General features: G+C 73.2%; 47 protein-coding genes (1 of these 47 cut by a window edge). 30 read left to right on the forward strand and 17 right to left on the reverse strand.

The window, feature by feature from the left end; genetic code table 11:
• Window positions 1–858, reverse strand: partial view of an HlyC/CorC family transporter gene (locus tag BLW78_RS18755; RefSeq protein WP_091681339.1) — the 5' portion only. 465 nt of this gene lie to the left of the window's left edge; 858 of the gene's 1,323 nt are visible here — the first part of the coding sequence; the start codon lies at window positions 856–858; the stop codon falls past the left edge of the window.
• Between the two features lie 60 nt (window positions 859–918).
• Entirely contained in the window at window positions 919–2,508 is a 1,590-nt protein-coding gene (locus BLW78_RS18760) for a hypothetical protein (protein ID WP_091681341.1), read from the reverse strand.
• Window positions 2,509–2,700: 192 nt separating this feature from the next.
• Between BLW78_RS18760 and BLW78_RS18765 the strand changes: the two genes are divergently transcribed.
• The 7 genes from BLW78_RS18765 to BLW78_RS18795 all read left to right on the forward strand — a co-directional run bounded on the left by BLW78_RS18765 (window position 2,701) and on the right by BLW78_RS18795 (window position 10,068).
• Complete coding sequence (locus tag BLW78_RS18765) at window positions 2,701–3,099, forward strand: DUF3775 domain-containing protein (protein WP_056525497.1); 399 nt, start codon at window positions 2,701–2,703, stop codon at window positions 3,097–3,099.
• Between the two features lie 24 nt (window positions 3,100–3,123).
• A complete protein-coding gene (locus BLW78_RS18770) occupies window positions 3,124–4,413 on the forward strand; it encodes an App1 family protein (protein ID WP_091681342.1) in 1,290 nt (429 codons plus the stop codon).
• Window positions 4,414–4,537: 124 nt separating this feature from the next.
• Window positions 4,538–5,650, forward strand: a complete 1,113-nt coding sequence (locus tag BLW78_RS18775; RefSeq protein ID WP_091681344.1) for an alpha/beta hydrolase — start codon at window positions 4,538–4,540, stop codon at window positions 5,648–5,650.
• 149 nt (window positions 5,651–5,799) lie between these two features.
• Window positions 5,800–6,057 (forward strand): hypothetical protein, encoded by a 258-nt coding sequence (locus BLW78_RS18780; protein WP_020093648.1) that lies wholly within the window; start codon window positions 5,800–5,802, stop codon window positions 6,055–6,057.
• 55 nt (window positions 6,058–6,112) lie between these two features.
• Entirely contained in the window at window positions 6,113–7,273 is a 1,161-nt protein-coding gene (locus BLW78_RS18785; protein ID WP_091681345.1) for an MFS transporter, read from the forward strand.
• 65 nt (window positions 7,274–7,338) lie between these two features.
• Window positions 7,339–9,528 carry a primosomal protein N' gene (locus BLW78_RS18790; RefSeq protein WP_042671779.1) on the forward strand — a complete coding sequence of 730 codons (2,190 nt, stop codon included), beginning with the start codon at window positions 7,339–7,341 and terminating at the stop codon, window positions 9,526–9,528.
• Window positions 9,529–9,705: 177 nt separating this feature from the next.
• Complete coding sequence (locus tag BLW78_RS18795; protein WP_020093645.1) at window positions 9,706–10,068, forward strand: SpoIIAA family protein; 363 nt, start codon at window positions 9,706–9,708, stop codon at window positions 10,066–10,068.
• Between the two features lie 6 nt (window positions 10,069–10,074).
• On the opposite strand, the gene BLW78_RS18800 is transcribed toward BLW78_RS18795, so the two are convergent.
• The 6 genes from BLW78_RS18800 to BLW78_RS18825 all read right to left on the reverse strand — a co-directional run bounded on the left by BLW78_RS18800 (window position 10,075) and on the right by BLW78_RS18825 (window position 14,505).
• Window positions 10,075–10,464, reverse strand: coding sequence for a hypothetical protein (locus tag BLW78_RS18800; protein WP_020093644.1), 390 nt, complete (start codon window positions 10,462–10,464; stop codon window positions 10,075–10,077).
• A 500-nt stretch (window positions 10,465–10,964) separates the two neighbouring features.
• Window positions 10,965–11,171, reverse strand: coding sequence for a Trm112 family protein (locus tag BLW78_RS18805; protein WP_020093643.1), 207 nt, complete (start codon window positions 11,169–11,171; stop codon window positions 10,965–10,967).
• A 12-nt stretch (window positions 11,172–11,183) separates the two neighbouring features.
• Entirely contained in the window at window positions 11,184–11,849 is a 666-nt protein-coding gene (locus BLW78_RS18810) for an LON peptidase substrate-binding domain-containing protein (protein ID WP_091681347.1), read from the reverse strand.
• 49 nt (window positions 11,850–11,898) lie between these two features.
• Window positions 11,899–12,813: a thioredoxin gene (gene trxA / locus BLW78_RS18815; RefSeq protein WP_020093641.1), complete on the reverse strand. Its 915-nt coding sequence runs from the start codon at window positions 12,811–12,813 to the stop codon at window positions 11,899–11,901.
• Window positions 12,814–12,895: 82 nt separating this feature from the next.
• On the reverse strand, window positions 12,896–13,363 hold the full coding sequence (locus BLW78_RS18820) for a hypothetical protein (RefSeq protein WP_020093640.1): 468 nt from the start codon (window positions 13,361–13,363) through the stop codon (window positions 12,896–12,898).
• Window positions 13,364–13,527: 164 nt separating this feature from the next.
• A complete protein-coding gene (locus BLW78_RS18825; RefSeq protein ID WP_091681349.1) occupies window positions 13,528–14,505 on the reverse strand; it encodes a glutathione S-transferase family protein in 978 nt (325 codons plus the stop codon).
• A gap of 213 nt (window positions 14,506–14,718) precedes the next feature.
• On the opposite strand from BLW78_RS18825, the gene BLW78_RS18830 reads away from it, so the two are divergent.
• Window positions 14,719–14,943, forward strand: coding sequence for a hypothetical protein (locus tag BLW78_RS18830; protein ID WP_042671783.1), 225 nt, complete (start codon window positions 14,719–14,721; stop codon window positions 14,941–14,943).
• On the opposite strand, the gene BLW78_RS18835 is transcribed toward BLW78_RS18830, so the two are convergent.
• Window positions 14,937–15,905, reverse strand: coding sequence for an alginate O-acetyltransferase AlgX-related protein (locus tag BLW78_RS18835; RefSeq protein WP_091681351.1), 969 nt, complete (start codon window positions 15,903–15,905; stop codon window positions 14,937–14,939). The two genes, BLW78_RS18830 and BLW78_RS18835, sit on opposite strands and share 7 nt — an antisense overlap.
• A gap of 72 nt (window positions 15,906–15,977) precedes the next feature.
• On the opposite strand from BLW78_RS18835, the gene BLW78_RS18840 reads away from it, so the two are divergent.
• The 5 genes from BLW78_RS18840 (at window position 15,978) to BLW78_RS18860 (ending at window position 20,312) form a co-directional block, all read left to right on the forward strand.
• On the forward strand, window positions 15,978–17,111 hold the full coding sequence (locus BLW78_RS18840) for an SPL family radical SAM protein (protein WP_348272456.1): 1,134 nt from the start codon (window positions 15,978–15,980) through the stop codon (window positions 17,109–17,111).
• A gap of 26 nt (window positions 17,112–17,137) precedes the next feature.
• Window positions 17,138–17,656 carry a 2'-5' RNA ligase family protein gene (locus BLW78_RS18845; RefSeq protein WP_091681352.1) on the forward strand — a complete coding sequence of 173 codons (519 nt, stop codon included), beginning with the start codon at window positions 17,138–17,140 and terminating at the stop codon, window positions 17,654–17,656.
• A gap of 31 nt (window positions 17,657–17,687) precedes the next feature.
• A complete protein-coding gene (locus BLW78_RS18850; protein ID WP_091681354.1) occupies window positions 17,688–18,446 on the forward strand; it encodes a phosphatase PAP2 family protein in 759 nt (252 codons plus the stop codon).
• A 102-nt stretch (window positions 18,447–18,548) separates the two neighbouring features.
• A complete protein-coding gene (locus BLW78_RS18855; RefSeq protein ID WP_091681355.1) occupies window positions 18,549–18,917 on the forward strand; it encodes a PilZ domain-containing protein in 369 nt (122 codons plus the stop codon).
• Window positions 18,918–19,001: 84 nt separating this feature from the next.
• Complete coding sequence (locus BLW78_RS18860; RefSeq protein WP_091681366.1) at window positions 19,002–20,312, forward strand: Gfo/Idh/MocA family protein; 1,311 nt, start codon at window positions 19,002–19,004, stop codon at window positions 20,310–20,312.
• A gap of 6 nt (window positions 20,313–20,318) precedes the next feature.
• Here BLW78_RS18860 and flgH read toward each other — a convergent pair whose 3' ends face one another.
• The 4 genes from flgH to flgF are packed head-to-tail and all read right to left on the reverse strand — an operon-like array spanning window position 20,319 to window position 23,828.
• Window positions 20,319–21,068 (reverse strand): flagellar basal body L-ring protein FlgH, encoded by a 750-nt coding sequence (gene flgH / locus BLW78_RS18865; RefSeq protein WP_020093631.1) that lies wholly within the window; start codon window positions 21,066–21,068, stop codon window positions 20,319–20,321.
• A gap of 36 nt (window positions 21,069–21,104) precedes the next feature.
• Window positions 21,105–22,247, reverse strand: coding sequence for a flagellar basal body P-ring formation chaperone FlgA (flgA, locus tag BLW78_RS18870; protein ID WP_170855185.1), 1,143 nt, complete (start codon window positions 22,245–22,247; stop codon window positions 21,105–21,107).
• Window positions 22,248–22,282: 35 nt separating this feature from the next.
• Complete coding sequence (gene flgG / locus BLW78_RS18875) at window positions 22,283–23,074, reverse strand: flagellar basal-body rod protein FlgG (RefSeq protein WP_020093629.1); 792 nt, start codon at window positions 23,072–23,074, stop codon at window positions 22,283–22,285.
• Window positions 23,075–23,087: 13 nt separating this feature from the next.
• Entirely contained in the window at window positions 23,088–23,828 is a 741-nt protein-coding gene (flgF, locus tag BLW78_RS18880; RefSeq protein ID WP_042671790.1) for a flagellar basal-body rod protein FlgF, read from the reverse strand.
• A gap of 255 nt (window positions 23,829–24,083) precedes the next feature.
• Between flgF and fliL the strand changes: the two genes are divergently transcribed.
• The 8 genes from fliL to BLW78_RS18920 all read left to right on the forward strand — a co-directional run bounded on the left by fliL (window position 24,084) and on the right by BLW78_RS18920 (window position 31,833).
• Window positions 24,084–24,638: a flagellar basal body-associated protein FliL gene (gene fliL, locus BLW78_RS18885; protein WP_020093627.1), complete on the forward strand. Its 555-nt coding sequence runs from the start codon at window positions 24,084–24,086 to the stop codon at window positions 24,636–24,638.
• A 64-nt stretch (window positions 24,639–24,702) separates the two neighbouring features.
• Complete coding sequence (gene fliM, locus BLW78_RS18890) at window positions 24,703–25,920, forward strand: flagellar motor switch protein FliM (protein WP_091681367.1); 1,218 nt, start codon at window positions 24,703–24,705, stop codon at window positions 25,918–25,920.
• Between the two features lie 19 nt (window positions 25,921–25,939).
• On the forward strand, window positions 25,940–26,470 hold the full coding sequence (locus tag BLW78_RS18895) for a DUF6468 domain-containing protein (RefSeq protein WP_091681369.1): 531 nt from the start codon (window positions 25,940–25,942) through the stop codon (window positions 26,468–26,470).
• Window positions 26,467–27,333 (forward strand): MotE family protein, encoded by an 867-nt coding sequence (locus BLW78_RS18900; RefSeq protein WP_244526980.1) that lies wholly within the window; start codon window positions 26,467–26,469, stop codon window positions 27,331–27,333. Before BLW78_RS18895 ends, BLW78_RS18900 begins: the two co-directional genes overlap by 4 nt.
• 133 nt (window positions 27,334–27,466) lie before the next feature.
• Window positions 27,467–29,104, forward strand: coding sequence for an ABC transporter ATP-binding protein (locus tag BLW78_RS18905; protein WP_091681371.1), 1,638 nt, complete (start codon window positions 27,467–27,469; stop codon window positions 29,102–29,104).
• A 2-nt stretch (window positions 29,105–29,106) separates the two neighbouring features.
• Window positions 29,107–30,327 carry a phosphopentomutase gene (locus BLW78_RS18910; RefSeq protein WP_091681373.1) on the forward strand — a complete coding sequence of 407 codons (1,221 nt, stop codon included), beginning with the start codon at window positions 29,107–29,109 and terminating at the stop codon, window positions 30,325–30,327.
• A gap of 12 nt (window positions 30,328–30,339) precedes the next feature.
• Window positions 30,340–30,531: a DUF1192 domain-containing protein gene (locus BLW78_RS18915; protein ID WP_091681374.1), complete on the forward strand. Its 192-nt coding sequence runs from the start codon at window positions 30,340–30,342 to the stop codon at window positions 30,529–30,531.
• A gap of 3 nt (window positions 30,532–30,534) precedes the next feature.
• On the forward strand, window positions 30,535–31,833 hold the full coding sequence (locus BLW78_RS18920; RefSeq protein WP_091681376.1) for a leucine-rich repeat-containing protein kinase family protein: 1,299 nt from the start codon (window positions 30,535–30,537) through the stop codon (window positions 31,831–31,833).
• 39 nt (window positions 31,834–31,872) lie between these two features.
• On the opposite strand, the gene BLW78_RS18925 is transcribed toward BLW78_RS18920, so the two are convergent.
• Window positions 31,873–32,472, reverse strand: coding sequence for a cysteine hydrolase family protein (locus tag BLW78_RS18925; protein WP_091681377.1), 600 nt, complete (start codon window positions 32,470–32,472; stop codon window positions 31,873–31,875).
• 171 nt (window positions 32,473–32,643) lie between these two features.
• Here BLW78_RS18925 and BLW78_RS18930 point away from each other — a divergent pair, with 171 nt between their 5' ends.
• From BLW78_RS18930 to BLW78_RS18940, 3 genes are all read left to right on the forward strand, one after another.
• On the forward strand, window positions 32,644–33,645 hold the full coding sequence (locus BLW78_RS18930; protein ID WP_091681379.1) for a lytic transglycosylase domain-containing protein: 1,002 nt from the start codon (window positions 32,644–32,646) through the stop codon (window positions 33,643–33,645).
• 83 nt (window positions 33,646–33,728) lie between these two features.
• Window positions 33,729–34,631: an alpha/beta hydrolase gene (locus BLW78_RS18935; protein ID WP_042674716.1), complete on the forward strand. Its 903-nt coding sequence runs from the start codon at window positions 33,729–33,731 to the stop codon at window positions 34,629–34,631.
• Window positions 34,632–34,757: 126 nt separating this feature from the next.
• Window positions 34,758–36,083 carry an O-antigen ligase family protein gene (locus BLW78_RS18940; RefSeq protein ID WP_091681381.1) on the forward strand — a complete coding sequence of 442 codons (1,326 nt, stop codon included), beginning with the start codon at window positions 34,758–34,760 and terminating at the stop codon, window positions 36,081–36,083.
• Window positions 36,084–36,445: 362 nt separating this feature from the next.
• On the opposite strand, the gene BLW78_RS18945 is transcribed toward BLW78_RS18940, so the two are convergent.
• Window positions 36,446–38,179: a pyrroloquinoline quinone-dependent dehydrogenase gene (locus BLW78_RS18945; RefSeq protein WP_244526983.1), complete on the reverse strand. Its 1,734-nt coding sequence runs from the start codon at window positions 38,177–38,179 to the stop codon at window positions 36,446–36,448.
• 83 nt (window positions 38,180–38,262) lie between these two features.
• Window positions 38,263–38,796 carry an ankyrin repeat domain-containing protein gene (locus tag BLW78_RS18950; RefSeq protein ID WP_091681385.1) on the reverse strand — a complete coding sequence of 178 codons (534 nt, stop codon included), beginning with the start codon at window positions 38,794–38,796 and terminating at the stop codon, window positions 38,263–38,265.
• Between the two features lie 134 nt (window positions 38,797–38,930).
• Here BLW78_RS18950 and BLW78_RS18955 point away from each other — a divergent pair, with 134 nt between their 5' ends.
• Window positions 38,931–39,149: a hypothetical protein gene (locus tag BLW78_RS18955; protein ID WP_042674712.1), complete on the forward strand. Its 219-nt coding sequence runs from the start codon at window positions 38,931–38,933 to the stop codon at window positions 39,147–39,149.
• Window positions 39,150–39,165: 16 nt separating this feature from the next.
• On the opposite strand, the gene uvrB is transcribed toward BLW78_RS18955, so the two are convergent.
• On the reverse strand, window positions 39,166–41,925 hold the full coding sequence (gene uvrB / locus BLW78_RS18960; RefSeq protein WP_091681387.1) for an excinuclease ABC subunit UvrB: 2,760 nt from the start codon (window positions 41,923–41,925) through the stop codon (window positions 39,166–39,168).
• Between the two features lie 301 nt (window positions 41,926–42,226).
• Between uvrB and BLW78_RS18965 the strand changes: the two genes are divergently transcribed.
• The 5 genes from BLW78_RS18965 to BLW78_RS18985 all read left to right on the forward strand — a co-directional run.
• Entirely contained in the window at window positions 42,227–42,844 is a 618-nt protein-coding gene (locus tag BLW78_RS18965) for a hypothetical protein (protein WP_020093612.1), read from the forward strand.
• Window positions 42,831–43,220, forward strand: coding sequence for a transcriptional regulator (locus BLW78_RS18970; protein WP_091681389.1), 390 nt, complete (start codon window positions 42,831–42,833; stop codon window positions 43,218–43,220). The genes BLW78_RS18965 and BLW78_RS18970 overlap by 14 nt, the downstream gene beginning before the upstream one ends.
• Before the next feature lie 76 nt (window positions 43,221–43,296).
• Complete coding sequence (locus BLW78_RS18975; protein WP_091681391.1) at window positions 43,297–44,019, forward strand: di-trans,poly-cis-decaprenylcistransferase; 723 nt, start codon at window positions 43,297–43,299, stop codon at window positions 44,017–44,019.
• Window positions 44,020–44,062: 43 nt separating this feature from the next.
• The gene (gene coaBC, locus BLW78_RS18980) at window positions 44,063–45,286 is read left to right on the forward strand and encodes a bifunctional phosphopantothenoylcysteine decarboxylase/phosphopantothenate--cysteine ligase CoaBC (RefSeq protein WP_091681392.1); all 1,224 of its coding nucleotides are present in this window, start codon (window positions 44,063–44,065) and stop codon (window positions 45,284–45,286) included.
• A gap of 304 nt (window positions 45,287–45,590) precedes the next feature.
• A partial coding sequence (locus BLW78_RS18985) for a HAMP domain-containing protein (protein ID WP_091681402.1) occupies window positions 45,591–47,111 on the forward strand: 1,521 nt, incomplete at its 3' end.

The raw sequence follows: 47,111 nt of genomic DNA on the forward strand, positions 1-47,111 counted from the left end.
CACGAACCACGTCTCCAGGGCCAGCGCCTCGACCTTGAGGCCGGAGGCGTCGCCGCCCGCGGCGTCGAGCGCCCGCAGCAGGTCCTTGGCGTGGAGGACGCCGACGATGTTCTCGGGCGTGCCGCGCCACAGCGGCATGCGGGTGTAGGGCGAGGCCAGCACCGCCCGGACGATGTCCTCGGAGGGCTGGTCGGCGTCGATCGCCCGCATCTTCGTGCGGTGGACCATCACGTCGGAGACCGACAGGTCCGACAGGTCGAGGAGGCCGCCCAGCATGTCGCGCTCGGCCTTGGCGACGCCGCCCTCCCGGTGCATCAGCGCCACCTGCCCGCGCAGCTCCTCGGCGGCGGTGAGGATCGACTGGTGCTCGCCGATGGTGACGCCGAACGGTTTCAGCATCACCCGCACGACGTGCTCGATGGCGATGGCCAGCGGGCCCATCAGCGCCACCGCGAAGGCCACCGGGCGGGCGGTGAGCAGGGCGGCCTTGTCGGGTTTGGAGATCGCCAGCGTCTTCGGCAGCACCTCGGCGAAGACGATGACCAGCACCGACATGCCGACCGTCGCGTAGATGACGCCGCTCTTGCCGAACAGCGCCGTGAGCACGCTGGTGGTGAAGGCCGAGGCGCCGATCGCCACGATGTTGTAGCCGATCAGCATCGCGCCGATGAAGCGCTCGCGGATCGCCAGGATGCGGTTGACGATCGCGGCGCGCGGGTCGCCCGCCTGCTCCAGGGCGTGCATCCGGGCTCGCGAGGCGGCCGTGAAGGCCGTCTCCGCGCCCGCGAAGAAGGCCGAGAGCAGCAGCGAGATCGCCACGATGCTCGCGGCGAACCACAGGTCGATATGGGTTTCCATCGGGTCCGTCAGGCACGCCTCGCGCGGCTTGTCGGCCGCCCATATAGCGCCTCCTGCGACTTATTGCGCGCCGATCGGGCGCACCGTCCACGTCCCCCAGTAGACGGGCCGCCCGTAGAGGCTCGACGCGTCGCGCCCGGAGGCGGTCGGGGCGAGCCGGTCGAGCCAGGTCAGGAAGCCCGCCTTGTTCGGGTAGATCGCCGGCGTGTCGAGGTTGCCCTCCGCGTCGGTCATCCAGAAATGCGCGCTCCGGTCGTACCGGCCGCTGCCGTCGCCCCCCGAGCGCAGCCCGAGATAGGCGGCGGAGCGGCCCGCCTCCACCGGATCGGCGTAGAGCTTGAGGGCGCCGATCCCGTCGAGGTTCAGGTCGGCCGTGTATTGCAGGCAGATATCCGCCACCGGACCGCCCGGGGCGTTGGCGGGCCGCTGGCACGTGTAGGAGACCGCCCAGCGCGGCATGCCCTTGGCGCGGGCCACCCGCACGAGGGTCCCGGGCGGCAGCGGCCCGGCGAGCTTGCGCGCCGTCGACCAGACCTTCGGCCCCGACAGGTCCTGCGCGGTGCGCAGGAACAGCCCGGTGCGGCGCTTCTCGGGGGCGAGGCCGCAATCCTCGGGCAGCACGTCGGTGTAGACGTAGTGATAGGTGCGGTCGACGACGCTGATCGAGCCGGCGAGCCCGTGGGTCTCGAAGGCCGGCGCCGTGCAGGCCGACGTGACCGGCTTGCCCGCCTCGTCGACCACCGCGGCGGGGACGGGCGGGTCGGCGCGCCGGCCGCGGCCGGCGCCCGCCTCGAACGGCGCCCATGCCAGCCCGTAGCCGTCGGCGGTGCGGGTCCGGATCTCGAAGGTCTGGAAGTCGAGGGTGCGCGCCTCGATCTGGACGCGGCGCCGGACGTCGGCCGGGCCCGTCGCCGGCGCGTCCGGTTCCGCCCGCCGGCGCCGACGCCGGCCGCGGCGCTCGGGCTCGGCCGCGTCGCCGCCGGTGACGCCCACGCGCTCCTGCCCGAGCAGGAAGACGTAGCTGTAGGCCTCGCCGGCCCAGGTCCGGCCCGTCACGGCGATGGGGTCGCGCGGGCCGATGCCCTCCGCGGACGGCGTCGGCTCGGACCAGCCGCGCGTCCGCGCGCGCTCCTCCGGCAGGTCGACCCAGAACCGGTCGGCCGAGGGCGGCAGCGTCGTGACCAGGGCCTCGAAGGTGCGGCCGGTGCGAAGGGCGCCGCCGTCGCGGCTGTCGGTGGCGCGCCGCTCCGGGCACGGCTCGTCCCGGCGGGACGCCACCGGTGTCTGGCCCTGGAACACGGCCTGGAGCGGGCCGGGCGCCTCGGAGCGGGCGAGCCGCAGGATCTGCACGCCGCGCACGAAGGCGCAGGGCGCCGGCGCGATGAGGACGCCCTCGGCCTCCGAGCCCTCGCGGCAGATCTCCAGCGCGCCGCCCCCGGTCAGGAAGCAGCTCGGGGCGCTGCCCTCGTAGCCCGCGGGCCGGGCCTCGGCGGGGCGCGTCCCGATCAGCGCGGATCCGGCCAGGGCCGACAGGCCCGCCAGGGCGACGAGGCGCCAGCGGCGCCCGCCCGGGCCGCGGGAGGCGCCGTCGCGTGCACAGGGAATGACGGTATCGGCAGGCGATGTCCGGGCAGTCTTTGTAGAAACCACGTCTATCGCCAATGTCGATCCAGATGTCGGAACAGTCTCGCAGCCTCTATCTCACGGTCGCGGAGCCGGAAAGTGGCGCGGACCACGCAACCCGCCTTCGATGGGGATGGGGCGAACCCGGCGCCCGCTCGCCCGTTGTCGCGGCTTGAGGGCCCCGCTTGCCCGACCCTTTCAGCGCCCGGAGATCAGCGCATGGACATCGCCGTCGAAACCGTCACCGACATCGTCATGCGGCTGCGCGCCATCGAGGTGAAGGAGGGCAATACCGACCCGGATTCGGGTTCGAACCCGATCGATGACGGCGCCACCGACGTCCTGGTCTCCGGCACCGACGACGCCACCGAGTCCGAGGTCCGCGGCCTGATCGCCGGGCTCGACGACGATTCCCGTGCCGAGCTGCTCGCCCTCCTCTACGTCGGGCGCGGCGACATGGAGCCGGAGGAGTGGAGCGAGGCTGTCCGCTTCGCCCGCGAGCGCGAGGCCGCCGGCGAGGGCGCCGCGCGGGAACTGCTGGGCTCTCCCGACGCCGGCGACCTCCTGGAGGAAGGCCTCGACGCGATGGGGCTTAGCCCCGAACTGCCGCAGGCCTGAGCGCCCGGACGGGGGCCGGTCGCCATGGCCTCGCGCGCGCGCAGGGGCGCCACGAAGGCACTGCGGGTCCTCACGCGGCCGGTCCGCCGCGCGCAGGGGCGTGGCGGCAAGGGCCGCGGCGGGCTCGTGGTCGAGCCCTACCGCGGCTACGGGTCACGGGACGAGGTGTTCCTGATCGGCCGGGTCTTCCGGCAGTCGCCGGGGATACCCGGTGAGGATCCCGAATCCCTGCGGGCGCAGTGGCGCGACCTGCGCCGCCGCATTGCCCGGCGGACGATCGCCGGTGCGGCCGTCACCGCCCGGTTCGGCGACGATGCCGTCCGGGTCGAGACCGACCGGGACGGCTATTTCCGCGTGCACCTGCACCCGCGCTCGCCTCCGGCCGAGACGGGTGACTGGCACGCGGTCGAACTCCGCCTCGAGGCCGATCCGCCGATCCCCGCCGAGGGCGCGGTGTTCATCCCGCCCGACCGCTGCCGCTGCGTCGTGGTCAGCGACATCGACGACACGGTCATGCGCACCGGCGTCGCCAACAAGCTCAAGATGCTCTGGCGCCTGTTCGTGGAGGATGCCGAGAGCCGCGTCGCCTTCCCGGGCGTCGCCGCCCTCTACCGCGCCCTCCACGCGGGCGCCGGCGGCGACGAGGGCAACCCGATGCTCTACGTGTCCCGCGCGCCCTGGGGCCTCTACGAGATGCTCTCGGAGTTCTTCCAGCGCCACGGCATCCCGGCGGGCCCGGTGCTGTTCCTGCGGGAATGGGGCCTCTCCTGGACCCACCCGCTGCCGCGCCGGGCCACCGACCACAAGCACGCGCTGATCCGCCACATGCTCGCCCTCTACCGCGACCTGCCCTTCGTGCTGATCGGCGACAGCGGCCAGCACGACCCGGAGGTCTACGCGCAGATCGTCGAGGAGAATCCCGGGCGGGTGCTGGCGGTCTACATCCGCAACGTGTCCCGCGGCTCCGCGCGGGTGGAGGAGATCGTCCGGCTCGCCGGCGCCGTCGCCCGGGCCGGATCGAGCCTCGTGCTCGCCGCCGACAGCGTCGCCATGGCCGAGCACGCGGCCGCCATCGGGCTGATCGCGCCCGGGGCGGTGACCGGCGTCGCCGACGAGCACGCGGCGGCGGCCGAGGCCGGGCCGCGCCGGGAGACCGCCCGGATCACGCCGGAACCGTCGGGCGTCGCCGGCGCGGCCGAGGACCCGATCGGGCCGGAGGCGATCGCCGAGGCCCTCGCCGGCGACGGCGCCGTGCCGGCGACCCTGGTGGTCGAGCCGGAGACGCCGGCCGCGCTCCCGCGGCTCGGTGCGTGAACGCGCGGCCGTGATCGTCACCCGGGCGGCTGTCGCGGGCCGCCCGCTCCGATAGGTATCGGCCGAGCGCGGCCGGCACCCGCCGAGACGGGTCGCGGAACGGGCTGCCGCGGGAGGAATCGAGATGCGCCTGAGCCTGTCCGCGCTGCTGATGATCGCCTGCGGCACCCAGGCCGCCTTCGGGCAGGCCGCGCCCGCGGAGCGGGCCGTGCCGCGCTTCGCCCAGCTGGAGGCCGAGATGGGCGCGGCCAACGCCGCTCCGGGACCGCGGACGGCGCCGGCCAAGGTCGTGCCGGTCCCCGACACGACGAGCCCGCAATTCCGCACCGCGGTGGCGGCGCCCTACCGGGTGCCGGCCTGGAACGCGAACCCGCCGGACGCCGCGGCCTGGAAGGCGCTGGTCGACAAGCTCGCTGCCGCCGGAGCCGCCACCCTGCCGGCGCTCCGCGAGAAGCTGGGCGTCACCAGCGAGGCCGCGGTGATCGGCGGCGTGAAGGCCTTCGTGATCCAGCCCCGGCAGATCCCCGAGGCCAACCGCGACCGGCTCCTCCTGCACATCCACGGGGGCGGCTACGTCTACAATCCCGGCGAGGCCGGAACGCTGGAGGCGATCCTGATGGCCGGCCTCGGCGGCTACAAGGTCATCTCGGTGGATTACCGCATGCCGCCGGACGCGCCCTACCCGGCCGCCATGGACGACGCGACCGCCGTGTGGCGGGCCATGCTGTCCATGCAGAAGCCGCGGAACATGGCGGTGTTCGGCACCTCAACGGGCGGCGGCATGACGCTGGCCCTGATGCTCCGCGCCAAGGCCGAGGGGCTGGCGCTGCCCGCGGCGATCGGTCTCGGGACTCCCTGGTCGGACATGACCGAGACCGGCGACAGCTACCGGACCAACGAGTGGCTCGACAACGTGCTCGTCAGCTATTCCGGCTACCTGACGCCGGCCGCCAAGCTCTACGCTGCCGGCCGCGACCTGAAGGACCCGCAGCTCTCGCCGATCTACGGCGACTTCGCCGGCCTCCCGCCCGCGATCCTGGTCACCGGCACCCGCGACCTGTTCCTGTCGAACACGGTGCGCACCCACCGGAAGCTGCGCGCCGCCGGGATCGAGGCGTCGCTGCAGGTGTTCGAGGGCATGTCCCACGCCCAGTGCCTGTTCACGCCGGACGCGCCCGAAACCAGGGAAGTCTTCGGAGAAATGGCGCACTTCTTCGACGATCATCTGGGTCGCTGAGGCGCGGCGGCGCGGGCTCGCGCGGAGTTCGTGCTCACGAAATGGTGCAATGCAGCATCTCGGTGGTGAGGGTTCACATCCGGGCCGCGATGCCTAGGTTCGGCCCCTCGCAGCCGGTCCACGCTCCTAGAGCCTCCTGGAGGCCATCCGTGCAAACCTACACCCTTGCCATCGCCGACGGCGTCCTGTTCGCCTGCCTGCCCGACGAGGCCGACATCTCGGCCGCGATCACCGACGCGACCGCGACCAATTACGGGTTCGGCCTCAGCCTCGACATCGTCCGCGGGGCGACCCTGACCGACGCGGCCCGTCCCGAGGACGAGGTCGTGTGGCAGGAAGGGCCGGACAGCGAGCTGCTCGACGCGCAGGGGCGGCGCTACCGCTACGCCGTCCGCCGACCCTGCTGACGAAAGCCCGGCGCGGACCTGACACCGGGACGCCCGCCGGTGCTACGCTCCGCCGATGGAGCGGCGGGCGACAGGGGCGGGACGGTGGGGCGGGCTCGCCCGATTCCTCGTCCTCTACGCGGCGCTCTACGGCGCCTACGGGGTGCTGTCGCCGGTCCTGCCGGGCTTCCTCGCCGCGCGCGGCCTGACGCCCGGCGAGATCGGCCTCCTCCTCGCCGCCGCGGGCGCCCTGCGTCTCGCGGTCGGGCCCCTGGCCGGCGCCTTCGCCGACCGCCACCGGGCCGGCCGATCCGTCCTGGCGGCGAGCCTCGCGCTGGCCGGGCTCAGCGCCCTGGCGCACCTGCCGGGCACCGGGCTGGCGCAGCTGATCGGGCCGGCGCTCCTCTACGCGGCGGGCACCGCGGCCCCGGCGCCCCTCGCCGACGCGCTGGCCCTGGCCGCCGCGCGCGGCGGCGCGGCGTTCCAGTACGGCTGGGTCCGCGGCGCGGGCTCGGCCGCGTTCATCGTCGGCACCGCCGCGGCCGGCTGGCTGATCGGCCTCCACGGCTTCGCCGCCGCCCTCTTGGCGAGCGGCGGCCTGTTCCTGGCCGCCGGCGCGGCCGCCCTGGCGCTGCCCGCCGGCCCTGGCGGCGAGGCCGGGGCGCGGTGGCGGGGCTTCGCCGCCCTGGTGGCCCTGCCGCGCTTCCGCCGCACGGTGCTGGTCGCCGCCCTGGTGATCGGCGCGCACGCGATGCACGACGGCTTCGCCATGATCCTGTGGCGGTCCGCCGGGATCGCGGCGACCACCGCCGGCCTGCTCTGGTCGGTCTCGGTGGCCGCCGAGGTCCTGGTCTTCCTGCTGGTCGGACCGCCCCTGCTGGCGCGGATCGGCCCGGCGACCGGCATCGCGGTTGCGGCCTGCGCGGGGGGGCTGCGCTGGGCGGTGCTGGCATCCACGACCGCGCTTCCCTGGCTCGCCGCCGCCGAGTCCCTGCACGGGCTGAGCTTCGCCCTCCTGCACCTCGCCTGCCTCAGCCTCATCGAGGCGTCGACGCCGGCCGATCTCCGGACGACCGCGCTGGCGCTCTACGGCACGCTGGGCCTCGGCCTGTCGGGCGTCGCCGCGACCCTCGCCTCCGGGGCGCTCTACGGGGCGTTCGGCGCTTCGGCCTTCTGGGCCATGGCGGCGCTGAGCCTCGCGGCCCTGCCGCTCGTGCCGGCGCTGCGGGATCGCTGAAGCGGCGGGTTCTTTTCCCGCGCCTATGGTACGGACCCGGAACGGACCCGCCCGAAAAGCCCCGCATGCCCGCCGTCGCCGAGATCCTGATCCCGCTCGCCCTCGATACGCCCTACAGCTACGTGGCGCCGGCCGGGCTCGACCTCGCCCCGGGCGACGTGGTGCAGGTGCCCCTCGGCCCGCGCGAGATCGTCGGGGTGGTCTGGGGCGTCGCCGAGACGCCCGGCGGCTCGAACCTGCGGCCCGTGACCGGCCGCCTCCCCTACCCGCCCCTGTCGGAGCCGCTGCGCAGCCTCGTCGACTGGATCGCCCGCTACACGCTGGCGCCGAAGGGCTCGGCGCTCGCCATGGTCCTGCGGCTGCCCGACGAGGCGGCCGCCGGCGAGACCGCCCGCGTCGCCGTGCGCCTCACCGACAAGCCCCCGTCCCGGCCGACCCCGGCTCGCACCAAGGTGCTCGCCGCGGCGGCCGACGGCGCCCTGCGCGGCAAGAGCGCGCTCGCCAAGGAGGCCGGCGTCTCGCTCTCGGTGGTCGACGGGCTGATCGACGACGGCGTCCTCGAGACCGTCGCGGTCGAGCCGGAGCCGGTCGCGCCGCGGCCCGACCCGGACTTCCCGCGGGCGCCGCTCTCGCCCGCGCAGGCCGAGGCGGTGGCGGCCCTCGTCGCCCCCTTCCCGTGGGACCGGCCGCAGCCGCGGGAATCCGACGATCTCCGCCCGGTCCTGCTGGAGGGCGTCACGGGCTCCGGCAAGACCGAGGTCTATTTCGAGGCGGTGGCGGCCTGCGTCCGGGCCGGGCGGCAGGCCCTGATCCTGATGCCCGAGATCGCCCTGACGGCGCAGTTCCTCGACCGGTTCGCCGCCCGGTTCGGGGTCCGGCCGGCGGCGTGGCATTCCGGGATCGGCGGCAAGCGGCGCGAGCGCCTGCGCGCCGCCGTGGCCGAGGGCGAGGCGCTCGTGGTGGTCGGCGCGCGCTCGGCCCTGTTCCTGCCCTTCGCGCGGCTCGGCCTGATCGTGGTCGATGAGGAGCACGAGACGGCCTACAAGCAGGAGGACGGCGTCCATTACCACGCCCGCGACATGGCGGTGGTGCGCGGGCGCCTCGAGGGCTGCCCGGTCGTCCTGACCTCGGCGACGCCCGCGATCGAGACCCGCGTCAACGCCGCGCGGGGGCGCTACCGGCACGTCCTGCTCCCCGAGCGCTTCGGCGGCCGGCGCCTGCCCGACATCGCCGCGATCGACATGCGCCTCGACCAGCCCGAGCGCGGCCGCTTCCTCAGCCCGCCGCTGGTCAACGCGGTGAAGAGCACCCTGGAGCGCGGCGAGCAGGCGCTGCTGTTCCTCAACCGCCGGGGCTACGCGCCGCTGACCCTCTGCCGCGCCTGCGGCCATCGCTACCAGTGCAAGAACTGCTCGACCTGGCTCGTGGAGCACCGGTTCCGCCGGGCGCTGGTCTGCCACCAGTGCGGCTACGCGGAGCGCCGGCCGGAGGCCTGCACCGAGTGCGGGACCTTCGACAACCTCACCGCCTGCGGGCCCGGCGTCGAGCGGATCGCCGAGGAGGCGGCCGAGATGTTCCCGGACCGGCGCATCGTCGTCCTGTCGAGCGACTTTCCCGGCGGCGCCGAGCGTCTGCGCCAGGAACTCGAGGCGGTGGCGGCCGGCGCGTGCGACGTCGTGATCGGCACGCAACTCGTGGCCAAGGGCCACAACTTCCCGTTCCTGACGCTGGTCGGCGTGCTCGACGCCGATATCGGCCTGACCTCGGGCGACCCGCGGGCGGCGGAGCGCACCTTCCAGTTGCTCCAGCAGGTCACCGGGCGCGCCGGACGCGGCGAGAAGCCCGGGCGCGCCCTGGTCCAGACCTACCAGCCGGACCACCCGGTGATCGCGGCGCTCCTCTCGGGCGACGCCGAGCGCTTCTACGCGGAGGAGATCCAGGCCCGCGAGGCGGCCGGCCTGCCGCCGTTCGGGCGGCTCGCGGCCCTGATCGTCTCGGCGAGCGAGCGCGAGGTCGCGGAGGCGCACGGGCAGGCGCTCGCCCGCGCCGCCGAGCCGCCGGAGGGCGTGATGGTCCTGGGCCCCGCCGAGGCGCCCCTCGCCCTGGTGCGCGGCCGCTACCGGTTCCGGCTGCTCGTGAAGACCGAGCGCAACGTCGATCTCCAGGCCTACCTGCGCGCCTGGATCGCCCGGGGCCCGAAGGTGCGGGGCAACGTCCGGGTCGCCATCGATGTCGACCCGCAGAGCTTTTTGTAGGAGACTTCGCGGGCCTCCCGGTTTCGTGAACGCCGGTTCGCCGTCGGGAGGCACGTCAGAGCGAGGGTCCGGGGCCATACCGGTTCGTCCCGCGATCGGGTATGGCTCAGGTCACGGGCGGCGGACCCTGGTCGGAGACCGGCTACGGGACGCATGCGGTTCCCGGAGGAGCGATCAGTGCTGACCTACACCAAGACGCCGGATTCGAATGTCGCCGAGATCGTGGTCGACGGGAAGATCACCGACGAGGAGATGAACGCGGCGATGACCGCGATGAAGGCCGACCTCGACAAGGGCGGCAAGATCAAGCTGCTCGAGGATATCCGCGCCTTCGAGGGCATGGAGCCCGCGGCCTTCTTCAAGGACCCGCGCTTCGGCATCTCGATGATGAAGAGCATCAGCCACGTCGCCCTGGTGACGGACGCGCCCTGGCTGAAGGCGCTGGCCGAGACCTTCAACTTCGTGTCGCCGACCCAGATCAAGGTGTTCGAGCGCGCCCGCATCGACGAGGCGCGGAGCTGGCTCGCCGCGGCCGCCTGAGCGACCTCAGTCGGCCTGCGCGGTGCGGGTGTCGCTGCGCCGCGCGGTCCAGTGGCCCGAGCACAGGGACGAGACCTTCCAGGTGCCGGCGCCGCTGCCGGCCTGGAGTCGGCCGGTGCCGGTGCCGCTCGCCGTCCCGTTGCTGACCGTGATGCCGACGCTGCCGTCGGGCCGCACGTGGCCGTTGACCTGCGCCCCGGCGCTGCCGGAAATGAGCTGCACCTGCCCCTCGCGGATCGCGAGCGCGTAGGTGTAGCGGGCGCTGCACAGGCCGCTCTCCGTCACCAGCTCCACCGACCACCGCCCGTTATGCGCGCTCGGCCCCGCGCTGGCGGGCAGGCACGTCGGGAGGAGAAGGCCGGCGGCGAGGGCCGCGACCGCGGTCAGCTTGGTCATGCGATGCAATCTTTCAGCGAAGCGGACACCGCCGGAAGCGGCGTGCACGGTCAGAATCATCGATCGAGGATGACTCGACGCTGAACGATGGAAGCGGCAAGAGTATGGCTGCCTCCCGCTTGTTCAAGATAGATTACGGCCGACCGTCCCCCGGCCAATAGTCAAGCTCGTTGCGGACGATGCTGTGGACTGATCTGCCGACCGGAGCGTCCAAGTCTCCGCTCATCACGGAGGAGACGGAGGCGGCCGAGGTCCTGCTCGCGCCTGTCGAGGATCGCCGGGCCCGCGGGAAAGCGCCCGCGAGACCGCGGCCGAACCTGCCCGCGCGGGAGAGCCTCGGGCGCCTCGGGGCGGGCCGGCGATTGAGCAACCGGCCTCGATCGGGCCGGGCGGGATCCATGATCGGATCCGTCGGCGGGCGCGGGCAGCCGACCAGCGCGCCGCGCCGCCCTCGCGGGTTGTGACGGGCCGCGCGGGACGGCCGGAGCGACTCGCGGCGCTCAGTCGGTCAGCGGCCGGGCTTCCTCGGGAAGCATGATCGGGATCCCGTCGCGGATCGGGTAGGCGAGCTTCGCCGAGCGGCTGATCAGCTCCTGCCGGGCCGAATCGTATTCCAGGGTGCCCTTGGTCAGCGGGCAGACCAGGATCTCCAGGAGCTTGGGGTCGACGCGGGTCGCCTCGACTGGGGCGGTGAGATCGTTGGACATCGGTAGGGCAACCTATTGCATCGGCGACTCGGGACCCGAGCCGCGAACCAGTTCCATCTGCGTGACCGCGATCAGGATCTCGGCCCGGGTCTTCAGGTCGGGAGCCTCCAGCATCGCCTGCTTCTCGCGCACGCCGAACGGGCTCATCATGCACAGGGCGTTGACCAGCGCCTCGTCGGGCGCCTCGTCGATCCCGGCCCAGTCCACCTTGAGGTCGTTCGACTCCACGAAATCGCGCAGCGCCTTGAGGACGCCCTCGCGGTCGACCTGCTCCTCGCCCGCCCGCGGCTCGAAGTCCACCGCGAACTCGTCGTAGGAGACGTGGCAGCGGCGATAGGGGCCGATCGAGGCCAGCTCGCTCTCGACCCGGAACCGGGTGACGCCGGTGAGCGAGATCAGGTACCGGCCGTCGCCGGTCTCGGCGTACTGGGTGATGCGGCCCGCGCAGCCGACGCGGTAGAGCTTCGGATTCGATCCACCCGACCCTTCCGGGTCGGGCTGGATCATCCCGATAATCCGGTCCGTCCGCATGGCATCGTCGACCATCGCGAGGTAGCGCGGCTCGAAGATGTTCAGCGGCATCTGTCCCCGCGGCAGCAGCAGCGCGCCGGACAGCGGGAAGACCGGGATCACGGCCGGGCAATCCGCGGGGCCCTTGTAGCTCGCATGGGTGCTCATGGCGCCTCCCAGAGGGGCCGAACGGTGGGCCGGCGCGCGAGCCGGTGCCTCACGAGAACAGAAGTGCCGAGAGCTTGCGCCGGCCGCGGATCGTGTCGGGGTCCATCACGCCCCAGGCCTCGAAGAATTGCAGCAGCTGCTTGCGCGCACCGTCCTCGTTCCAGTCCTTGTCGCGCTTGCGAAGCTCGATCAGGTGATCGACCGCCTGGCCGCGCTCTCCCCGGGCGGCGAGCCCGAGCGCGAGGTCGAACCGCGCCTGGTGGGCGTCCGGGTTGGCCTCGACCTCGCGCTGCAGGCCCGCGAGGTCGCCCAGCGACGCCGCCTGCTCGGCGAGTTCCAGGGCGGCGCGGATGCCGACGAGCGCCGGGTCGCCGGCCTTCGCCTCCGGAACCATCGCCAGGACGCGCTTGGCGTTCTCGATCTCGCCCGCGTCGAGCTGCATCTTGGCGAGGCCGGCCAGCGCGGTGACGTTGTCGGGCTGCTGCTCCAGCACGGCCGCGTAGATCTCGGCGGCGCCGGCGAGGTCGCCTTCCTGGATCAGGGCCGCCGCGTCGGCGAGGGCCGCCTCCAGCGGGTCCTGCTGCGGACCGGCCACCCGCGCGATCAGCTCCTTGATCTGGCTCTCGGGGACCGCGCCCATGAAGCCGTCGACCGGCTGACCCTTCTGGAAGACGATGACCGCCGGGATCGACTGGATGCCGAGCTGACCGGCGATCGAGGGATGCTCGTCGATGTTCATCTTCGCCAGGACGACCGCGCCCGCGGCTTCCCGGACGACCTTCTCCAAGACCGGCGTGAGCTGCTTGCAGGGCCCGCACCAGGGTGCCCAGAAATCGACCAGGACCGGCCGGTTCATCGACTCGGCGATGACATCCTGACGGAAGCTCGCGGTGGTCGTGTCCTTGATGAGGGAGCCGGTGTCGCCGGCCGGGGTACCGCCCGCGGCGAGGGTGTCGTTGAGCATCGGTCTGGCTTCGGAACCTTTTTCGTGGAGCGCCTTAAATGGGGCTTCCGCCCCGGTCTGACCAGCCCGGAGGCCTGGATCCTCAGCGCGGCGGCGCGGCGGCCGGCGCGCCCGCCGCCGCCTTGGCGGCGGTCACGAAGGTGCCGGCGAAGGGGCGCCCGTCGGCGGTGCTGGCCTCGCAGGTGATCGCGGTGCGCCCGGCTTCCGGGGTCGAGAAGCGGCAGGCGCCGATCGCGAGGATCGGGGCGCCGTCCTTGCCCGTGGTGACGACGTTGATCGGCTGCAGCGGATCGGTCTCCTCGGTGGCCTCCTGCTGGGCGCCGTTGCCGCTGAAGCTGAGGGTCTGACCGTCGGAGGTCGTGAAGTCGAAGCTCGTGCGGTTCCGGCTCACCGCGTTCGTCAGGACGTTGCTGCAGGCCGCGCTCAGGTCCTGCGTGCCGATGACGAGCTTCTCGCAGGTCCCTTCCAGCCGCAGCGCCGCCTGCGCGCGGGCCGCGGAGGGCAGGCTGACGAGGGCGCAGAGCAGCGCGAGGCGCAGGCTGTTGGTCATGGCGTGTCGGGCATCCTCCGGTTGAGAGCCGAACTAGGCGCGCCGCGCACGCCGTCGAGGGGCACGGCGCCCGGACCGGCGCGACGGGAGGTGTGTCGCGGACGCGCCGAACGCCCTCAACCCAGCCGCACGGGCGCGGAAGGGACGCCGGGCGGGGCGGCCCGCTAGCCCGCAAACCGCAGGGCCCGGTCGTTCGGCGCGGCGAGGTCGAGGTCCGGCCCGAGGGGCACGATCCCCGTCGGATTGATGGTCGGATGGCTCTCGTAATAGTGCCGCTTGATGTGGGTGAGGTTCACGGTCGGCGCGACGCCCGGCAGCGCGTAGAGGTCGCGGAGGTAGTTCGACAGGTTCGGGTAGTCGGCGATCCGGCGCCTGTTGCACTTGAAGTGCCCGACATAGACCGCGTCGAACCGCACCAGCGTCGTGAACAGCCGGATGTCGGCCTCGGTCAGCCGGTCCCCGCAGAGGTAGCGGCTCCGGTCGAGGCGCGCCTCGAGCGCGTCGAGTTCCGCGAACAGGGCCTCGAAGGCCTGGGCGTAGGCCTCCTGCGTGGTCGCGAAGCCCGCCTTGTAGACGCCGTTGTTCACGCGGTCGTAGACGCGGCCGTTCACGGCGTCGATCTCGGCGCGCAGGTCCGGGGGATAGAGGTCGGGGCCGGTGCCCCCGAAGGCGTCGTTCAGCATCCGCAGGATCTCGGCGGATTCGTTCGACACGATGGTGGCGCGCTTCCGGTCCCAGAGGGTCGGGACGGTGACCCGGCCGCTGTAGGACGGGTCCGCCGCCAGGTAGACCTCGTAGAGGCGCCGGGCGCCGTGGATCGGGTCGGGCGTCGCGCCCGGCGTGTCGCCGAAGACCCAGCCCTCCGCGCCCATGTGCGGGTCGACCACCGAGACGGAGATCGCGTCCTCCAGCCCCTTGAGCGTCCGGCCGATGAGCGTGCGGTGCGCCCACGGACAGGCCAGGGACACGTAGAGATGGTAGCGCCCCGGCTCGCCGCGGAAGCCGCCCGCGCCGGAGGGGCCCGCCGACCCGTCGGCGGTGACCCAGTTGCGGAAGGCCGAGGCCTTGCGCTCGAAGCGGCCGCCCGTCGCGGCGGTGTCGTACCACTGGTCGCGCCAGATGCCGTCTACGAGGAGGCCCATCGTCGTCTCCGCCTGTCCGAGAGGTCCGACCGAGATGGGCCTCGCGCGGTCGGTGTGAAGGGACGCGTCCGCCCGCGAACGCCACGCAAGGCAGGCCTGCGCCCGCCTGTCTGTTGCGGTGCAGCAAAGTCCGCCATGTCTCGCGTCACCCACCCGTCGCCGTGCGCGTGCCGCAGCTGCCCGACCCGGTGGGGGATCGATGGAGGTGAAGTGATGTCGTTCGCGCTGGTGCCCGTCGCCGAGGCGGCCCTGTTCACGTTCGGGTGCCTGGTGATCCACGCTCTGCGGCGCCACGCCGACGTGGTCACCGCGACGCTCGCGTGCCTCGCGACGCTCCTCGTCCTGATGATCGGCATCGCCTGCGCGCCGGAATCCTTCGCGAAGTATCAGGCGGCGAGCGTCGCCGACTTCGCCCGCCTGGATCAGGCCATCTACTGAGGCTTCGCCCCGCGGCCGACGGCGTCGAGGCCGCCGGCCCGGAGCTTCGCGAGGCGGCCGCCGGTCCCGCGCTGGCCGGCGACGGCCACGTCGAAATCGTCCTTCGGGAGCTTGGCGAGGAAGCGCTCGGCGATTTCGAACAGAAGGATGTCGGCGCGGACCCGCTCGATATAGGCCCAGTCGAGGCTCGACGACCAGACGAAGTGCACCTCGCTGAAGCTCTCGGCGAGTAGCCCGGTCAGCAGGAACGGGTCGAAATGGGCGCAGGAATCGCCGAACAGGACGAGCCGGCGCGGATCGGCCGCCGGTGACGCGTTCCGGTAGACGACATGCGCGCCGACATGCACCTCCCGGTCGCGCCCTTCCGCCTCGTAGGCGGCGAGCAGCGGCCCGGTCTCGACCCGCGACGCGTCGCGCTGCAGCATGAACCGTTCCAGGCGCTCGCGCGGCCGCTCCGGCAGCTTCTCGCCGAGATCCATGAGCTGGTCCGAGACGATGCCCGGACGCGCGGCGATGTCGGCCGGCGGGATCGCCCCGAGCGCCCGCATGATCGCGCGGTAGGCCAGCAGGCAGCCCTGCGCGGTCCAGTGCGTGTCGGTGCGCAGGTAGAGCGGCACCGGCCCGTTCCGGGCGGCGCGGAGCGGGGCGAGGAGGTCGAGATAGGCCGGATGCCGGGCGAGGCTGCGGGCCAGACGCCGGGTCGAGGCCTTGCCGGGGGCGTAACGCAGGCCGTCGGTCTTGTCGTCGTAGACCGATAGCTTCTCCGGCACGATCACGTGCAGGCAGCGGATGCCGAGGCTCTCGGCCCGCCGCGCGCGGGCCTTGATCAGCCGTGTCCAGCCGCGCAGCAGCAGCCAGTGCCGCAGGCCGCCGCGATACCGGTCCATGACCCGGTTGGTCCCCCCCGTGAGGAATAACCAGCCGTCGCGGCCGACATGTACGCTCTCCCTGCCTGCAGACATGACGGTGCTTTAGCCGCACTGCGAGCGGGCGACTAGGCCGGACCCGGCACCGGGACCGCGCGTTCGTCAGGCATGACGCCCTCCCCTGCCCCGGCCGTCCAGACCCGCGATCGCCCGGAGCTGCCCGGCGGCCCGGAGCCCATCCGCCCGGCGCGGCTGTGGCGCCCGCGCCGCGTGCTGGTCATGCCCGCCGCCCTGGAGCACGCCCACGGGCGCGCCATGCTGGCCCGCGCCGAAGCGCTGGGCCTGCCGGTGGAGCGGCTGGCGTCCAACCGCCTGCCGAGCCCGCGCGAGCCGGATCCTCGGCGCGCCTACGCGGCCGCCAAGGCGACCCTCGCGCTGACAGTCGCCCCGCCGACCAAGCTGCGACTGCAGCCGATCCCCCCCTCGGCCGACTGGCGCTTCGATCTCGCCGAGGGCTGCCCGGCCCATTGCCAGTACTGCTACCTCGCGGGCTCTCTGTCCGGGCCGCCGGTGACCCGCGCCTACGCCAATCTGGCGGCGATCCTCGACAACCTCGCGGACTATGCGGGGCGCGGCGCGGTGACGTCGGCCTCCGCCGAGCGGGCGCGGGAGGGGACCACCTTCGAGGCGTCCTGCTACACCGACCCCCTCGGCATCGAGCACCTGACCGGCTCGCTCTCGGCGGCGATTCGGCATTTCGGCGCCTGGGACGCTCCGGTGCAACTGCGCTTCACCACCAAGTTCGCCGCGGTCGAACCGCTCCTCGACCTGCCGCACAACCGGCGCACGCGCATCCGCTTCTCGGTCAATCCGCGGGCGGCCGCGCATTACGAGGGCGGCACCGATTCCCTCGACGCGCGGCTCGCCGCCCTGGCGGCGGCGGCGCGGGCCGGCTACCCGGTCGGCCTGACCGTCGCGCCGATCCTGCCGGTCCCGGACTGGGAGGACGCCTATGCCGGGCTGGTCCGCGCCGCCGCCGACGCGCTGGCCGGCGTGCCCGATCTCGACCTCACCGCCGAACTCATCACCCACCGGTTCACGCCGGGCTCGAAGGCGGTGCTGCGCGGCTGGTATCCCGGCTCGGACCTGCCGCTGGACGAGGCGGAGCGCGTCGAGAAGCGCACCAAGTTCGGCTCGGTGAAGCACGTTTTCCCGAAGCCCCTGATGCAGGCGATGCGCGCCCATCTCACCGCCTGCCTCGCCCGCGACCTGCCGGCGGCGCGGGTCCTGTACTGGACCTGAGCGCCCGCGGGCGCCATCTGGCCCCGATGACCGACACGGACCCCCTGATCCTGACGCTCGCCTTCGACGAACCGACTTTCGCGCGGTTCGACGGCGAGCGGCGCCGCCACTTCCCGGAAGCCCTGAACCGCATCCCGGCGCACGCGACCCTGTTCCACCACCTGCCGGGCGACCGGGAGCGGGGCGTGATCGAGGCGATCACCGCCCTCGCCCGCACGGTGCCGCCGCCGGAGGTCGCGGTGACCGGCCTGCGCTTCACCGGCCGCGGCGTCGCCTACGCGCTCGACTCCGACGCGCTGGCGCGCTTCCGGGGCCGCCTCGCGCAGGAATTCGCGGCCCACCTCACCGCCCAGGACCGGCAGGGCTGGCGCCCGCACGTCACGGTGCAGAACAAGGTGTCGCCGGACACGGCCCGGGCGCTGCACGCCGACCTGTCGGCGGGGTTCGTGCCGTTCCGGTTCACCGCCCCCGGCACCCTGCTCTGGCGCTACCGCGGCGGCCCCTGGGACGCCGTCGCCCGCCTGCCCTTCGGAGAGAATGCCTGATGGATGTCGACGCGCACCGGGAGACCGCGCCATGAGGGCGCCGGGCAACCTGCGGCAGAACCGGCTGATCGAGCCCGCGATGGCGGTGTGGCTGCGGTTGCGCCTGAACGAGGTCGGTCCCCTCGTCGCCCTGCTCTGCCTGAGCATCCTCGGCTACGGGTTCTTCTACCTCGCCCACGAGGTCGGCGAGGGCTCCACCGCAGCCCTCGACCGGCGGATCCTGCTCGCCCTGCGCAACCCCGCCGATCTCGCCGACCCGATCGGGCCGCCCTGGCTCGAGGAGGCGATGCGCGACATCACCGGGCTCGGCAGCGTCTTCACCGTGCTGTTCCTGACCTGCGCGGTGGCGGCCTATCTCGGCGTGTCCGGGCGCCGACGCATCGGTCTCTACGTCCTCGCCGCGGTGGGGAGCGGCGAGCTGGTCTCGACGGTGCTGAAGATCTTCTACCATCGGCCCCGGCCGGACCTCGTGCCCCACGGCATGGAGGTGTTCACGGCGAGCTTCCCGAGCGGCCACGCCACCATGTCGGCGATCGCCTACCTGACCCTGGCGACCCTGATCGCCCGGATCGAGCGCAACCGCCGCGCCAAGGCGCTGGTCCTGGCGCTCGGGGTCAGCGTGACGCTGCTCGTCGGCATCAGCCGCATCTATCTCGGCGTGCACTGGCCGAGCGACGTCCTGGCCGGCTGGTGCATCGGCGCCGCCTGGGCGTCCCTGTGCTGGTTCGTCGCCCTGCAGCTGCAGCGCCGCGGCGAGGTCGAGGCGCCCGACCCGCCGCCGCCCGTCTGAGGCCGCCGTTAAGGTAAACAGACGGTTAAGGTGGACGGGCGGGGGCGGTCCGGGCTGGATGGCGGTTGTCCCCGCAACCGAAACCGTCAGGGTCAGACGATCGTGGTCGAGCGCCGCCGCACTGCCCGACGCCGCGTCTGCCTGGGCGGGCGGCTGCGCGTCGCGGCCTTCCTCCCGGAGATCGACTGCACGGTCCGCGACGTGTCCCTCGACGGGGCGCGGGTCCGGCTGCCGGCGGAGGCCGTGCTCCCCGACAGCGTCGAGCTGTTCATCCCCTGTCGCGGCGAGGCCAGGCGCGCCTTCGTGGCCTGGCGCGCGGGCGAGTCGGTCGGCCTCGGCTTCGCCGAGACCCGCGCGGCGACGGAGCCCGAGGCGGTCGCGCGCCGGCTCGCCGCCAGCGAGGCGGAGGTGGCGCGTCTGCGCGCCGCGCTCCTCGACGGAAACAGCCACGAGCTGGGTCGCGTTCACTGAGGGCGCGGTCCCGCCATCCGGCGGCTCCCGGCGCGGGCGGCGCCCCGGGCGCGGCCCTCCCGATCCGGCGACACGGCGAGGCACATGGCGGACGACACCCGGCTCTCACGACGCACTCTCCTCGCGGCAGGGGGCGCCCTGGCCGGCGCCGCGGCCGGCGGCGGCGCGCAGGCCGCCCCGCCGGCCGCGGCGCCGGCCCCTTCGGTCCCGGCCGATACCGGCGCCGTGCAGGGCGGAAAGGTGATGTTCCCGAACTGGCGCGGGCCGGGCGACCGGCCGCCCGCCCCGAGCCCGGCGCCGCAGCCGCCGGGCCAGCGCGTCGGCTACTGCGTGGTGGGTCTCGGGCGCCTGAGCCTCGACGAGATCCTGCCGGCGTTCGGCGAGAGCAAGCGCGCCCGTCTCGCGGCGGTGATGTCGGGCTCGCTCGACAAGGCGAAGCTCGTGGCGCGGCAGTACGGGCTGCCGGACGACGCCGTCTACGGCTACGACGCGTGGGATCGGCTGAAGGCCAACCCCGACGTCCAGGCGGTCTACATCGTCACGCCGAACGGCGTGCACCGGGACAACGTCGTGGCGGCCGCCGCGGCCGGCAAGCAGGTGCTCTGCGAGAAGCCGATGGCGGTGACCTCGGACGAGTGCCGGGAGATGATCGCGGCCTGCGCGAAGGCCGGCGTCAAGCTGATGATCGCCTACCGGTGCCAGTACGAGCCCCACAACCGGGCCGTGATCAAGCTCGCGCGTTCGGGCGAGTTCGGCCGGCCCCGGCTGATCCAGGCCTTCAACGGCCAGACCACCGGACTGCCGGAGCAGTGGCGCCTGCGCAAGGCGCTGGCGGGCGGCGGCTCGCTGCCGGATATCGGGCTCTACTGCCTGAACACCGCCCGCGCGGTTCTCGGCGAGGAGCCGAACCTGATCCAGGCCCAGATCTACGCGCCGCCGGACGATCCCAAGTACCGCGAGGTCGAGGAGACGGCGAGCTTCACCCTCCACTTCCCGTCCGGCGTGATCGCCCAGTGCCTGACGAGCTACGGGGTCTACGAGGCGCGGAGCCTGACCCTGCACACCGGGACCGCCTCCGTCGATCTCCAGAACGCCTTCGCCTACCAGGGCCAGCGTCTCTACATCGGCCACCGCGACGGCAGGAACGCCGCCCGGGACGAGAAGGTCCTGAGCCCGAAGAACCAGTTCGCCCTGGAGCTGGACCACTTCGCGCGGTGCATCCAGGAGAACCTGCGGCCCCGCACCCCCGGCGAGGAGGGGCTGCAGGACCAGGTCCTGATGGAGGCGATCTACGAGGCCGCCCGCACCGGCGCGCCGGTCAAGGTCGGCCCGCCCCCCGGCGCCGGTCCCGGCCTCGACGTGACGCGCGGGCCGGAGCCGGAGGAGCCGTCCTAAGGTGCCTCAGAACGGCAGCAGGATGTCGACGAGCTGCTGGCCGTAGCGCGGCTGCTGCACGTCGGTGATCTGGCCCCGGCCGCCGTAGGCGATGCGCGCCTGGGCGATCTTGGCCGAGTCGATGGTGTTGTCGGACTCGATGTCCTCCGGCCGCACCACGCCGGCGACGATCATCTCGCGCACCTCGAAATTGACCCGGATCTCCTGCTTGCCCTCGACCACGAGGTTGCCGTTGGGCAGGACCTGGGTCACCACCGCGGCGACGTTCGTCAGGACGGACTCGGTGCGCTGGACCGAGCCGGCCCCGTCATTGGCCATGGCCGAGGTGGCGGAGAGCAGCGCGGTGCTTCCGACGCCGAAGGACTTGCCGACCGCGTTGTTCTCCAGGCCCAGGGCGTTGGGCAGGCCGAAGCTCTCGGTGTTGGCCCGGGAGCGCTTGGTCTCGTTGCTGATGTTCGCCTGGTCGGTGACCTTGACCTTCACGGTCAGGATGTCGCCGAGCTTGGCGGCGCGCTGGTCCTTGAAGAAGGCGCGGGAGCCGGTGCGCCACAGCGAGTTCGGCGCGTACGAGACCGGCTGCACGTCCGGCATCGGCATCCGCACCGGCTTGTAGCCCGGCTGCGCGGTCGGGTCCTCGATCGCCGACAGCGCCGGGGTCAGGCCGACCTGCGAGAGGCGGTCGGCGGTGTTGCAGGCGCCGAGCGCGCCGGCGATCAGGGCGGCGGCGAGCGGGTTCAGGACGGTGCGACGGGCCATCGGGCTATCACTCTTCGACGCGTGCAGGGCGGGCGGTCAGCGCAGGGAGGCGGTCGCCTGGACGGGGGCGGCGCCGGCGGCCTGCCGGGCCGCGGGGCTGGGGCTCACCGAGACCCGGCCGGGGCCGATCACGGTGGCCTGCAGGACCTTCTTGGAGGCGACGTTGACGACGTTGACGACGGCGCCCATCCGGCCGGAATCGTTCGACAGGCCGCGCATCGACAGGCTGATGCTCGGCGTCTCGTACACGATGGTCACGTTCTCGCCGCGGGCGACCAGGTCGGGCGGGGCCGTGTCGGTGACCCGCAGCACGGTGCCGGCCGTGAGGGTGTTCTGCGCGACCTCGCCGAGGATGGTCGTGACGCTGCCCTGCGCGTCGGGGGCGACGGATTCGCGCGGGCGCCGCTCCAGGGCGACGTCGCCCTCTCTGACCGGCTCGCCGCGGTTGAGGTTCCGGGTGAGCACCGCCACCTCGCGCAGCTCCACGACCACGCCGGAGACGCGCAGCGAGACCTGCCGCTCGCCCAGGGTGACGAGGCCCGCGACGCGGCGCGTCCGCGAATCGTAGGTCAGGTCCAGGGCCGCGGCCTGCCCTTCGAGGTCCAGCGGCGCCAGCAGGGTCGGCCCGTCGCCGTCGAGGCGGACCGCGATGTTCTGGGCGTTGAGCCCGTAGCCGGTCTCGAGGCCGCGCTTGAGCGCCGCCTCGATCTCCGGCGGCCCGAGGCGGCGGGCGGCGCGCTGCACGGCGATCTGCAGCCGGCCGCCGGTCTCCAGGCCGCTGAGGCCCAGGGCGGAGGCCGCGTCGAGGATGCGGCGGGTCTGGATCGTCCCGGTGGCGCCGAGGCTGGGCGCGCGGAACAGCGGGCGCGTGGCCAGGCGCTCGGGCGCGCCCTCGACGAGATCGGCCAGCGTCAGGACGTCGCCGCGGGCGGTGACGTCGCCGCGCAGCCGCAGGCCCTCCGCCCGCGCCATGGCCGGGATCGCCAGGGCGCCGAGGGCCGCGAAGGTGAGGAAGGCCAGCAGCGCGCGCAGGATGACGGCGGCGCCGAGGGGCATCACCCGCCGCGGGACGCGCCGCACGATCGGGCTGATGTCGTCCCCGGCCCCCGCGGCGATGCGGGGCAGGTCGAGGGTCCCGAAGTCGGGATCGAGCGGGTCGGGATGCATGCCGGCATACATGTTCAGGGACCTGAAGCGGGGTGCGGGTCGCGCGGTTAGCTGCGGAACATCTGCGTGGTGGTGGAGAGCATCTGGTCGGCGGCGGTGACGACCTTCGAGTTCATCTCGTAGGCGCGCTGCGCGGCGATCAGGGACGAGATCTCCGTGACGGCGTTCACGTTCGCCTCCTCCAGGTAGCTCTGCTGGAGGTTGCCGAAGCCGTCGGCGCCCGGCAGGCCGCTGATCGCCTGCCCGGAGGCGGCGGTCTCGACGAACAGGTTGTCGCCGATCGACTCGAGGCCGACCTTGTTGACGAAGCGCGAGAGCTGGAACTGGCCCAGCGCCTGCGGCGCCGTCTGGCCCGGGATGTTCGCCTGCACGACGCCCGTGGCGCTGATCGTCACGGACGTCGCGTTCTGCGGCACGGTGATCGCCGGATCGAGCAGGTAGCCGTCGCGGGTGACGAGCTGGCCCTGGGCCGAGAGGTCGAAGGAGCCGTCGCGGGAATAGGCGGTCCGGCCGTCCGGCAGCGTCACCCGGAAGAACCCGTCGCCGCGGATCGCGACGTCGTAATCCTTCTCGGTCGAGGACAGCGTCCCCTGCGACATCACGCGGGCCGTCGAGGTGGTCTTCACGCCCGAGCCGAGGCTGAGGCCCGCCGGGAGCTGGGTGTTCTGCTGCGAGGTCGAGGCGCCGGCCCGGCGCATGTTCTGGTAGAGCAGATCCTGGAAGTGCACCTGCTGGCGCTTGTAGCCGGTGGTGCGCAGGTTCGCGATGTTGTTGGAGATGACCTGGACGTTGAGTTCCTGGGCCGCCATGCCGGTGGCGGCGGAGTAGAGGGCGCGCATCGGTCAGGCCTCCTCAGGCGACGTCGGCGAGGCGGCGGATCGCCGTGCCCCGCAGGTCGTCGAGGCGCGAGATCATGCTCGACACCATGGCGTAGGTCCGGTTCACGTCCATGAGCCGGGTCATCTCGATCACCGGGCGGACGTTGGAGCGCTCCAGCGACTCGGGTTCCAGGCGCCCGTCGATCCCGGCGGGGCGGGCGGGCTCCGGCGAGGCGTAGAGGTTGGTCCCCTCGTTGGTCAGCCGCTGCGGGTTGGCGAAGGTGACGAGCTTGATCCGCCCGCGGATGCCGAGGTTGGTCGACACGGTGCCGTCGGGGCCGATGGCGAGGCCGGTCTCCTGCGGGTTGATGCTGATCGGGCCGCCCTCGCCCACGACCTTGTAGCCGTCGCTGGTGACGAGCGTGCCCTGCGCGTCGAGCTCGAAGGCGCCGTTCCGGGTGTAGCGCTCACCCTGGGGCGACTGCACGGCGATGAAGGCCGAGCCCTTGACCGCCACGTTGAGCGGGTTGCCGGTCTGCTCGATCGGGCCCTGCCCGAGGTCGAGGCTGGTGCCCTGGTCGATGACGTAGGACAGGCGCCGGTCGGGCCGGGCGAACGAATCCGCACTCGCCACCGGCATCAGGTATTCCTCGAAGCGGGTGCTCCGCGCCTTGAAGCCCGTGGTCGAGACGTTCGCCATGTTGTTGGCGATCACGTCCAGCTCCCGCTGGAGCGCCATCTGGCTCGACACGCCGACGAAGAGGGCATTCTGCATCGTGGACTCTGGGACTCGCGGGCCGCGGAGGCGGCAACGATCCATTCAGCATCCGCTGTGCCAAACCCGTCTGCGGCAAATTTTAGCGGTGTGACAGGGACTTGGTTAGCGACGCTCGCGTGTCGTGGCGGCGCGGGGGCTGCGCCGCGGCAAACCTGACCCGGCAGGAATTGCCTCCTTAACGGCGCGTTAACCGTGATGCTCCGATATCCAGGTGTACCTGGCGCGCGGTCTCCCGCGAGAGAGCATTATTCCATGGCCAAGACGCCGAAAAAGGCCTCCGCCGAGGACGGCGAGGCCAAAGCCGAGGGCGCCCCGAAGGGCAAGAAGAAGCTCATGATCATGGTGGCCCTCGCGGTCCTGATCGCGGGCGGCGGCGCGGGCGCCTTCCTGATGATGCGCGGCGGCGGCCAGGGCGACGGCAAGGAAGCCGCGCAGGGCGGCGGCCATGGCGGCGGGCACGGCGACGCCAAGGGCGCCGGCCCGGACGCCAAGAAGGCCGTGGTCTTCGTCGACGTGCGCGAGATGCTCCTCAACCTCTCTCCCGAGCTTCCCCAGGACAAGGCCAAGTACGCGAAGGTCCGGATCTCGCTGGAGCTGAAGGACGCCAAGGTCGAGGAGGAGGTGAAGCCCCTGATGCCGCGGGTCGAGGACGCGCTGCAGGTCTACATGCGCGAGCTGCGCGCCAGCGACATCACCAACTCGATGGGCCTGTTCCGGCTGCGCGAGGAGCTTCTGCGCCGGATCAACATCGCCCTGTACCCCGCCAAGGTCGACGCGGTGCTGTTCAAGGACGTGATCGTCCAGTGAGCGCGCCCGCGACCCTGCCCCGTCCATCGCGCGCCGCGCCGCGCCGGGCCCCGATCGAGCACGCCTGATGGAACCCGAGGACGAACTCCCCGAGGACGACTGGTCTGCAGCCCTCCTGGAGCAGGGGGCCGAGGGCGGCGACACGTCGCTGGCCGAGGAGTGGGGCGCGGCGCTCGCCGAGCAGGGCACCACGCGCAACGCGGGCGACGTCGCCGCCGAATGGGCGACGATGATCGAGGACGGGGAGAGCGACAACCTCCCCGAACTCGCCGGCAACGACCGGGTGCTCAACCAGGACGAGATCGACGGCGTCCTCGGCTTCTCGATGCGCGAGCTCTCGGCCTCCGGGGCCGGGGGCGTGCAGGCCATCGTCGATTCGGGCGTCGTCCAGTACGAACGCCTGCCGATGCTGGAGATCGTCTTCGACCGGATGATCCGGTTGCTGTCGACCTCCCTGCGCAACCTGTTCCAGGACAACGTCGAGGTGACCCTCGACAACATCACCTCGGTGCGCTTCGGCGACTACCTGAACGCGATCCCGCTGCCGACGCTGCTGGGCGTGTTCCGGGCCGAGCAGTGGGAGAATTCCGGCCTCGTCACGGTCGACTCGAACCTCGCCTACGCGACCTTCGACCTGCTGCTCGGCGGCAAGCGCGGCGGCTCGTCGAGCCGCCTCGACGGCCGGCCGTTCACCGCCATCGAGATGACGCTGGTGCGACGCCTCGTCGAGATCGTGCTGGGCGACCTCGAGATGTCGTTCCAGCCGCTCTCGCCCGTGAGCTTCGGCATCGACCGGATCGAGACCAACCCGCGCTTCGCCACCATCACGCGGCCCGGGAACGCCGCGATCCTGATCAGCCTGCGCCTCGACGTCGACGGGCGCGGCGGCATGCTGCAGATCCTGTTCCCGTACGCGACGATCGAGCCGATCCGGGAGCTGCTGACCCAGAGCTTCATGGGCGAGAAGCTCGGCCGCGACCACGTCTGGGAGGGCCATCTCGCCACCGAGATCTGGCAGGCCGACGTGACCATGGACGCGGTGCTGCACGAGATGATGCTGCCGCTGAAGCAGGTCATGAGCCTGAAGGTCGGCGAGACGCTGATGTTCGAGGCCAAGCCCTCGGACCTCATCACCGTGCGCTGCGGCGACTGGGCGCTGACGCAGGGGCGGATCGGCCGGGTCGACGGCCACATCGCCGTCCAGGTCACCCGGCCGCTGCGCCGCTCGCGCACGACGATCCAGGCCTACGAGGCCTCGATGAACAACCGCTCGGACAACTAGTGCCGATGAGGGTCCGGTCATGAGTCTCTTCGTCACCCTCGCGGCCGACATCCTGGTCGCCGTCCTCCTGGCGGCGACCATCGTCACGTCCCTCCGGCTCTCGCGCCGCATCGGCCAGATGAAGGGCGACGAGGCCGCCCTCCGCCAGACCATCGGCGACCTGATGGTCGCGACCGGCACGGCCGAGCGGGCCATCGCGGGCCTGCGGGCGGCGATCGACGAGGGCGACCGCACCCTGAACGCGAGCCTGGAGACCGCCACGATCCGCGCCGGCGAGCTGCGGCTGCAGGTCGAGGCCGGCGAGGGCGTGATCACCCGCATCGGCGCCATCGTGGCGCAGATGCGCGCCGTGCCGGTCCGTCCCGAGCCCGCGCCGGAGCCGCGGCTCGCGCCGCAGGCGGTCCCCGAGCCGATGCGCGCGCCGGAGATCCCGGCCGAGCGCCGGCCGGAGCACGCCAGTCCGAACGGGGAGCGCCTCGGCGTGGCGGCCGCGGCGGCGCTCGCCATGAGCGAGCGCGCCCTCGCCCGCGTCCGGGCGCGCGCCGCGTGACCGGGGTCAAGGCCCCGAAGATCCCGCCGCCGAAGCCGGATCCCGAGGAGCGGATACGCCGCGCCGCGACGCCCGAGCGGCGCGCGCGCCGGAAGCCCGTCCGGCAGTTTCGGCTGCGCCTCATCGACGCCGTGGCGCTCGCGGCCGGTGGGCTGCTCGTGCTCAAGCTGCTCAGCCTGCTGCAGGCCGGCCTGCCGGAGAGCGCGGCGCTGCCGGAATACGGGCGCGCGGTCGCCCGGGCGCGCACCGGCTTCGAGCCCTTCGATCCGGTGACGACCGGTTCGGTGGGCGCCAAGGAGGCGCCGGCAGCCGCGCCCGAGCAGCCTTCGGCCCCTCCCCTGGCCCCGGCCCAGTCCGCACCGCCCGCGGCCGGGAGCTCGGCCTCGCCCACCGAGCGCCTGCTCCTGGAGAAGCTCGGTGCCCGGCGCGACGCCCTGCGTCAGAAGGGCGACGAGCTCGAGCTGCGCGAGAAGATGCTGGGCGAGGCCGAGCGCAAGCTCGAGACCGGGCTCGGCGACCTCAAGAAGGCCGAGGACAAGGTCGACGCCGTCGCGAAGGCGAAGGAGGACGCCGAGAAGCAGGCCCTGAAGAACATCGTCACGATGTACGAGGCGATGAAGCCCAAGGACGCCGCCCGGGTCTTCGACCGGCTCGGGCTCGACGTGCTGGTCCCGATCGTGCTGGCCATGAACCCCCGCAAGATGTCCGAGGTCCTGGCGGTGATGCAGCCCGAGACCGCCGAGCGCCTGACCGTCGCCCTCGCCAACCGCGCCCGCGGCGCGGCCGGACCGCAGGCCCAGGCGGGAACGGGGCTCCCGGCGAACGAGCTGCCGGCGATCGATCCCGGGGCGCCGCTGCGCTAGGTCCGGGCCCGGCCGGACGCAGGGCCGACCTTCCGGGACCGCCGGCCGGCCCGTCCGGCCGCGTCGTGCCGGCCCGGCCCGTGCGGCGTCCGCGCGGGCTAGGGTCCGGGGCCGGGCGCGCTATAAGGGGCTCATGTCAGAGGCCGATCCCCAGCCGCTCCTCGCCGTCGAGGACCTCTCCGTGGCGTTCCGCGCGCGGGAGGGCGAGACCGTGGCGGTCGACGGCGTCTCCTTCACCATCCGCCGCGGCGAGACCGTCGCGCTCGTGGGCGAATCGGGGTCCGGCAAGTCGGTGACCGCGCTGGCGATCCTGCGCCTGCTCGACGGCTCCGCCCGCCAGGACGGGCGGATCCTGTTCGCGGGCCGCGACCTCGCGCGGCTGCCCGAGCGGGCGATGCGGGACGTGCGCGGCGCCGACATCACCATGGTGTTCCAAGAGCCGATGACCTCGCTGAACCCGCTCCACACGATCGAGCGGCAGATCGGCGAGGTGCTCGGCCTGCACCGCGGCCTCGCCGGCAAGGCGGCCCGCCGCCGGATCCTGGAGCTTCTGGAACTCGTGGGCCTGCGCGACGCCGAGCGGCGCATGGGCGCCTACCCGCACGAGCTCTCCGGAGGCCAGCGCCAGCGCGTGATGATCGCCATGGCCCTCGCCTGCGAGCCGGACCTCCTGGTCGCCGACGAGCCGACCACGGCCCTCGACGTGACCGTGCAGGCGCAGATCCTGGCGCTGCTCGCCGACCTGCAGAAGCGCCTCGGCATGGCGATGCTGTTCATCACCCACGATCTCGGCATCGTCGAGCGGATCGCCGACCGCGTCTGCGTGATGCTGAAGGGCAAGATCGTGGAGGCCGGCGCCACCAAGGCCGTCTTCGCGGATCCGCAGCACGCCTACACGCGCCGCCTGATCGCCTCCGAGCCGAAGGGCCGGGCCAACCCCGTCCCGGTCGACGCCGCCCCGCTCCTGGAGGCCGGCCCCCTGAAGGTCTGGTTCCCGCTGAAGTCGGGTCTGCTCCGGCGCGTCACCGGCCATGTCAGGGCCGTGGACGGCGTCTCCCTGCGGGTCCGGACCGGCGAAACCGTCGGCGTCGTCGGCGAGTCCGGCTCGGGCAAGACAACCCTCGGCCTCGCCCTCCTGCGGCTCACGGGCTCGGAGGGCCCGATCGTCTTCCTCGGCAAGGCGATCGACGGCTACGGCGCGGCGCAGATGCGCCCGCTGCGGAAGGACATGCAGGTCGTCTTCCAGGATCCCTACGGCTCCCTGTCGCCGCGCATGTCGGTGGCCGACATCGTCGCCGAGGGACTGGTGGTCCAGGGCACGGCGCGCTCCCGGGCGGAGCGCCGGGCCGTGGTCGCCAAGGCGCTCACCGATGTCGGGCTCGATCCGGCCGCCATGGACCGCTACCCGCACGAGTTCTCCGGCGGCCAGCGCCAGCGCATCGCCATCGCGCGGGCGATGGTGCTCAATCCCCGCTTCGTCGTCCTCGACGAGCCGACCTCGGCCCTCGACCGCTCGGTCCAGGCGCAGATCGTGACCCTGCTGCGCGACCTCCAGCGCGAGCGCGGCCTCGCCTACCTGTTCATCAGCCACGACCTGAAGGTGGTGCGGGCGCTCGCCAACTACGTGATCGTCATGCAGAACGGCCGCGTGGTCGAGGAGGGCGCCGCGGAGACGATCTTCGCGAACCCCCAGACGCCCTACACCCGCGCCCTGTTCAAGGCCGCCTTCGCCCTCGAGAGCGACGCCCCCGCCGAGCTGGAGCCCGCCTGACCGTGGCGCGGGCGCTCATCATCGTCCTCGATTCCGTGGGCATCGGCGGGGCCCCGGACGCGGACACGTATGGCGATGCCGGGTCCGACACGCTGGGGCACATCGCCGAGCGCTGCGCGGAGGGCCGCGGCGACCGGGCGGGGCTGCGCGCGGGCCCCCTGCGCCTGCCCCACCTCGCCGAACTCGGGCTCGGCCTGGCCGCCGCCGGGGCCTCGGGCCGGATCCCGCCGCACCTCGCCCCGGCCGGCCCGCCGCGCGGCGCCTACGGCCACGCGGTGGAGACGGCCGCCGGCAAGGACACGCCCTCCGGCCACTGGGAGATCGCCGGCCTGCCCCTGACCGAGCCCTGGGGGCATTTCCCCGACACCCGGCCGGCCTTCCCGCCGGAGCTGATCCGCGCGCTCGTCGCCGAGGGCGGCCTCCCGGGCATCCTGGGCGACTGCCACGCGCCCGGGGTCGCGATCATCGACGCGCTGGGCGCCGAGCATCTCCGGACCGGCCGGCCGATCTGCTACACCTCGGCCGACAGCGTGTTCCAGATCGCCGCCCACGAGGAGGCGTTCGGGCTGGAGCGGCTCTACGACCTGTGCCGAGTGGCGCGCCGCCTGTGCGACCCCTACCGCGTCTGCCGGGTGATCGCCCGGCCGTTCGTGGGCTCGCCGGAGGCGGGCTTCCGCCGGACCGGCAACCGCAAGGATCTCGCCGTCGCCCCGCCCGGGCGCACGCTGCTCGACCGCGCCGAGGCGGCCGGCCGCGCGGTCGTGAGCGTCGGCAAGATCGGCGACATCTTCGCCCACCGCGCCACCGGCCGCGAGATCAGGCCGGGCCCGAACGCGGCCTGCGTGACCGCGGGCCTCGACGCGCTGGCGACGCTGCCGGAGGGCGGCCTGATCTTCGTCAACCTCGTCGATTTCGACACGGAGCACGGCCACCGCCGCGACGTGCCGGGCTACGCCGCGGAGCTGGAGGCGTTCGACGCCCGGATCCCCGAGATCCTGGCGGCGCTGGCGCCGGGCGACCTCGCGGTGATCACGGCCGACCACGGCAACGATCCGACCTGGACCGGGACCGACCACACCCGCGAGCAGGTCCCGGTGCTGGCCTTCGGCCCCGGCGTGGCCGGCCGGCCGATCGGCCGGCGGGAGACCTTCGCGGATATCGGCGCCACCGTGGCGGCCCAACTCGGCCTCGCCTGGGACGGGGCCGGAACACCGTTCCTGTAGGGAGGACACGACGTGCGGGACGACGACGACCGGCCGCGCAAGGCCGTTGCCCACGAGATCGGGCAGCCCCTCGACACGCTCTCGCTCGGGGATTTCGACGAGCGCGTCGCGCTCCTGCGCGCCGAGATCGCCCGGCTCGAGGCGGCGCGGGCCGCCAAGCAGGCGGCGCAGGGCGCGGCCGACGCGTTCTTCAAGCGGGGCTGAGGCTTGGACCGGCGCGAAACCCTCGCCGCCCTGCGGCGCGGCGATCTCGGCGGCGCGCGCGAGCTGCGGCTGCCCGATGGCCTGACGGAGGTGCCGCGCGAGGTCTTCGCCCTCGCCGACACCCTCGAGGTGCTCGATCTCGGCCGGGGCAGCCTCACCGACCTGCCGGACGATCTCGGCCGCCTCCACCGCCTGCGCGTGCTGTTCTGCTCCGGCAACCCGTTCGCGCGCCTGCCGCCGGTGCTCGGCGCCTGCCCGGCGCTGAGCCAGCTGGGCTTCCGCGGCTGCGGCATCCGCGAGGTCCCGGCGGAGTCGCTGCCGCGCGACCTGCGCTGGCTGACCCTGACCGACAACGCGATCGCGGAGCTGCCCGCCGCCCTCGGCGAGCGGCCGCGCCTGCAGAAGCTGATGCTGGCGGGCAACCGGCTCACGGCGCTGCCCGACAGCCTGTCGGGAGCGGACGACCTCGAGCTGATCCGGCTCGCCTGCAATCGCCTCGCGGCGATCCCGCCCTGGCTCGCGCGCCTGCCCCGCCTCGCCTGGATCGCCTATGCCGGCAACCCCGCCGAGCCGGCGACGGCGCCGGTGGCGGCCCCTGCGGTGCCGTGGACGGACCTGACCCTCGGCGACCTGCTCGGCGAGGGCGCCTCGGGGCGCGTCCACCGGGCGCAGTGGCGGGGGCCGGCCGGCGGGGAGGACGTGGCCCTGAAGCTGTTCAAGGGCGCGATGACCAGCGACGGCCTGCCCGAGCGGGAGATGGAGGCCTGCCTCGCCGCCGGGACGCACCCGGCCCTCACGGGCGCGCTCGGCCGGCTCGAGGGCCATCCCGACGGTGCCCGCGGCCTGCTGCTCCGGCTCCTGCCGGCGCACTGGCGCGCGCTCGCCGGGCCGCCGAGCCTCGCGAGCTGCAGCCGCGACGTCTACGACCCGGACCTGCGCCTCGGCGCCGACACGGTCCTGCGGATCGCCCGCGCCGTGGCCGAGGCGGTGGCGCACCTGCACGGGCGGGGCCTGCTGCACGGCGACGTCTACGCCCACAACACGCTCTGGGATGCCGGGACCGGCGCGGCCGTGCTCAGCGATCTCGGGGCGGCCTCGGCCCTGCCGGACGGGCCGCAAGGCGCGGCGCTGGCGCGGGTCGAGGTCCGCGCCGTCGGCATCCTGATCGGCGAGCTGCTCGACCGATGCGCGGCGCCGCCGGACTCCCTGCGCGCCCTGGCGCAGGCCTGCACCGGGCCGGATCCCGACGGGCGGCCGGGCCTCGGTGCGGTGATCGCCGAGATCGGGCGGCTCCAGGCCTGATCGCGCGGCCTCGACCGGTGCCGGGAGCGGTCCGCTGTCTCAGTCGGGGATATCGCCCTGCCCGCGCGCGACCACGGCGAACAGGTCGCCGAGGGCCGCGAGGCTCGCGGCCTGAAGCTGGGCGGCCGGCACCACGGCGCCGTCCGGCCCGGGCAGGTCCCGCGTCGCCGTGGCGGCCGCCACGACGGTGGGGCGGAATCCGAGGTTGAAGGCGCTCCGGGCGGTGGAGTTGACGCACATATGCGTCATGAAGCCCGCCAGGACGACGTCCTTCACGCCGGCCTGCTCGAGCCGCGCCTGGAGGTCGGTGCCCACGAAGGAGCTCGGATAGGCCTTGGTGATCACCGGCTCGTCGCCCTGCGGCGCCACCTCCGGGCTGATCTGGCCGATCGGGGCGGTCACGTCGTAGGGCGAGCCCGGCCCGGCATCGTGGCGGACATGGATCACCGGGATCCCGGCCTCGCGCGCCCGTCGCAGGAGCGCCGCCGCCTCCCGGAGCGCGGGCTCGACGCCGTCGAGCCGCATCACGCCCTCCCGGTAGGTCTGCTGCAGGTCGATCATCACGAGCGCCGAGCCCCTGAGCGGGGCCGGCGCGGGGCTCAGGCCGGACAGGCCGCGCAGGGTTGCCGGATCGGACATCGGCGGTTCCTCCCGTGGGGCCGCCTCGGAGGCGGCTCTCTGAGCCCGGGACGCTACGACGGCGCGGCCCGGTCGCGCCAGTGTGCAAAGGTGCAACGCTCGTGCGCCGGGGCCGGATGTTCCCCCAGGAAGGTTGGCCGTGCGGATTGATCCTACCCCGCGCGTCGCTACATGCGCGGCGTGACCGCCCCGCCCCTGCGCCTCGGCGCGCTGCTCATCGCCCTCGCCTGCGCGCAGCCGGCCGCGGCCGCCCCGTCCGAGGGGGCGACCGAGACCGTCGAGCAGGCCCTGTGCCGCCTCATCGACGACTCGGCCAAGGCCCGCGGCCTGCCGGTGCCGTTCCTGACGCGCCTGATCTGGCGCGAGAGCAGTTTTCGCGTCGGGGTGGTGAGCCCGGCCGGCGCGCAGGGCGTCGCGCAGTTCATGCCCGGGACCGCCCGGGAGCGCGGCCTCCTCGACCCGTTCGATCCCGAGCAGGCGATCCCGCACGCGGCCCACCTGCTCGCCGACCTGAGGACCCAGTTCGGCAATCTGGGCCTCGCCGCCGCGGCCTATAACGGCGGCGCCGCGCGGGTGAGCAAGTGGCTCGCCGGCGACGGCGGCCTGCCCGCCGAGACGCGGGCCTACGTGGCCAACATCACCGGCCAGCCGGTGGACGACTGGCGGACCGGCCCCGGCAAGGCGATCGAGTTCCCGGAGGGCGGCGCGCCCGCCAAGTCCGACGGCAAGTCCGAGAGCAAGTCCGAGAGCAAGTCCGAGGCGAAGGGTCAGAAGGACGCGACGGACCAGAAGGAGGCCAAGGGGGAGGCCAAGAGGGAGACCAAGCCGGAAGCGCCGCAGACCTGCCTGCAGGTCACCGCCAGCCTGCGCGTCCCGTCGCGCGGCGACCGCTTCGCCCTCGGCCTCAACGAGGGGCCGGCCGCCCCCTGGGGCATCCAGCTCGCCGGCAACTTCTCCAAGGCGCTGGCGCTGCAGAGCTTCAACCGCGCGCGGAGCGCCTACGCGGGGGTGATCGGCGAGGTGCGGCCGATGATCATCGGCACGCGCCTGCGCAACCGCGGGACCCGCGCCTTCTACCGGATCCGCATCCCGGCGCAGAGCCGGCAGGCGGCCGACGACCTGTGCGGCCGCATCCGCAAGGTCGGCGGCGCCTGCTTCGTGCTGCGGACCTGATTTTTCGTGATCCGCCCCGAGAGCGTCATCAATCCGCCCCGAGGGCGGTGCGGTATGGCCCGGTCGGGACAACCGGATGGGATATGACACGTCTCCTCACCGCGCTCGCTAGCCTCCTCTGCCTCGGGCTCGCCGCGTTCGGCTTCACCGCTGCCTCGCCGCTCGCGCTGTTCGACGCGATCGGCCCGCGCGATCCGGGGGGGCGGCTCGCCGCGAAGGACCAGCCCTTCGGCGAGGGTCCGCGGCGGCGGCTCGACGTCTACGTTCCCACCGCGGGCGCCGAGAACGCGCCGGTCCTGGTGTTCTTCTACGGCGGCTCCTGGCAGAGCGGCGCCAAGGACGACTACGCCTTCGTCGGGCACGCCCTCGCGGCGCAGGGCTTCGTCACGGTGCTGCCCGATTACCGGCTCTACCCGGAGGCGCCGTTCCCCGGCTTCCTCGAGGACGGCGCCGAAGCCATCGCGTGGGTGCGCGACAACATCGCCGGATACGGCGGCGACCCGCGCCGCATCGTGCTCGCCGGCCACTCGGCGGGCGCCTACAACGCCGTGATGCTCGGCCTCGACCCGCGCTACGTGATCGCCGCCGGGGTCGATCCCAAGGTGATCAAGGCCGTCGCCGGCCTGTCCGGCCCCTACGACTTCCTGCCGTTCGACCAGGACACCACCGTCAAGGTGTTCGGCAAGGCGCCCGATCCGGAGGCCACGCAGCCCGTCGCCTTCGTGGGCCCTCTCTCGCCCCCCGCCTTCCTGGCGACCGGCGACGCCGACACCGTGGTGAAGCCGCGGCACACGGTCAGCCTCGCCGCCAAGCTGCGGGCCGAGCACGTCCCGGTCCAGGAGCGGCTCTACCCGGGCCTCGACCACAAGGACACGCTGCTGGCGCTGTCCGTCACCTTCCGCTCGAAGGCGCCGGAACTGGCCGAGATGGCGTCCTTCCTGATGCGGCAATCCGCCGGCCGCTCGCAGTACACGATGCGGCGCTGACCCCGCCTGGATCGCGTCAAGGTTATCGCGCGATCGCGGGGTGCAACATCTGATTTTCCATCGCCCCGCACCTGCGGGCCGCTAGAATGGTCTCGGCCGCGCGGCGCGGCCTCGCGGTGGAACGGCATGGCTTCTGCGGACGCGGCGATCGGGATCCCGGCCGACGGGCGGCAGCGCGGCGTCGCGGGCCGCGACGTGCCGGACGTTCTGCGCGTGCTCCTGAATGGGGCCGTCTTCGTCCTGCTCTGGAACCACGTCTGGCTGAAGGACCTGTCCGACCGGTCGATGCTCGCGGCCTCCGAGGACGGCAGCCTGCTGACGCAGATCCTGTTCCTCAGCGCCGGCGCCGCCATGGCGGCGGCGATCCACCGGATCGGCGTGCGCCACCTCCGCCCCCTGGTGACCCGCCCCCTCGTGCTCTGCGCCCTCTGGCTCGGGGCGACGGCGCTGCTCTCCGTCGAGCCGAGCCTGTCGCTGCGGCGGCTCGCGCTCTTCGCCATCGCGGCGATGCTCTCGGCGGGCGTGCTGATCGTGGCCCGCTCGCCCCGCCAGCTGGCGCTGACCATGGCCGGGTCCGCCCTGGTCATCGTGCTCGCCTCCTACCTCGCGGTCGCCTTCGTGCCGAACCTCGCGATCCACTCGGCCTTCGACGTCAATTCCGATCCGAGCCATCCGGGCCTCTGGCGCGGGATCTTCCCGCAGAAGAACGAGGCCGGTGCCGCCATGGTGATCCTGGTGATCGTGGGCCTCTACGTCGCCAGGGTGGCGAGCCGCGTCCTCGGCTGGGCGATCGTGCTCCTGGCAGCCGGGTTCCTGGTGGCGAGCGGCTCCAAGACCGCGATCCTGCTCCTGCCGGTGATCCTCGCCGTGACCGGCCTGTGCCAGGTCCTGACCGGCGGGTTCCTGCGCCGCCTGCTGCTCCTCGGCCCGGTGATCGGGTTCTCGCTGATCTCGATCGGCTCGGTGCTGGCGCCGCCGTTCCAGGAGGCGGTGGGCTCGCTGCTCACCGACGCGACCTTCACGGGCCGCAGCGAGATCTGGCAGTTCGCCATCGACAACATCGCGATCCGGCCCTGGCGCGGCTGGGGGATCGGCGCCTTCTGGATGACTGAGCGGACCATGTATGCCGGCTCCGAGGCGCTGACCTGGGTCAACACCGTCGACCACGCCCACAACGCCTATCTCGACACCGCGCTGATCGGCGGCCTGCCGTTCCTCGCCCTGACCGTGGTGGCCTTCGTGCTCGCCCCGGTGCGCGACCTGCAGCGCGTGGCCGGCGGGACGCGCCTCGACGCGGAGACCATGCTGTTCCTGAGGCTGTGGTTCCTCGGGCTGGTCTCGGCCTCCTTCGAGACGGTGCTCTACAACGGCAACAACGCCACCTGCTGCATGTTCATGATGGCAGTGTTCGGCCTGCGCCTGCGCACCCGCTACGCCGTCGCGGCGGGCTGAAGCGCCCCGGGCGCCCGGACATCACGCGCCGGCCGCGGAAGGCCGCGCGTCGTGAGCGTACCCGTCCCGGCCTGCCTCCTCGAACGTCTCCGTCCCCCGTCCGCGAGGCTTCTGTCCGGTAGCGGACGGCAACAACTTGTCCGGGAATTTGTTGGTCGGTATTCGCGCGGAGATTCTGCATGCCTGGCAGGGCTCGTTTCGCTTGGACCGACGTGACGTTCGCACTGGGCGCGAGTGCCCTGTGCGCGCTGTCCCTCTTCGTGGCCCACTAGCCAAGGGGCCGCGGCGGGGCGTCCCGTCCCGCCGCAGCGTCGAGAGTCCCGCGCGCCGCGACATCCGTCCGCGCTGTGGGCCGGCCGCGGTCAATCGGGCAGTGCGAAGACCAGCAGCGCGTCGCCGGTGCCGAAGCCCGACGCCCTGGTGAACGAGGCACCGCCCGCCGCCACCGCGACGTACTGCTTGCCGTCCAGCGCGTAGGTCATCGCCGGCCCGCTGATGCCGGCCCCGCACTGGAAGCGCCAGAGAATCCGGCCGTCCCGCGCGTCGTGGGCGTCGAGATGGCCGTCCTCCTCGCCCGAGAAGACGAGCCCGCCGGCGGTCGCCAGGGTGCCCCCGGAGAGGCGGCTCGCGCCGCGCACCGACCACGCGATCCGGCCGCCGTCCGCGAGATCGACGGCCGTGAGCGTGCTGAAGGACGGCTCGCCCCTGGCCTCCCCGGTCTCCGTGTAGCGGATCTCCGGACGCCCCGCGGCGGCCGGCACGGTCTTCACCGTGTAGGTCGTCGCCCCGTGGCGGACCTGCACGTAGGCGCGCGTCCCGTCATAGGCGGTGGGCGGCCACGAGACCGCGCCGAGCGGGCCGGGCGCCACCACGGTGCCCTGCGGGGTCGGCGGCGCGAACAGGTTCTTCTGCTCGATCAGCGGGGCCGAGCGCGCGAGCAGCTTCCCCGTGGCGCGGTCGTGGACGTAGATCCAGCCGGTCTTGCTCGCCGAGGCCACCGCCCTGGTGCCGCCCGGCATGCCCAGCAGGAAGGGTGGCGCGGCGACGTCGTAGCCCCACTCGTCGTGCGGCACCTGCTGGTAGTACCAGCGCAGCTTCCCGGTCTTCACGTCGAGGGCGACGAGGCACATCGTGTAGAGATTGTCCCCCGGGCGCGACAGGCCGAAATTCTGCGGCGCCGGGTTGCCGGTGCCGAGGAAGATCAGGCCGAGATCGGGGTCGTAGGCGGGCGTCATCCAGAGGGAGCCGCCGCCCACCCGCCAGGCGTCGCGGTTGGCGGGCGCCGCCGCCTTCTCGGCGGCGATGTCGCGGTGGAGTGGCGTGCCGTCGGCGGTCTTCTCCACGAAGCCGCCCTCCCAGCCCTCCGAGGGCGTCACGTACCAGCGCCATCGTTCCTCGCCGGTCCTCGCGTCGTAGGCCGCGAGCCAGCCGCGCCGCCCGTATCCGCCCTCGATGCCGACCACCGAGCCGCCGTCGAGGCCGCCCGCCTCGTCCTCGATGTGGAGGCCGTAGCCGGCGCCGGTGACGCCGACGATGACGAGCCCGTCGGCGACGAGCGGCGGCATCTTGAAGCCGAGGCGGCTCGAACCCTGGACGGGCTTGCCGCCGAGGGTCGCGGCCAGGCCCGAGGCGGTCTCGGTCTCGCCCTCCTCCGGGCGCACCGCCTCCTTCTCCCAGACGATCCGGCCGGTCCTAGCGTCCAGGGCGATGAGCTGCCCGTCCATGGTCGCCTCGAAGACGAGGCCCCCCGAAACCGCGACCCCGCGGTTGGAGGGCGGGCCGAAGATCTTCTCGGTGCGCGGCTTGTGGGTGTAGGTCCAGAGCGGCTTGCCGGTCTTCGCGTCGAGGGCGGCGACGTTGTTCTGCGTCGTGGAGACGTAGAGGGTGCCGTCCACCATCACCGGCTGGGCCTGGAAGTAGCCGGTGACCCCGGTCTGGAAGATCCAGGCGGGGCGCAGCCGGCCGACCGTGTCGCGGTTGATCTGGGTCAGCTCGGAGAAGTTGCGGTTGCTCGGGTCGTGCCCGAAGGCCGGCCAGGGCGTCTCGGCGGCGGAGGCCGAACCGAGGGAGGCGGTTCCGGCAAGGCAGGCCAGCAGGGCGGCCCCGATCCATCGCGACAAGGTTGTGCTCCCGTGTGCGGCGCCTGTCGCGCCCGAACAGGTCTTCTCGCGACTCGGCCTCACGCCTGCCGCCGGGGCGCCCCGTCGAGCTGCGCCGGCGTCGCCTGGGCGCCCATGGCCCGGGCCATGTCGGCGGCGCTCTGGCCGGAGGCGTCGCGGCGTTCCGGGTCGGCGCCGTGCTGGAGGAGCAGGTCGACCATCTCGGTGCGGTCGAACATGGCCGCGGTCATCAGCGCCGTGCGGGTGCCGTCGCCGGTCCCGTCCACCGCGGCCCCGTGCCGGAGCAGGAGCTGCGCGACGGCGAGGTCGTTCTTGAAGGCCGCGCCGGCGAGCGGCGTCTGGCCGCGGTCGTTGGCGAGTTCCGGGTCGCCGCCGGCCTCCAGGATCACCCGGGCGGCCTCCGCCTGTCCGTTATACGCGGCGAGCATCAGCAGGCTGTCGCCCTTGTCGTTGCGCAGGTTCGCCGGCAGCCCCTGCCCGAACAGGTCGGCGAGCTCCTCGGCGTGACCCATCCGCGCGTACTGGAAGACCCGGCCCGCGAAGGCCAGGGTCTCGTCGTCGAGGGTCGGGGGCGGGTTCGTCTCTGAGGCCATCGCGTGCTCATCACTCATCGCGGCTGATCTGGGCCGCTGCGGCATCGACGTCCAGCGGCCGGGGGAACAGTTTCGTCGCCTGGCTCGTTCCAGCCGCCTATCCGGGCCAGGCCCGGCGTCTCCGGAGCGCGACGATGCCCCGACCGTTTGAGCCCTACGCCGACGCGCTGCGCACCGCCCGCGAGATCGTGCGCGAGCAGGCGGGGACCGTCGTCGAGGCGGCGGTCCGCGCGGATTCCCACGCCTACGACGAGGCCTGCCACGTCCTCGTGGTCCGGATCGCGCAGGCCATCGTCGATGCCGGCGAGGCCGGGTCGGGACACGGCCTCGGCCGCGGCAGCGAGGCCGCCTGAGGTCCCGGCGGCCGGGTTAGCCCCGCCGTCGCCCACCGCCGCCCTTGTACTTGGGCTTCTGACCGCCGAGCCCCTGCGTCGAGCGCGGCTTCGGCCGCTCCTGCCAGACCGGCGCGAGGCCGCCCACCGGCAGCTCCCGGTCCGTGCCCGGGCCCATATTGTCGAGGTCGGGCTTGGCGATGCGGCTGCCCCCTGCCCCGCGCGGCGGCTTCCGGCCGAACTTGCCGGCCTCGCGCTCCACGTCGCCCTGCCGGGCCATCGGGTCGTCGGAGACCAGCAGCTCGGTCGCCTGGAGACGCTTCAGCTCGTCGCGCAGCCGCGCCGCCTCCTCGAAGTCGAGGTCGGCGGCGGCCGCCCGCATGCGCTTCTCCAGGTCCGCCATCACGGCCTTGAGGTTGTGGCCGACCGTGATGGCGTCCTTGGCGAGCCCGGTATCGACCTGCACGTGGTCGCGCTCGAACACGCTGCTGAGGATGTCGGCGATACCGCGCTTCACGCTCTGCGGCGTGATCCCGTGCTCGGCGTTGTAGGCGAGCTGCTTGGCGCGCCGGCGCTCGGTCTCGGCCATCGCCCGCTCCATCGAGCCGGTGATATTGTCCGCGTAGAGGATGCAGCGCGCGTCGGCGTTGCGGGCGGCGCGGCCGATCGTCTGGATCAGCGAGGTCTCCGAGCGGAGGAAGCCCTCCTTGTCGGCGTCGAGGATCGCCACCAGGGCGCATTCCGGGATGTCGAGGCCCTCGCGCAGCAGGTTGATGCCGATCAGGACGTCGAAGGCCCCGAGCCGCAGGTCGCGGATGATCTCGATCCGCTCCAGCGTGTCGATGTCGGAGTGCATGTAGCGCACCCGCACGCTGTTCTCGTGCAGGTACTCGGTGAGGTCCTCGGCCATGCGCTTGGTGAGCGTGGTCACGAGGGTCCGGTAGCCGGCCTGCGCCACCTCCCGGACCTCGCCCAGCAGGTCGTCGACCTGGCTGCGGGCGGGGCGCACCTCGATCACCGGGTCGACGAGGCCGGTCGGGCGGATGACCTGCTCGGCGAAGACGCCGCCGGTCTGCTCCATCTCCCACTTGCCGGGCGTCGCCGAGACGTGGACCGTGATCGGCCGCATCGCGTCCCATTCCTCGAAGCGCAGCGGCCGGTTGTCGAGGCAGGAGGGCAGCCGGAAGCCGTACTCCGCGAGCGTCGCCTTCCGGCGGAAGTCGCCCCGGTACATGCCGCCGATCTGCGGCACGGTGACGTGGCTCTCGTCGGTGAAGACCAGGGCGTTGTCGGGCAGGTACTCGAACAGGGTCGGCGGCGGCTCGCCCGGCTTCCGGCCGGTGAGGTAGCGCGAGTAGTTCTCGATGCCGTTGCAGGCGCCGGTCGCCTCGATCATCTCGATGTCGAAGGTGCAGCGCTGGTCGATGCGCTGCGCCTCGATCAGGCGGCCCATCTTGGTCAGCTCCTCGATCCGGCCCTTCAGCTCGTGCTTGATGCCCTTGATCGCCTGCTGCAGCGTCGGGCGCGGCGTCACGTAGTGCGAGTTGGCGTAGACCTTCACGAACTTCAGTTCGGAGATGGTCTTGCCGGTGAGCGGGTCGAACTCGACGATGCTCTCGACCTCGTCGCCGAACAGGCCGATCCGCCAGCCGCGATCCTCCAGGTGGGCCGGCCACAGCTCGATCGAATCGCCGCGGACCCGGAAGGTGCCGCGGGCGAAGTCGGACTGGATCCGCTTGTACTGCAGGGCCACGAGGTCGGCGATGAGCTGGCGCTGCTCGATCCGCTCGCCGAGGGAGACCGTGAACGACATCGCCGTGTAGGTCTCGACCGAGCCGATGCCGTAGATGCACGAGACCGAGGCGACGATGATCACGTCGTCCCGCTCCAGCAGGGCGCGGGTGGCGGCGTGGCGCATCCGGTCGATCTGCTCGTTGATCGAGGATTCCTTCTCGATGAACGTGTCGGAGCGCGGGACGTAGGCCTCGGGCTGGTAGTAGTCGTAGTAGGAGACGAAGTACTCGACCGCGTTGTCGGGGAAGAACGCCTTGAACTCCCCGTAGAGCTGCGCGGCCAGCGTCTTGTTGGGCGCCAGGATCAGGGCCGGACGCTGCGTTTCCTCGATGATCTTGGCCATCGTGAAGGTCTTGCCCGAGCCGGTGACGCCGAGAAGCACCTGGTCGCGCTCCAGCGCTTGTACGCCGCCGACGAGCTCGGCGATCGCCCGGGGCTGGTCGCCGGCCGGCGTGAACTCCGACTTGAGCGTGAACCGGACGCCGCCCTCGGATTTCTGCGGCCGCTCCGGCCGGTGGGGCGTCCAGGTCTTGCCGTCCTTGAACAGCGGGTTGCCCTCGGTGAGCAGCCGCTCGAGCGCGCTCACCGTCGCCGAGGCGCCGCCGTCGCCGCCGGGATCCGGCAGATCGGCGCCCTCCGGCGCGGGGCCGTCCTCGGGCGGCGTCAGGCCGAGCGCCTGCGCCAGACGGGGGTCGACATCGGCCGCGTCGCCGAGCGCGTAGCCGGCCTGGGGTGCCTCCGCGAAGCCGTCGCGGGCGATCTCGGCCCTCCGGGTTGCGGCCGCGGGCACCCCGTCCTTCGGGTTGCCCTTCCTGCCCCCCGCCTTGCGGCCCGGCCGTGCCGGCGCCTCGGGGGGCGGCTCGACGGTGGCCGGACGGTTCCGGTTGAGCGCCGGGTTCAGAAGCTCCGCCAGATAGGTGTCCAGGGGCTTCAGCTCGGGCTTCGACGCCTTGGCGGACGTGGCCGTCACGGAGGCGGCGCGCGGTTTCTTCGGTGCGGGCATGAGAACAATATGGGCCCGGATCGCGCTCCGAGAAACCCTGCGCGGGTGCGGTTTGACGGCTTTCGTCCGCCGCCGGCCATGCCGAGGGCCGGCCGCGGAGCGCCGTGGCGTTCCACTAAAGACGGTGTGGCGAATACAACCGATAGGTAGAATTCACCCGGGGGCGAACTCGACCGCGGTCCCGGATGCTGAGAAGATCGGCATGCGCGCGCGGAAATCGGCTTGCGGTGGGCCGACCCCGTCGATACTTTGCGGTGCAAAGTGGGGTGTGCGGCATGCTGCGGCCGGGGGCTTGAGGCACATGCAGGACCTGGACAAGGCGCTGGCCGACATCGTGGCCATCCGCTCGCAGATCGCCCGCGACACGGCGTTCCGCGGCTTGGGCGCGGCGACGGTCGCCGGCACCGGCGGCCTCGCGCTCGCCTGCGCGGCGGGGCAGGCCCTGTGGCTCGGCGATCCCGCGGCGCGGCCGGGCCTGTTCTTCGGCCTCTGGATCGCGGCGGCCCTCGCGGCCTTCGCGATGATCGGCGTCGAGGCGGTCCGGCGCAGCCGGCGCCTGCATTCCGGCCTCGCCGACGCGATGGTGTGGAACGCCATCGAGGTATTCCTGCCGGCCGCGGGCGCGGGAGCCTGCCTCGCCCTGGTCATCGCCCGCTTCGCGCCCGGCGAGGTCTGGATGCTGCCGGGTCTCTGGCAGGTTCTGGTCGGCCTCGGCCTCTTCGCCTCGGCGCGGATCCTGCCCAGGGCGGTCCAGGGAGTCGGGGCCTGGTACCTGCTCGCCGGCCTCGCCGTCCTGGCGGTCTCGGCCGAGACGCGGGCCCTGTCGCCCTGGACGATGGGCCTGCCCTTCCTGTTCGGCCAGGCGTGGCTGGCCGGGATCATCCATCACGGGGCCCGGGCCTTCGATGACGACCGCTGACCGTTCCGAGGGGCGCTTCTCCTACGAGGGGCTCGACAGGATCATCCACGAGCGGGCGCGCCTGAGCGTGCTGACATCCCTGGTGGCGCACCCGAAGGGGCTGCCCTTCCCGGATCTCAAGCGGCTGTGCGGGCTGACCGACGGCAATCTCAGCCGCCACCTGGCCGTTCTGAGCGAGGCGGATCTGGTGAGCCTCGAGAAGCGCTTCGCGCAGAACCGGTCGCAGACGATCTGCCGCCTCACGGCGGTCGGGCGTCGGCGCTTCATCGGCTATCTCGGCGTGCTGGAGCAGGTGGTGCGCGACGCCGCGGAGGCGGCCGAGCGCGGCCCCGAAGCCGGTGTCCGCGGCCTCGATCCGGCCACGAAAACGGCGTGAGACCGCCCGTCCCGCCGGGAATGTTAATCCCGTTTCGATAGACCTCTACGCCACGCCCATGCCGGGAGACTTTACGATGCAAAGCGAAGCGGTGCCGGGAGCCCTGCACGCCGCGATCATCATGGACGGCAACGGGCGCTGGGCGACGCAGCGCGGCCTGCCGCGGCTGGCCGGCCACCACCGGGGCGTCGAGGCGATCCGCCGCACCGCCGAGGCGTGCCCGGATCACGGCATCGGCACGCTCACGCTGTACGCCTTCTCGGCGGACAACTGGCAGCGGCCGGTCGAGGAAGTGGGCGGCCTGATGCGGCTCCTGCGCTCGTACCTGCGCAACGAGACCCAGCGCCTCGCCCGCACCGGCACCCGTCTCAGCGTCGTCGGTCGGCGCGACCGTCTGCCCGACGGCATCCCCCAGGCGATCGCGGCCGCCGAGGCTGCCACGGCGGCGGGGACCCGGCTGCATCTGCGGATCTGCGTCGACTACTCGGCCCGCGACGCGATCATCGCGGCGGCGCAGCGCCTCGCCGGCGAGGAGCCGACGCGCGAGAGCTTCGGCAAGCTGGTGGCCGGTCCGATGCACGGCTCGCCGGTGGATGTCGACCTGCTGATCCGCACCGGTGGCGAGCGCCGCCTCTCCGACTTCATGCTGTGGGAGGCGGCCTACGCCGAGCTGCTGTTCACCGAGCGGATGTGGCCCGATTTCGGACCCGACGACCTCGCCGAGGCCGTGGCCGAGTTCGGCCGCCGGGAGCGCCGGTTCGGCGGCCTGAAGGCGCCGGCCGTCCCGGCCGCCGCCTGAGGCGGCTTGACGCGCGCGCGCCGGCGCGCAGAGGGTCGGCGGCATGACCGAGACCCTCGCCCATCGCCGCGTCCTCCTCGTCATCGGCGGCGGCATCGCGGCCTACAAGGCCCTCGACCTGATCCGGCGGCTGCGCGAGCGGGGCGCCAGCGTCTGTCCGGTCCTGACTGCGGGGGCCCAGGAATTCGTGACGCCGCTGGCGGCGGCCGCGCTCGCGGGTGAGCGGGCGCATACCGACCTGTTCGACCGGGCCTCCGAGGCCGAGATCGGCCACATCAAGCTCGCCCGTCAGGCCGATGCCGTGGTGGTGGCGCCCGCGACCGCCAACCTGATGGCCCGCATGGCCGGCGGTCACGCGGCCGACCTCGCGACCACGGTCCTGCTGGCCACGACCCTTCCGATCCTGATCGCGCCGGCCATGAACGTCCAGATGTGGGCGCACCCCGCCACCCGCCGGAACCGCGCGGTCCTGGAGGGCGACGGCGTCCGGATCGTCGGGCCGAATGCCGGCCGGATGGCCGAGCCCGAATCCGGGCCCGGCCGGATGGCCGAGCCCAACGAGATCGCCGACGCGCTGGAGCGGATGCTCGGCGCCCCGAGCGGGGACAGGCCCCTGGCCGGCCGGCGCGTGCTCGTGACCTCGGGCCCCACCCACGAGCCGATCGACCCCGTCCGCTACATCGCCAACCGCTCCTCGGGCCGCCAGGGCCACGCCATCGCGGCCGCCGCCGCCGCGGCCGGCGCCGCCGTGACCCTGGTCTCCGGGCCGGTGTCGCTGCCCGACCCGCCGGGCGTCGCCGTCGTGCGGGTCGAGACCGCCCGGCAGATGCTGGCCGCCGTCGAGGCGGCGCTGCCGGCCGACATCGCGGTCTTCGCCGCCGCGGTCGCCGACTGGCGCCCGGAGCAGGAGGCGGGCAGCAAGAAGATCAAGAAGGACGGCACCGGGCCGGCGCCGATGCCGCTGGTCGAGAACCCCGACATCCTCGCCACGATCGCGCGCCGGCCGGCCGGGCGCCCGCCCCTCGTGGTCGGGTTCGCGGCCGAGACCGACACGGTGGTCGAGCACGCCCGGGCGAAGATCGCCCGGAAGGGCTGCGACCTCATCGTGGCCAACGACGTGTCGGCCGAGGGCGGCGTCATGGGCGGCGTCGACAACACGGTGCACCTGATCCGGCGGGACGGCGCCGTGGAGACTTGGCCGCGCCTCGGCAAGGACGAGGTCGCCCGGCGGCTCGTCGCCCATTTCGCCGCGCTTCTGGCCGGCTGAAGCGGCGCCCCCCGAGAGGGACGCGAGACCCCTCGGACGGCGCGCCGTTCCGAGCGTGAGTGTCTTTGCGCACAGGGAAGATAAAAGTGTTTCTGCAACAAATCCGCGTCCGATCGATTGGTGACTGAGAATATCTGCGCTTGTGCCCGACCATTATCCGGTCGTTTTGCAGATAAATAATTCGGAAGGGGAAATTTTAAGACATTTCGGTGCCTGCGACCGCCCGCATTGTCCCGGATGTGCGGGGAAAAACTTGCTATAATCTGGTATGCCCGGCCGATCGGGCGACCGGAGCCGAGGCACGATGCGCGTAGGGGACCTGTCCATCCGGACGACCATGAGCCTCGTCCTCGTCGTCATGGCCACGATCATGCTCGGCTTCGCGACGGGCACCGTGCGGGAGGCGCGGCAGCACGCCGCCGAGGCCGAGCGGGTCATCGCGCTGGTGCGGGCGAGCCGCGCCCTCCTCCAGACGCTGAACGTGACCCGGTTCGAGCGGGGCGCGACGCTGCAGTTCCTCGCCGCCGCCGAGCCCGTCGAGGCCGAGACCCGCGCGTCGCTCTACGCCGACCGGCAGCGGGCCATCGCGGGGCTCGCCGCGGCCCAGCCGCTCCTCGACGGTTTGGAAATGCCCGCCGTGGCGGCGACCCTCGGCCGGCTGCACGAGGCGAGCGGCCGCCTCGATCGCCTCCGGCCGCGGGTCGACGCCGCCCTGGACGTGCCGGGCGCGCGTCGCGACGGCGCGGTGACGGCGGAGGCCAGGGCCGCCCTCCAGGCCATGCTCGATGCCCTGATCGCCACGAGCGACGCCGTGGACGCCGCGATCCCGCTGTCCGACGGGCTCCTCCGGCGCGACCTCGCCCTGAAACGGGCGGCGTGGGCGACCCGCATGGCCAACGGCGCCGTCGCGCTGCGCGTGCAGACGTCCCTGGCCGCCGGGGCGTCCTGGTCGCTCGACGAGACCGTCGCGGCCGCCGAGGAGCGGGGACGGCTCGACGCGGCCTGGAACTCGGCGATCGAGGCCGCGGCCGAGGCGTCCGGGACGGTCCAGGCCGCGTTCCGGCGAGCCCGGGAGAACAATTTCGAGGGCGCCCCCCTCGCCCGCCGGCGCGCCGTGGCGCAGGCCCTGGCTCGCGGCGCGCCGCCGGGCCTGACGCTCGCCCAGGCGCGCAAGCTCGACACGCCAGAGCAGGTGACCCTCGTCGACCTCGCCTTCGTCTGCCTCGACGAGATGGTCGCGCGGGCCGAGGCCCTGTCGGGGGCGGCGCGGAGCACCCTGTGGCGCGACGGGGCGGCCCTGGTCGCGACCCTGCTGCTCGTCGCTCTCGGGCTGCTCGCCCTGTTCCGCGGCGTGCTCCGGCCGATCCGGCGGATCACGGCGGCCATGGAGGCCCTCGCGGCCGGGGATTCCGCCGTTGCCGTCCCGGGCCTCCGGCGGCGCAACGAGATCGGCGCCATGGCCCGCGCCGTGCAGGTGTTCAAGGACAACCTGATCCGCACCCGGCAGCTCGAGGCCGAGGCCGAGGCGGCGCGGCAGGACGCGGCGCGTCAGCGCGGCCTCGCGATGCGGCAGGTCGCCGACCGCTTCGCCGACGCCGTCGGCGGGATCGTCGCGCAGGTCTCGACCGCGGCGGCCGGCCTGCAGGCCACGGCCCGCGGCATGACGGAGACCGCGGCCGAGACCGCGGGGCAGTCGACCACCGTCGCGGCCGCGGCCGAGGAGGCGGCCAGCAACGTCGGCACCGTGGCGGCGGCGGCCGAGGAACTCGGCGCCTCCGTGCAGGAGATCGGCCGGCAGGTCGACGGCTCGGCCGGCCTCGCGCGG

The sequence above is a fragment of the Methylobacterium sp. 275MFSha3.1 genome (genome assembly GCF_900108435.1).
Taxonomy (GTDB): domain Bacteria; phylum Pseudomonadota; class Alphaproteobacteria; order Rhizobiales; family Beijerinckiaceae; genus Methylobacterium.

Excerpts from the sequence above, each read along its gene's own strand:
- BLW78_RS18830 (WP_042671783.1), top strand. The coding sequence starts at position 14,719 with ATGTCGTTCGCGCTGGTGCCCGTCGCCGAGGCGGCCCTGTTCACGTTC.
- BLW78_RS18895 (WP_091681369.1), top strand. The coding sequence starts at position 25,940 with ATGAGTCTCTTCGTCACCCTCGCGGCCGACATCCTGGTCGCCGTCCTC.
- BLW78_RS18850 (WP_091681354.1), top strand. The coding sequence starts at position 17,688 with ATGAGGGCGCCGGGCAACCTGCGGCAGAACCGGCTGATCGAGCCCGCG.
- flgG (WP_020093629.1), bottom strand. The coding sequence starts at position 23,074 with ATGCGCGCCCTCTACTCCGCCGCCACCGGCATGGCGGCCCAGGAACTC.
- BLW78_RS18825 (WP_091681349.1), bottom strand. The coding sequence starts at position 14,505 with ATGGGCCTCCTCGTAGACGGCATCTGGCGCGACCAGTGGTACGACACC.
- BLW78_RS18970 (WP_091681389.1), top strand. The coding sequence starts at position 42,831 with ATGACGACCGCTGACCGTTCCGAGGGGCGCTTCTCCTACGAGGGGCTC.
- BLW78_RS18845 (WP_091681352.1), top strand. The coding sequence starts at position 17,138 with ATGACCGACACGGACCCCCTGATCCTGACGCTCGCCTTCGACGAACCG.
- BLW78_RS18820 (WP_020093640.1), bottom strand. The coding sequence starts at position 13,363 with ATGACCAACAGCCTGCGCCTCGCGCTGCTCTGCGCCCTCGTCAGCCTG.
- BLW78_RS18925 (WP_091681377.1), bottom strand. The coding sequence starts at position 32,472 with ATGTCCGATCCGGCAACCCTGCGCGGCCTGTCCGGCCTGAGCCCCGCG.
- BLW78_RS18930 (WP_091681379.1), top strand. The coding sequence starts at position 32,644 with ATGCGCGGCGTGACCGCCCCGCCCCTGCGCCTCGGCGCGCTGCTCATC.
- BLW78_RS18800 (WP_020093644.1), bottom strand. The coding sequence starts at position 10,464 with ATGACCAAGCTGACCGCGGTCGCGGCCCTCGCCGCCGGCCTTCTCCTC.
- BLW78_RS18955 (WP_042674712.1), top strand. The coding sequence starts at position 38,931 with ATGCCCCGACCGTTTGAGCCCTACGCCGACGCGCTGCGCACCGCCCGC.
- flgF (WP_042671790.1), bottom strand. The coding sequence starts at position 23,828 with ATGCAGAATGCCCTCTTCGTCGGCGTGTCGAGCCAGATGGCGCTCCAG.
- BLW78_RS18975 (WP_091681391.1), top strand. The coding sequence starts at position 43,297 with ATGCAAAGCGAAGCGGTGCCGGGAGCCCTGCACGCCGCGATCATCATG.
- flgH (WP_020093631.1), bottom strand. The coding sequence starts at position 21,068 with ATGGCCCGTCGCACCGTCCTGAACCCGCTCGCCGCCGCCCTGATCGCC.
- BLW78_RS18860 (WP_091681366.1), top strand. The coding sequence starts at position 19,002 with ATGGCGGACGACACCCGGCTCTCACGACGCACTCTCCTCGCGGCAGGG.
- BLW78_RS18810 (WP_091681347.1), bottom strand. The coding sequence starts at position 11,849 with ATGAGCACCCATGCGAGCTACAAGGGCCCCGCGGATTGCCCGGCCGTG.
- fliL (WP_020093627.1), top strand. The coding sequence starts at position 24,084 with ATGGCCAAGACGCCGAAAAAGGCCTCCGCCGAGGACGGCGAGGCCAAA.
- BLW78_RS18935 (WP_042674716.1), top strand. The coding sequence starts at position 33,729 with ATGACACGTCTCCTCACCGCGCTCGCTAGCCTCCTCTGCCTCGGGCTC.
- flgA (WP_170855185.1), bottom strand. The coding sequence starts at position 22,247 with ATGTATGCCGGCATGCATCCCGACCCGCTCGATCCCGACTTCGGGACC.
- trxA (WP_020093641.1), bottom strand. The coding sequence starts at position 12,813 with ATGCTCAACGACACCCTCGCCGCGGGCGGTACCCCGGCCGGCGACACC.
- BLW78_RS18775 (WP_091681344.1), top strand. The coding sequence starts at position 4,538 with ATGCGCCTGAGCCTGTCCGCGCTGCTGATGATCGCCTGCGGCACCCAG.
- BLW78_RS18950 (WP_091681385.1), bottom strand. The coding sequence starts at position 38,796 with ATGGCCTCAGAGACGAACCCGCCCCCGACCCTCGACGACGAGACCCTG.
- BLW78_RS18835 (WP_091681351.1), bottom strand. The coding sequence starts at position 15,905 with ATGTCTGCAGGCAGGGAGAGCGTACATGTCGGCCGCGACGGCTGGTTA.
- BLW78_RS18765 (WP_056525497.1), top strand. The coding sequence starts at position 2,701 with ATGGACATCGCCGTCGAAACCGTCACCGACATCGTCATGCGGCTGCGC.
- BLW78_RS18965 (WP_020093612.1), top strand. The coding sequence starts at position 42,227 with ATGCAGGACCTGGACAAGGCGCTGGCCGACATCGTGGCCATCCGCTCG.
- BLW78_RS18840 (WP_348272456.1), top strand. The coding sequence starts at position 15,978 with ATGACGCCCTCCCCTGCCCCGGCCGTCCAGACCCGCGATCGCCCGGAG.
- BLW78_RS18905 (WP_091681371.1), top strand. The coding sequence starts at position 27,467 with ATGTCAGAGGCCGATCCCCAGCCGCTCCTCGCCGTCGAGGACCTCTCC.
- uvrB (WP_091681387.1), bottom strand. The coding sequence starts at position 41,925 with ATGCCCGCACCGAAGAAACCGCGCGCCGCCTCCGTGACGGCCACGTCC.
- BLW78_RS18770 (WP_091681342.1), top strand. The coding sequence starts at position 3,124 with ATGGCCTCGCGCGCGCGCAGGGGCGCCACGAAGGCACTGCGGGTCCTC.
- BLW78_RS18785 (WP_091681345.1), top strand. The coding sequence starts at position 6,113 with ATGGAGCGGCGGGCGACAGGGGCGGGACGGTGGGGCGGGCTCGCCCGA.
- BLW78_RS18790 (WP_042671779.1), top strand. The coding sequence starts at position 7,339 with ATGCCCGCCGTCGCCGAGATCCTGATCCCGCTCGCCCTCGATACGCCC.
- coaBC (WP_091681392.1), top strand. The coding sequence starts at position 44,063 with ATGACCGAGACCCTCGCCCATCGCCGCGTCCTCCTCGTCATCGGCGGC.
- BLW78_RS18940 (WP_091681381.1), top strand. The coding sequence starts at position 34,758 with ATGGCTTCTGCGGACGCGGCGATCGGGATCCCGGCCGACGGGCGGCAG.
- BLW78_RS18805 (WP_020093643.1), bottom strand. The coding sequence starts at position 11,171 with ATGTCCAACGATCTCACCGCCCCAGTCGAGGCGACCCGCGTCGACCCC.